Annotated in this window: 54 protein-coding genes and 2 other annotated features; of the genes, 48 read left to right on the plus strand and 6 right to left on the minus strand. The window is 28.2% G+C overall.

Translation table 11 applies throughout. The features are described from left to right. Positions 1-428 precede the first annotated feature (428 nt). Positions 429-1469, minus strand: a complete 1041-nt coding sequence (locus tag KGF48_RS03705; protein WP_227840358.1) for a PTS sugar transporter subunit IIC — start codon at positions 1467-1469, stop codon at positions 429-431. Positions 1470-1828: 359 nt separating this feature from the next. Here KGF48_RS03705 and KGF48_RS03710 point away from each other — a divergent pair, with 359 nt between their 5' ends. The 9 genes from KGF48_RS03710 (at position 1829) to KGF48_RS03750 (ending at position 10519) form a co-directional block, all read left to right on the plus strand. Continuing rightward, on the plus strand, positions 1829-2464 hold the full coding sequence (locus tag KGF48_RS03710) for an HlyD family efflux transporter periplasmic adaptor subunit (RefSeq protein WP_227829150.1): 636 nt from the start codon (positions 1829-1831) through the stop codon (positions 2462-2464). 9 nt (positions 2465-2473) lie between these two features. Next, positions 2474-3178, plus strand: coding sequence for a YggS family pyridoxal phosphate-dependent enzyme (locus tag KGF48_RS03715; protein WP_227840357.1), 705 nt, complete (start codon positions 2474-2476; stop codon positions 3176-3178). Positions 3179-3217: 39 nt separating this feature from the next. Beyond that, on the plus strand, positions 3218-3676 hold the full coding sequence (locus KGF48_RS03720; protein ID WP_227829148.1) for a cell division protein SepF: 459 nt from the start codon (positions 3218-3220) through the stop codon (positions 3674-3676). 18 nt (positions 3677-3694) lie between these two features. Then, positions 3695-3952, plus strand: coding sequence for a YggT family protein (locus tag KGF48_RS03725; RefSeq protein ID WP_054274603.1), 258 nt, complete (start codon positions 3695-3697; stop codon positions 3950-3952). Between the two features lie 9 nt (positions 3953-3961). Then, complete coding sequence (locus KGF48_RS03730; protein WP_227840356.1) at positions 3962-4747, plus strand: YlmH/Sll1252 family protein; 786 nt, start codon at positions 3962-3964, stop codon at positions 4745-4747. A 34-nt stretch (positions 4748-4781) separates the two neighbouring features. Continuing rightward, the gene (locus KGF48_RS03735; RefSeq protein ID WP_227432447.1) at positions 4782-5309 is read left to right on the plus strand and encodes a DivIVA domain-containing protein; all 528 of its coding nucleotides are present in this window, start codon (positions 4782-4784) and stop codon (positions 5307-5309) included. A gap of 173 nt (positions 5310-5482) precedes the next feature. After that, positions 5483-5715 (plus strand) — a binding site (T-box leader). Between the two features lie 89 nt (positions 5716-5804). Beyond that, entirely contained in the window at positions 5805-8912 is a 3108-nt protein-coding gene (ileS, locus tag KGF48_RS03740) for an isoleucine--tRNA ligase (protein WP_227867752.1), read from the plus strand. A gap of 326 nt (positions 8913-9238) precedes the next feature. Continuing rightward, the gene (locus KGF48_RS03745) at positions 9239-10111 is read left to right on the plus strand and encodes a YitT family protein (RefSeq protein ID WP_227829145.1); all 873 of its coding nucleotides are present in this window, start codon (positions 9239-9241) and stop codon (positions 10109-10111) included. 111 nt (positions 10112-10222) lie between these two features. Next, positions 10223-10519, plus strand: coding sequence for a hypothetical protein (locus KGF48_RS03750; protein ID WP_227867753.1), 297 nt, complete (start codon positions 10223-10225; stop codon positions 10517-10519). Between the two features lie 144 nt (positions 10520-10663). Here the strand turns inward: KGF48_RS03750 and KGF48_RS03755 are convergent, their stop codons facing one another. Next, positions 10664-11236, minus strand: coding sequence for a TetR/AcrR family transcriptional regulator (locus tag KGF48_RS03755; protein WP_227482887.1), 573 nt, complete (start codon positions 11234-11236; stop codon positions 10664-10666). A 184-nt stretch (positions 11237-11420) separates the two neighbouring features. Here KGF48_RS03755 and KGF48_RS03760 point away from each other — a divergent pair, with 184 nt between their 5' ends. Continuing rightward, complete coding sequence (locus tag KGF48_RS03760; RefSeq protein ID WP_227829142.1) at positions 11421-12263, plus strand: DegV family protein; 843 nt, start codon at positions 11421-11423, stop codon at positions 12261-12263. 88 nt (positions 12264-12351) lie between these two features. On the opposite strand, the gene KGF48_RS03765 is transcribed toward KGF48_RS03760, so the two are convergent. Next, a complete protein-coding gene (locus KGF48_RS03765; RefSeq protein ID WP_227432453.1) occupies positions 12352-13428 on the minus strand; it encodes a M24 family metallopeptidase in 1077 nt (358 codons plus the stop codon). A 494-nt stretch (positions 13429-13922) separates the two neighbouring features. On the opposite strand from KGF48_RS03765, the gene KGF48_RS03770 reads away from it, so the two are divergent. From KGF48_RS03770 to cplR, 13 genes are all read left to right on the plus strand, one after another. Beyond that, positions 13923-15326 carry an amino acid permease gene (locus tag KGF48_RS03770; RefSeq protein WP_227828094.1) on the plus strand — a complete coding sequence of 468 codons (1404 nt, stop codon included), beginning with the start codon at positions 13923-13925 and terminating at the stop codon, positions 15324-15326. A 93-nt stretch (positions 15327-15419) separates the two neighbouring features. Continuing rightward, positions 15420-15660, plus strand: a binding site (T-box leader). A gap of 42 nt (positions 15661-15702) precedes the next feature. Then, positions 15703-16401 (plus strand): 5'-methylthioadenosine/adenosylhomocysteine nucleosidase, encoded by a 699-nt coding sequence (locus tag KGF48_RS03775; protein ID WP_227828095.1) that lies wholly within the window; start codon positions 15703-15705, stop codon positions 16399-16401. Between the two features lie 23 nt (positions 16402-16424). Further along, positions 16425-17426, plus strand: a complete 1002-nt coding sequence (trpS, locus tag KGF48_RS03780) for a tryptophan--tRNA ligase (RefSeq protein ID WP_227828096.1) — start codon at positions 16425-16427, stop codon at positions 17424-17426. Positions 17427-17955: 529 nt separating this feature from the next. Further along, on the plus strand, positions 17956-19158 hold the full coding sequence (locus tag KGF48_RS03785; RefSeq protein WP_227840354.1) for a LytS/YhcK type 5TM receptor domain-containing protein: 1203 nt from the start codon (positions 17956-17958) through the stop codon (positions 19156-19158). A gap of 4 nt (positions 19159-19162) precedes the next feature. Further along, positions 19163-19933, plus strand: a complete 771-nt coding sequence (locus KGF48_RS03790) for a LytR/AlgR family response regulator transcription factor (protein WP_227840353.1) — start codon at positions 19163-19165, stop codon at positions 19931-19933. Positions 19934-20078: 145 nt separating this feature from the next. Further along, a complete protein-coding gene (locus tag KGF48_RS03795; RefSeq protein WP_227828099.1) occupies positions 20079-21500 on the plus strand; it encodes a carbon starvation protein A in 1422 nt (473 codons plus the stop codon). A gap of 184 nt (positions 21501-21684) precedes the next feature. Next, the gene (locus tag KGF48_RS03800) at positions 21685-22167 is read left to right on the plus strand and encodes a TraR/DksA C4-type zinc finger protein (protein ID WP_227840352.1); all 483 of its coding nucleotides are present in this window, start codon (positions 21685-21687) and stop codon (positions 22165-22167) included. 50 nt (positions 22168-22217) lie between these two features. Then, positions 22218-22997: a polysaccharide deacetylase family protein gene (locus KGF48_RS03805; RefSeq protein ID WP_227840351.1), complete on the plus strand. Its 780-nt coding sequence runs from the start codon at positions 22218-22220 to the stop codon at positions 22995-22997. A gap of 302 nt (positions 22998-23299) precedes the next feature. Next, on the plus strand, positions 23300-23746 hold the full coding sequence (gene lspA, locus KGF48_RS03810; protein ID WP_227828102.1) for a signal peptidase II: 447 nt from the start codon (positions 23300-23302) through the stop codon (positions 23744-23746). Further along, the gene (locus tag KGF48_RS03815) at positions 23715-24662 is read left to right on the plus strand and encodes an RluA family pseudouridine synthase (RefSeq protein WP_413894781.1); all 948 of its coding nucleotides are present in this window, start codon (positions 23715-23717) and stop codon (positions 24660-24662) included. Before lspA ends, KGF48_RS03815 begins: the two co-directional genes overlap by 32 nt. 362 nt (positions 24663-25024) lie before the next feature. Beyond that, positions 25025-25558, plus strand: coding sequence for a bifunctional pyr operon transcriptional regulator/uracil phosphoribosyltransferase PyrR (gene pyrR / locus KGF48_RS03820; protein ID WP_227828104.1), 534 nt, complete (start codon positions 25025-25027; stop codon positions 25556-25558). A gap of 285 nt (positions 25559-25843) precedes the next feature. After that, on the plus strand, positions 25844-27052 hold the full coding sequence (locus tag KGF48_RS03825) for a uracil-xanthine permease family protein (RefSeq protein WP_227828105.1): 1209 nt from the start codon (positions 25844-25846) through the stop codon (positions 27050-27052). Positions 27053-27344: 292 nt separating this feature from the next. Continuing rightward, on the plus strand, positions 27345-29003 hold the full coding sequence (gene cplR / locus KGF48_RS03830; RefSeq protein WP_227867755.1) for an ABC-F type ribosomal protection protein CplR: 1659 nt from the start codon (positions 27345-27347) through the stop codon (positions 29001-29003). 189 nt (positions 29004-29192) lie between these two features. On the opposite strand, the gene KGF48_RS03835 is transcribed toward cplR, so the two are convergent. Continuing rightward, the gene (locus KGF48_RS03835; RefSeq protein WP_227840359.1) at positions 29193-30968 is read right to left on the minus strand and encodes an NFACT RNA binding domain-containing protein; all 1776 of its coding nucleotides are present in this window, start codon (positions 30966-30968) and stop codon (positions 29193-29195) included. Between the two features lie 310 nt (positions 30969-31278). Between KGF48_RS03835 and ltaE the strand changes: the two genes are divergently transcribed. From ltaE to KGF48_RS03950, 23 genes are all read left to right on the plus strand, one after another. After that, entirely contained in the window at positions 31279-32313 is a 1035-nt protein-coding gene (gene ltaE, locus KGF48_RS03840; protein WP_227840360.1) for a low-specificity L-threonine aldolase, read from the plus strand. Between the two features lie 288 nt (positions 32314-32601). Then, a complete protein-coding gene (dapF, locus tag KGF48_RS03845; protein WP_227840361.1) occupies positions 32602-33432 on the plus strand; it encodes a diaminopimelate epimerase in 831 nt (276 codons plus the stop codon). A 3-nt stretch (positions 33433-33435) separates the two neighbouring features. Next, entirely contained in the window at positions 33436-34317 is an 882-nt protein-coding gene (locus KGF48_RS03850) for a YicC/YloC family endoribonuclease (RefSeq protein ID WP_227828110.1), read from the plus strand. Positions 34318-34346: 29 nt separating this feature from the next. After that, positions 34347-34964 (plus strand): guanylate kinase, encoded by a 618-nt coding sequence (gene gmk, locus KGF48_RS03855; RefSeq protein ID WP_227840362.1) that lies wholly within the window; start codon positions 34347-34349, stop codon positions 34962-34964. A 2-nt stretch (positions 34965-34966) separates the two neighbouring features. Continuing rightward, on the plus strand, positions 34967-35233 hold the full coding sequence (gene rpoZ / locus KGF48_RS03860) for a DNA-directed RNA polymerase subunit omega (RefSeq protein ID WP_227828112.1): 267 nt from the start codon (positions 34967-34969) through the stop codon (positions 35231-35233). 4 nt (positions 35234-35237) lie between these two features. Beyond that, on the plus strand, positions 35238-36437 hold the full coding sequence (gene coaBC, locus KGF48_RS03865; protein WP_227840363.1) for a bifunctional phosphopantothenoylcysteine decarboxylase/phosphopantothenate--cysteine ligase CoaBC: 1200 nt from the start codon (positions 35238-35240) through the stop codon (positions 36435-36437). A gap of 279 nt (positions 36438-36716) precedes the next feature. Then, the gene (gene priA / locus KGF48_RS03870) at positions 36717-39206 is read left to right on the plus strand and encodes a primosomal protein N' (RefSeq protein ID WP_227840364.1); all 2490 of its coding nucleotides are present in this window, start codon (positions 36717-36719) and stop codon (positions 39204-39206) included. 17 nt (positions 39207-39223) lie between these two features. Continuing rightward, positions 39224-39664: a peptide deformylase gene (def, locus tag KGF48_RS03875; protein WP_227840365.1), complete on the plus strand. Its 441-nt coding sequence runs from the start codon at positions 39224-39226 to the stop codon at positions 39662-39664. A 14-nt stretch (positions 39665-39678) separates the two neighbouring features. Continuing rightward, positions 39679-40608: a methionyl-tRNA formyltransferase gene (fmt, locus tag KGF48_RS03880; protein WP_227840366.1), complete on the plus strand. Its 930-nt coding sequence runs from the start codon at positions 39679-39681 to the stop codon at positions 40606-40608. Positions 40609-40617: 9 nt separating this feature from the next. After that, entirely contained in the window at positions 40618-41358 is a 741-nt protein-coding gene (locus KGF48_RS03885; RefSeq protein ID WP_227840367.1) for a DUF116 domain-containing protein, read from the plus strand. A gap of 80 nt (positions 41359-41438) precedes the next feature. After that, on the plus strand, positions 41439-42140 hold the full coding sequence (locus KGF48_RS03890; RefSeq protein ID WP_227432477.1) for a zinc metallopeptidase: 702 nt from the start codon (positions 41439-41441) through the stop codon (positions 42138-42140). Positions 42141-42201: 61 nt separating this feature from the next. Continuing rightward, positions 42202-43527 carry a 16S rRNA (cytosine(967)-C(5))-methyltransferase RsmB gene (gene rsmB, locus KGF48_RS03895; protein ID WP_227867756.1) on the plus strand — a complete coding sequence of 442 codons (1326 nt, stop codon included), beginning with the start codon at positions 42202-42204 and terminating at the stop codon, positions 43525-43527. 8 nt (positions 43528-43535) lie between these two features. After that, positions 43536-44567 carry a 23S rRNA (adenine(2503)-C(2))-methyltransferase RlmN gene (gene rlmN, locus KGF48_RS03900; protein WP_227432479.1) on the plus strand — a complete coding sequence of 344 codons (1032 nt, stop codon included), beginning with the start codon at positions 43536-43538 and terminating at the stop codon, positions 44565-44567. Between the two features lie 19 nt (positions 44568-44586). After that, positions 44587-45339: a Stp1/IreP family PP2C-type Ser/Thr phosphatase gene (locus KGF48_RS03905; RefSeq protein ID WP_227432480.1), complete on the plus strand. Its 753-nt coding sequence runs from the start codon at positions 44587-44589 to the stop codon at positions 45337-45339. A gap of 16 nt (positions 45340-45355) precedes the next feature. Further along, positions 45356-47371 (plus strand): Stk1 family PASTA domain-containing Ser/Thr kinase, encoded by a 2016-nt coding sequence (gene pknB, locus KGF48_RS03910; protein WP_227867757.1) that lies wholly within the window; start codon positions 45356-45358, stop codon positions 47369-47371. Between the two features lie 107 nt (positions 47372-47478). Next, on the plus strand, positions 47479-48222 hold the full coding sequence (gene ymfI, locus KGF48_RS03915; RefSeq protein ID WP_227828121.1) for an elongation factor P 5-aminopentanone reductase: 744 nt from the start codon (positions 47479-47481) through the stop codon (positions 48220-48222). A 96-nt stretch (positions 48223-48318) separates the two neighbouring features. Continuing rightward, the gene (gene rsgA, locus KGF48_RS03920) at positions 48319-49203 is read left to right on the plus strand and encodes a ribosome small subunit-dependent GTPase A (protein WP_227828122.1); all 885 of its coding nucleotides are present in this window, start codon (positions 48319-48321) and stop codon (positions 49201-49203) included. A 4-nt stretch (positions 49204-49207) separates the two neighbouring features. Further along, positions 49208-49879, plus strand: coding sequence for a ribulose-phosphate 3-epimerase (rpe, locus tag KGF48_RS03925; RefSeq protein WP_227828123.1), 672 nt, complete (start codon positions 49208-49210; stop codon positions 49877-49879). An 8-nt stretch (positions 49880-49887) separates the two neighbouring features. Then, entirely contained in the window at positions 49888-50529 is a 642-nt protein-coding gene (locus KGF48_RS03930) for a thiamine diphosphokinase (protein WP_227840371.1), read from the plus strand. 130 nt (positions 50530-50659) lie between these two features. Next, a complete protein-coding gene (locus tag KGF48_RS03935) occupies positions 50660-51289 on the plus strand; it encodes an HAD family hydrolase (RefSeq protein ID WP_227840372.1) in 630 nt (209 codons plus the stop codon). A 56-nt stretch (positions 51290-51345) separates the two neighbouring features. Further along, positions 51346-52002, plus strand: coding sequence for a nitroreductase family protein (locus KGF48_RS03940; RefSeq protein ID WP_227840373.1), 657 nt, complete (start codon positions 51346-51348; stop codon positions 52000-52002). 400 nt (positions 52003-52402) lie between these two features. Beyond that, positions 52403-53119, plus strand: coding sequence for a response regulator transcription factor (locus tag KGF48_RS03945; protein ID WP_227828127.1), 717 nt, complete (start codon positions 52403-52405; stop codon positions 53117-53119). Continuing rightward, positions 53091-55433 carry a sensor histidine kinase gene (locus tag KGF48_RS03950; RefSeq protein WP_227867758.1) on the plus strand — a complete coding sequence of 781 codons (2343 nt, stop codon included), beginning with the start codon at positions 53091-53093 and terminating at the stop codon, positions 55431-55433. Before KGF48_RS03945 ends, KGF48_RS03950 begins: the two co-directional genes overlap by 29 nt. 102 nt (positions 55434-55535) lie before the next feature. Here the strand turns inward: KGF48_RS03950 and KGF48_RS03955 are convergent, their stop codons facing one another. Next, positions 55536-56291 (minus strand): MerR family transcriptional regulator, encoded by a 756-nt coding sequence (locus KGF48_RS03955; RefSeq protein WP_227840375.1) that lies wholly within the window; start codon positions 56289-56291, stop codon positions 55536-55538. A 218-nt stretch (positions 56292-56509) separates the two neighbouring features. On the opposite strand from KGF48_RS03955, the gene KGF48_RS03960 reads away from it, so the two are divergent. Next, positions 56510-56986 carry an Rpn family recombination-promoting nuclease/putative transposase gene (locus KGF48_RS03960; protein ID WP_227840376.1) on the plus strand — a complete coding sequence of 159 codons (477 nt, stop codon included), beginning with the start codon at positions 56510-56512 and terminating at the stop codon, positions 56984-56986. A gap of 97 nt (positions 56987-57083) precedes the next feature. Beyond that, positions 57084-57236 carry a hypothetical protein gene (locus tag KGF48_RS03965; RefSeq protein ID WP_009893656.1) on the plus strand — a complete coding sequence of 51 codons (153 nt, stop codon included), beginning with the start codon at positions 57084-57086 and terminating at the stop codon, positions 57234-57236. 160 nt (positions 57237-57396) lie between these two features. Here the strand turns inward: KGF48_RS03965 and rpmB are convergent, their stop codons facing one another. Further along, a complete protein-coding gene (gene rpmB, locus KGF48_RS03970; RefSeq protein ID WP_003416297.1) occupies positions 57397-57585 on the minus strand; it encodes a 50S ribosomal protein L28 in 189 nt (62 codons plus the stop codon). Between the last annotated feature and the right edge of the window lie 86 nt (positions 57586-57671).

A 57671-nucleotide genomic window follows, 5' to 3' on the forward strand; every position in this document is an offset into this window, starting at 1 on the left:
AATTTTTTTAAGATACATATGCTTTATTTCTTTTGCCCAAATTTCCTCAATATTAAAGTTTAAGATATTAATTAAAAAGAAGTAATAAAAATAATATATAAAAATTCAAAAAAGGAGTTAAACTTAAAATTTGATTAGAAAAAATCAATTTTGAGAAAACCCCTTTTATTTTGAATTTTAAATTTAATAATATTTTCAAGTAATTAAGTAAAATATTTTAAAAAATTTAAAAGTTATGATATTTAAATATTAATAAGTTATATCAACCAAATAAAAAACTAAATTTAAAAAAATAAAAATCTATCTAAATATTTAACACACATAATAATCATAAACAAATATAAAAATAAAACGCTTGCAATTAATAAAATTGCCTACAATATAAAACTCTATCATTTAAAATATTAATTTATAAATCTTATTGTTTTTTAAGCAATTTCTTCTTCTATATCAGTACCACGTATTTCACCAGCAGTAAGAACTTTAAAAGTACTGAATATTTTTGAGCCTAAAAATCCTGCGACTACATTAAATAAGGCACACAATCCAGCTGTTATAAGTACTTGATTAACTGGATTATAGGCAAACATTATAGCAAATCCAGCTACAGGTGTAGCTGTACCTGGTGTCATATTTACAAGCCCCATCAAAGCTACAACGATACCAGAAAAAGCGCCTCCAAAGAAATTAGTACAATATATAGGTATTGGATTTGCCGAAATTATATCTGATTGAGTCAGTGGTTCAATAGCGACAGATATAATATCTTTTTTAGATCCTAACTTCAATCTTGCAAATAGTGTTGAGTTCATAAAAGCTGAACCAAAAGCACCTAATGCTCCTATTGCCATAGGAAGACCAGTAAGACCAATTATAGATGTAAGCGCCATTGAACTAAGTGGAGATGTACCAACTACTGTTATTAAGCCTCCTAATATAATTCCCATCACTATAGGACTAATATTAGTAGCCTCTATTAAAACTTGTCCAATTTGTAGTAGTGTACTATTAACTAATGGGTCTACATTTGATGCTATAAGACGAGATAGTGGTGCACATAGAAGGATTACAACTACTAAATCCACTCCAGGTGGTACCTTTTTCTCTATAAACTTAATCAAGAAAGAAACAAAGTACCCAGCAACGAATCCAGATAATATAGAAAAATCTAAACACGATAATCCTATTAGAACTGCATAAACTGGAGATACACCAAGAGCTAAAGGTACAAGTATAGCAGCAGCAACTCCACCAAGGCTACCATTAGCGGCTCCAACACTTCTAAAAAATTCCATACCTAAAACGTCGCCAAGTAAAGAAAGGTTGAATGCCTCGACTAAGAAAGTAGCACAAGCAGCACTTGCAAGAGCTCCCATAGCTTTCATACCATATGGAGCTTTGTAACTAAAAATTGTGAAACAACATAGAACCAATAAAAGTAAACCTGTTCCTAATAAAATTTCTGACATAAGAAAATCCTCCTTGTATTTTTTTTAGGACATAAACTTTTGTTTATGATAACGTTATCCTAATGTGTAAATAATTAACTAATTAATGACAACAGAACAAAAGTAATTTTAAATTTTAATTGGTTTTATATTGTATCTAAAAATAAAAATAACTATAAAAGTATATAAAGCAAGTTTAAAATGTAAGTTAAACTTATACTTTATAAGATAATTATATATAAATAATACAATCTTGTATAGGAAGATTGATAAAAAATAAATTTAATATGAAAAAAAACAATTATTATCATATAAAAAAGGAATAAACCTTTTTTAGAAGAAGTATTTATAATGAAAGTAATTTTATAGGGGGAGAGTATTTGAAAAAGGTTAAATATACCAGATTAGTGATACTTGGTATTCTTATATATTTAGTGTTTAATATCTTAGTAATGATTATTAGTAAGAATGTAGATACAGTAGTATTAAAATCTGAAGTAGTCGATGCAAAAATTAGTACGGAAGGTACTCTAGAAAAAGACTTTAATGACCAGAGTAGTTTTTTATCAATATATGTTGATAAAGAAGATTCTAAAAGCTTTAAAAAAAATCAAGATGTCATAATTGAATATAACAAACAAAAAATAGATGCAAAAGTTTACAAAATATATAAAAATAATAATAAAATAATGGTAAAATTAAAAATAAGTAACCAAATTATTGGAAATCAGGATACAAGTGTCGAAGAATTTGATATAATATATAATCAGATGGAATGTTTAAAAATACCTAAAACTTCTATAAAAACAAAAGACAATAAACGTGGTGTATATGTAATTGATGAACAATCACAAAGTGTAAAATTTGTCATACTAGAAGGGATAACTTATGAAAATGAATCTTCTGTATTTGTGGATTATTATAAAAATGACATAAATGGAGTTAAAAGTGTTAATCTATATGACAAAATAATTTTAAGACCTAACAGAATAAACACAAATATAAGGATAAAGTAGGTGATAATAATGGGTTCTGTTAAAGAGAATTTATCTAAAGTAAGAAGTAAAATTGATGAAGCCGCAAAAAAAGTAAATAGAGATAGTAAAGAGATTACTCTTTTAGCAGTTACAAAAACTGTTGATGTAGATTTAGTTAGTGAAGCAATGGAAGAAGGAATTACTTCTGTTGGTGAAAATAAACCTCAAGAATTAGCTAGAAAGTATGATATTATAGGTGACAAACTAAATTGGCATTTAATAGGAACTTTGCAAACAAATAAAGTTAAGTACATAATAGATAAAGTCTGTATGATACATTCTTTAGATAGAATCGCGTTATGCGAGGAAATTCAAAAACGGGCTGAGCAAATAAATAGAGAAATAGATTGTTTAGTACAAGTGAATATATCTAAAGAAGAATCTAAACATGGACTTGACAAAGGAGAAGTTATAGATTTTGTCAAAGAAGTGTCAGAAAAATATAAAAATATAAAAATAAAAGGTCTAATGACAATGGCACCTTTTGTAGCAGATGAAGATGAAATAAGAGGTGTATTTAAAGGTCTTAAAGATTTATCAATACAAATAAAAGAATTAAACATATCTAATGTAGGTATGGATGTTTTATCAATGGGAATGAGTCACGATTATGAAATTGCTATAGAGGAAGGGGCTACCATTGTTAGAGTTGGAACATCAATCTTTGGAGAAAGAAATTACAATAAAAAATAATTACTCAAATCTGAATAAATTCTAAGGAGGAAGTTAATAATGTCAAATGGAATAATATCTAAATTTAAGAACTGGATAGTTGATGAAGATGAAGATTATATTGAAGATGAATATGAAAGTGGTATGGACGATATAGTTCAAGAGGAAGAAATAAATGGAGGATTTAGTGCTGCAAAAGCAAATAAAATTGTAAATTTACATACAACTTCTCAAATGAAGGTTGTAATAGTTGAACCTAAAGTTTATGATGAAGCTGCAACTATAGCAGACCATCTAAAACAAAGAAGGGCAGTTATAGTGAATTTGGAAGGATTGACTAATTCTGAAGTTCGTAAATCTATATTTAATTTTATGAATGGAGCGGTTTATGTTTTAGATGGAAGTATACAAAAGGTTTCTAAGTCAATATTTATACTAGCTCCTAATAATGTAGATATAGATGCAAATATGAAAAAAGAATTAGAAAGTAAAGCATTCTTCCCTTGGCAAAATAAATAGTAAAAAGGCGGTTAATGTATGGGAACAATAAGAATTGCACTGTATTATCTTTTAGACATAATAGCATGGATGATAGTTATAAAAAGCTTGATGACTTGGTTTCCAAATGGAAGACAAAGCAAAATTTTTGAGATTTTAGAAAATCTTACAGAGCCAATAGAAGGTCCAATAAGGTCTATAATGTACAAATACACAAATGGGCCGATAGATTTTTCTCCTTTAATTGCAATAGTATTATTGATGTTCCTAAGACAATTAGTATTGGTTATATTCTAAGGTGATAACATGGACAAATTGAAATTGACAAATCACATAAAGGATATAGACTTGAAAAATAAAATGTTTAAAGTAATAGACAAGGCTAATAGTTGTATAAAAAACTATGATGTTAAGTCTACTGAGTTTCTTAATCCATATGAAGTGAGAAATGTTGTAGATATATTAAATTCTACTAATGAAATAAAATACAGTGTGGATGGAGGTTACGAACAAGCTGAAAGAAGCACTGTATTTATTTATCCATTTTACATGGAATATGAGGATATAGAAGATACTCTTAGATTTTTACAGATAGAAGGAAATTTTAAATTTAAAAGTATATCTCATAAAGATTATTTAGGAGCAATTTTGAATCTAGGTATAAAAAGAGAAAAAATTGGAGATATAATTATACATGATAGTTTTTGTCAAGTAGTTGTAAGTAGTGATATTTGTGATTTTATAATCATAAATTTAGAGAAAGTTTCAAGAAATAATGTAATTGTAAAGGAAATTTCCAGAGAAAATATTGTTAATAGTTCTTCAAAATATAAGGAAGTATCATTTACAGTATCTTCAGATAGGTTAGATTGTATCATAAGTAGTCTTTACAATATATCTAGGCAAGATAGTGCAAAATACATAAATGGAGAAAAAGTCCATGTCAATTATGAAAAGATAACTTCAACTTCTAAAATAATTAAAAATGATGATTTAATTTCTATTAGAGGTAAAGGAAGAGCTAAAGTAACACAAATAGGAGATATTACTAAAAAAGGAAGAATAAAAGTTCAAGCAAAATTAATTGTATAAGGACTAATTAAAATTATAGCTGGGAGGAAATGTAATGCTAACTCCAATTGAGATAGAAAATAAAGAGTTTAAAAAAGGTTTAAGAGGTTATAGAGATGAGGAAGTTGATGAGTTTTTAGATATCATCAAAGAAGATTATGAATCTCTGTGTAGAGAAAATACAGCTCTTAAAGAAAAATTAGGATTATATCAAGACCAAGTCAACAAATATGAAAATATTGAAGAAACACTAAAAGCTACTTTAATAACTGCTCAAAGTGCAGCAGAAGACACTTGTAGTGCAGCAAATAAAAAAGCTAAGATAATCGTTGAAGAAGCAGATTTAAAAGCTAGACAAATTATAGAACAAGCTAATAATCGTGTTATAGAGATAAGAAAAGAGTACGATGCTTTAGTTAAAGAATTTAAGATATTTAGAAATAAATTTAAATCATTGTTAGAAGATGAAATAAGAAGTGTCGATGAGATTTTTTATGATGTAGATGAAAAATGTGTAAATGCATTTGAAGGTACATCAGTGTATAATTATAGTAATGATGAAGCTGCTACAACTTTAGAATAAACAATAATTTTACTGGATTTTAGGTAGAATTATTGTATAAGTTTGAGAATACTATAACAAAAACTAAAAATAGGATAAAAATACAAGAAAAATATAAATTATTATATTTTTCAAAAATATATTGACTATTCAAATTATTTGTTATAGAATTTCATATAAACACAGAAAAATTTTTAAAAGCGTTGATAGAGACAATTATCTTTAGATAATTTTACAGAGAATTGGGTATGCTGAGAACCAAGGAATTTATAAAGATGAGAATCACTCTTGAGCTGCAGGCTGAACGATTAAACTTTATTAAGCTGTGCCGGTTAGTGCCGTTATACTATTAGAGTGTTATATGTGAGTATTGTTAAGTTCACATATAGAATTAGGGTGGTAACGCGATTGATAACTCGTCCCTTTGTTTAAAGGGGACGGGTTTTTTATTATTCAAATTTATGTAAAAGAATAAAAACTTTGGAATTATAATAACTGTAAGAAAGGGTGATTTATATGGCAAAATTTAAGCCATTGGTGGACAGTTCTGTAAAACAAGCAGAAGCACAAGTTTTTGACTATTGGAAAGACATAGATATACTTGAAAAAACTCTAGAAAAAGGTAAAGACGACCCAAGTTTTGTATTTTATGAAGGACCTCCAACAGCTAATGGAAATCCTGGAGTACATCATGTTTTATCTAGAACACTTAAAGATTCTGTTTGTAGATATAAGACAATGTCTGGTTATCAAGTAAAGAGAAAAGCTGGTTGGGATACACACGGATTACCAGTTGAAATACAAGTAGAAAAAGAATTAGGTCTTACTAGCAAGCAACAAATAGAAGAATATGGAATAGCTGAATTTAACCAAAAATGTAGAGAGTCAGTTTTCTCATTTGAAAAACAATGGAGAATAATGACTGAGAGAATGGCTTATGAAGTTGACTTAGATAATCCATATATAACTTTAGATAATAACTATATAGAATCTGTATGGTGGATACTTAATAAATTCAATAAAGAAGGATATATCTATGAAGGGCATAAAATACTTCCTTATTGCCCAAGATGTGGAACTGGTCTTGCTAGTCATGAGGTTGCACAAGGATATAAAGAAGTAAAGACAAATACAGTTGTAGCTAAATTTAAGAAAAAAGATGCTAATGAATACTTCTTAGCATGGACGACTACTCCATGGACTTTACCATCAAATGTTTCATTAACAGTAAATGCTGATGTTGATTACTTAAAAGTTAAAAAAGGTGATGAGGTATATTATGTATCTAAACCTTTAGCTAATAAAGTATTAGGTGAAGACTATGAAGTTTTAGAAGAAATGAAAGGTAAAGATTTAGAAGGATTAGAATATGAACAGTTAATGCCTTTTGTAGAAGTTGATAAAAAAGCATTTTTCATTACAGTAGGAGATTATGTAACTACTGAAGATGGTACTGGAATAGTTCATACAGCACCAGCATTTGGTGAAGATGACTATAATACAGGTAAAAGATACGATTTACCAGTTGTACAGCCAGTAGATGAAACTGGTAAATTTACAGCTACTCCTTGGGAAGGTAGATTTGTAATGGAAGATGGGCTAGATGTTGAAATAATAAAATGGCTAGCTTCTGAAAATAAACTATATAGTAAGGAAAAAGTAGTTCATAATTATCCACATTGTTGGAGATGCCAAACTCCACTTGTGTACTATGCAAAACCAAGCTGGTATATAGAAATGACTAAGCTTAAAGATAAATTAATAGAAAATAATAATGGTGTAAAATGGTTCCCAAGCTTTGTAGGTGAAAAGAGATTTGGAAACTGGTTAGAAAATCTAAATGACTGGGCAATATCAAGAACTAGATATTGGGGAACTCCACTTCCTATATGGAGATGTGAATGTGGCCATACAGATTCAGTTGGTTCAAGAGCAGAATTAGCTGAAAAAGCTGTAGAAGATGTAAACCCAGAAACTGTAGAACTTCACAGACCATATGTAGATGATATACACTTAAAGTGTGAAAAATGTGGAAAACCAATGACAAGAGTAACAGAAGTTATAGACTGCTGGTTTGATAGTGGAGCTATGCCATTTGCACAACACCACTATCCATTTGAAAACAAAGAAAACTTTGATAAACTATTCCCAGCTGATTATATATCAGAAGGTATAGACCAAACTAGAGGTTGGTTCTACTCATTACTTGCAGTATCAACATTTGTATTAGGAAAAGCACCATATAAGAGTGTCTTAGTTCCAGACCTTGTACTCGATAAAGATGGAAAGAAAATGAGTAAATCAAGAGGAAATACAGTAAATCCTATGCAGTTGTTTGACCAATACGGAGCAGATGCACTAAGATGGTATTTACTATATGTTTCTCCACCATGGACTCCAACTAAATTTGATATGGATGGATTAAAAGAAATCCAAAGTAAATTTATAGGTACTATGAAGAATGTATATAACTTCTTTACTTTATATGCAAATACAGATGATATAAATCCAACTGAATTCTTTGTAGAATACAAAGATAGACCAGAACTTGACAGATGGATACTATCTAAATTCAATAATTTAATGAAAGATGTAGAAGAAAACTTAGAGATATTTGAATTAAATAAAACTTTAAGAATGATACAAGATTTCATAAATGATGATTTATCTAACTGGTATATAAGACGTTCAAGAAGAAGATTCTGGGCAACTGAATTAACAGAAGATAAAAAAGCTGTATACAATACAACTTATGAATTATTACATGGACTTTGCAGAGCTATAGCACCATTTGCTCCATATATGTCAGAAGAAATGTATAGAAATCTAACTGGAGAAGTATCTGTTCATTTAGCAGAATATCCTAAGTTTAATGAGAGTCTAGTTGATACTAAATTAGAAGAAAAAATGGATTTAGCTAAGAATCTAGTTACTTTAGGTAGAGCTTCAAGAGAAGTTGAGAGAATAAAAGTTCGTCAACCATTGCAAAAAGTATTAGTAGATGGTAAGTTTGAAGATACAATAAGTGATGTAGTTGACTTAATAAAAGAAGAACTTAATGTTAAAGAAGTAGTATTTGCTAAAGATTTGGATGAATATATGAACTTTAGCTTAAAACCAAACTTTAAAGAAGCAGGACCAGTATTAGGTGCTAAGATGAACTTATTTGTAGGAGCATTAAATAAATTAAATGCACATGAAACTGCTAATAAACTTGAAAATGGTGAAACTTTAACAGTTGACTTAAATGGTGAAGCTTTTGAGTTTAATAAAGATTTAGTATTAATAGGTATAACTGCTAAAGAAGGATTTAATGTATCTGTTGAAAATAATCTTTTCGTTATATTAGATACTAAATTAACTGATGAGTTAATTGATGAAGGATATGCTAGAGAATTTATATCTAAAGTACAACAATTGAGAAAATCTAGCAATTTTGAAGTATTAGACAACATAGTAATAGATTACTGTGGTGATGATGAAATTGCTAAGGCTGTTGAGCATTTTAATGAATACATCAAGTCTGAGACTTTAGCTTTAGAAATAAATAGAGTGGATGATAAATCTTTAGAAGAACAAAACTTAAATGACCATATGACAGGTATAAAAGTTACAAGAAAATAAAAAATAATAAGTTGTTAATTAAGAGCCCTATAGAAATTTATTTGTAAATTTCTATAGGGCTTTTTTTAAAAAGATAGTTTATTTCTTTATTTAATTAATTGCTTTAGTAGACTAATAATTAAATGTTTTAATATTCCAAAATTTACAATAAATAAATTTATATAAATCATATAAATTATTTATAGCATATGATAAAATGTTAGTGAATAAACGTTTAAGTGAGGATGAATAATATTTTAGAGTTAGCTACTTCTGGTAAATTTATTTTTGAATTTATTGTGCATTATGCAGGGTAGTTTATTTATTATGCAAAGGGGTGCGTTTTGATGTATGGTGAAAGCAAAAAACTAAGTATTGATAATAACATATTTTTGCAATATGGTCTTATTATATTGGGAATGATTTTATCAACCATAGGAATAAATTTATATCTAGCACCAGCCAAGTTGTTAAGTGGAGGAGTAGCTGGAATTTGTGTTATATTATATAAGTTATTTGGTATAAATCAGGGATTATCTAGTTTTTTGATGAACATACCGATATTTATTATAGCTAAAAAGTATTTTGATAATAAATTTTTGTTAATAAGTTTTGTCAATATGTTGCTATTTTCTGTTGCACTTGGGGTAACACAAGATATTGCTAAATATTTTCCTATAAATGATACTATGCTGCAGTGTATTTATGGTGGTGTTTTAACTGGTATAGGTATGGGGTTAACATTTAAAGCAAGAGCTACTGCTGGAGGGCTTGATATAATAGCAGCTATAATGAAAAGAAAGTATGATATACCAATGAAAAATACATTTTTATTTATTAATTTTTTTGTAGTATGTGCAGGAGCATTTTTATTTGGAGCAAAATTGGTAATGTACACTCTAATTACTATGTATATAATTTCTTTTACAATGGATATAGCAAAAGATTGCTTCGATAGAAAAAAATCTATACTCTTAATATCAAATAGATATGAAGAAATATCAAAAGTAATAATGAATAAGATGGGTAGAGGCGTAACTTTTTTAGAAGCAGAAGGAGCGTATACGCAGAATAAGAAAAAAATGATTTACTGTATCATATCTGCAAATGAAGTAGGTAAATTTAAGGATTTAATTTATGATATGGATAGTGAAGCTTTTATTTCTGTAAACAATGTAGAAGAAGTAAAAGGTGGAGGTTTTAAAGATAAATTTCTATAAGATAGAAGTGTTAAAAAATACCATATATCTTGTTATTGTACCTAGTTAGATGTATACTGTAACTAATGGGGCACATGAAGTGCTCAATAATATACTAGGAGGTATAATAATATGTTAAGAGAGAGATTTGTAGTAAGAAATCATCATAATCCACATGCAAATGGATGCTGTGGAACTGGAGGAGAAGGCTGTTGTGGAGGAGATAGCAATCAACATTCACATGAACATTCTCACAGTCATGGGCATGAACATGAGCACGTAAACGGTGTAGGGCATGACCATAATCATGATGATGGATTTTCAGGGACTCATGAGCATGGGCATGAACACACACATACACATGGGCATGAACACACACATACACATGGGCATGAACATTTAGATGGGCATACACATCAACATAAATAGAAATATTTTAAATTAATAAAATGATTTTTATTTTGTGATTCCATGAAGGTTTAAATAAAAATTATTCATAGAAAATAAAAAAGTGAACTGTTTAAAGTAAAAAACTTTAATGGTTCACTTTTATTAATTATTAAAATATTGAGTTTAAATCCAATGATTAACTAAAAAAGAAGCGATATTTTCATAAGGCATTTTTTCTGTTTTTAACAAGCTTTGGACAACCAAACCATCAACTATAGACATAAGTAAAAAAGAAAAAGATTCAGCATCCTGTTCATTTTCATCACCACTATATTTTTCAAGAGATTCAATAATTTCAGATTTAAGGGTAGTTCGCCATTCAATATATTTTAATCTCATTCTTTCTTTCAAATCATCATTTGAAGTAATAGCCTCACAAATAAGATACATATGTACTCTACCACGACTTTCTATAGTAGATATTTTTTCTAGTATTAAGTTGACCATTTCTATTTGAGAATTTTTGGATTTGACATTTTTTACACAGTTTAATATAGCACTAGTTATAACTTCTAAATGAGTATCAGCAATGTCATATATAATATCATTTTTAGATGAGTAGTGATAATACAATGTACCCTTACTTATATTCACATCTTTTGCAATATCAGCAAGACTAGTATTTTGAACTCCATTTTTTGCTATTAAATTAGTAGCAGATAATAAAATAGCCTGTTTCATATTATTTGTTTTCATAAAACCTACCTTTCTATGTATATTTATAACAAATTAATAACATTATAAGCTTATAGAAAATTATTGTCAATAAAGCAAGAATCTATATCTATTGACTTTTTTTAATTCAAAATATAAAATAATAATTAAATCGGTCGTACGACCGACTGAATAAACAAAAACAATATATTATAGTGAGGTTAATATGGATAAAATAAAATTGATAGTAGACAGTGCATGTGACTTACCTAATCATATAATAGAGAAATACAATATTGAAGTTATTGGTTTAAATGTATCTTTTGGAGAAGAGAGCTATATATCTGGGAAGGAAATAGATAATGAAACTTTCTACAGAAAAATGGATGAAAGTAAATTATTGCCAAAAACATCATGTCCTTCACCAGATAAGTTTTTAGAGGCATATCAATGTGAAGAGGAAAGTATATTAGTAATTAATATAAGTTCAGGATTATCTGGAACTTATAATAGTGCACTTTTGGCAAAAGATATGTTCGAAAAAGAAGGAAATAATAAAAAAATCGAAATTATAGATTCACTTAGTGGGTCAATTGGCATAGGACAATTAATATTAAAAGCGGCAATATTAATAAAAGAAGGAAAAGAACTTGAAGAAATTGTTTCAATAATAGATAGATATAAAGACAATCCACCATTTTATGGAACTCTGGAGACGCTAGAAAACGCTATTAAAGGAGGGAGAATAAATCCAATAGCAGGAAAAATTATAAATACATTAAATTTTAAGGCTATAATACAAGTTGCAGATGGGATTGTAACTCCAATAGATAAGGCAAGAGGTGAAGGGAATAGCTTGAAAAAACTGATTCAGTTAGTAGAATCAAAAATTATAGATAAAGAAGATAAGGTTTTATTTATAGGACATGCTAACTGCCCTGAAAAGGCTCAAAAAGTAAGAGAAGCTATGGAAAAGGATGTTAAATATAAAGATGTTGTAATCTGTGAAGTTGGTTCAGTAATGGGAACATATACTTCAAAAGGTGCAATTTTGATAACTGCAATATAAATAATAAATTAAAAAGTTAAAGCTGTATAAAAATGAATAAAGTCATTTTTATACAGCTTATTTTGATGTTACTAAGTTAATCTTATAATTAACCAACTACACATATTTCTTTGTCATATTTGTTTAGTATTTCGCAACCATCTTCAGTAACTAGTACTAAATCTTCTATTCTAACTCCAAACTCTCCTGGTAAATATATACCTGGTTCTATAGAGAATATCATTCCTGGTTGTACAGTATCTGTATTTATAGAAGATACATCTCCCTTATCATGAACTTCAAGTCCTATAGAGTGACCTGTTCTATGAGTGAAGTATTGTCCATATCCTTTTTCAGTTATGTAATCACGAGCAGCTGCATCTATATCACAGAATCTAACTCCTGGTTTTACAATAGCTTCAGCTCTCTTATTGGCTTCAAGAACTATTTCAAATATTTCTCTACCTTTTTCAGGTATTTCTTTATAGAATACAGTTCTTGTCATATCAGCACAATAGTTATCTTTTATGCAACCTATATCTAATATTATTGCATCACCTGGTTTTACAAGAGCATTTCCTGGTTCTCCATGTGGATTAGCTCCATTAGGACCAAATCCTATGATAGGGTCAAATGAAAATCCATCAGCACCTAAGTCTTCATATATTTTAGATAATTTACCAACAAGTTGTTTTTCTGTAAGTTCACCAGAAACAGTAGCTTTAAGTTGTTCCATACCTTTGTCATTTAATCTTGAAGCTATTCTCATTAATTCTTTTTCTTCTTCATCTTTACACATTCTTAAAGTATCTATTATATAAGATGAGTTTACAAATTTGCTTCCTCCACCTGATTCTATTAAGCTTAATAAGAATCTAGCTGGCCAGTTTTTGTCAACACCCATAGTAGCATTTTTGTCTACATGTTCAGTTACTATTTCTATTGGATTTTGAGTATCATTAAACCAAACCATTTCAACACCTAAATCTTCTGCAACTGGGAATAATTCATTTATAAATAATTTATTATTACCATTTAAATTTAGGTATAAAGCTAGTAGTCTTTCACCTGGGTGGATTAGTAATCCTGTTAAATAAAATATTGAAGTAGGATCACTTACCAACATTTGAGAAATATCATCTTTTTTCATTTGTTCAAGTACAGCATTTAATCTTTGAGTCTTCATAATAATTTCCTCCTAATCAAAATTCGATACAAATCAATTTTAGCACTATTAAACAAAAATTAGTATACTTTTCTTCTAGAAATATAAAAAAATTTTAACATATATCTTTTATATTAAATTTAATTCCTCATTTTACATTAAAAGAAAAGTAAAATAAGTTTATATTGTGAAAATTTTATAAAAATAATAACTTGAACAAGTAAAAATATATATTTGAGATGGTTATATAATTATGAAAATTAATAAAAAAATTTTTATATTAAAATAATATTGAAACAATTTTAAAAATTTAGTATCATTAAAGAGAAAGTGATGGAACTTTCAAAATTTATCACTTTTAGTAAATTTTGATTTCAAAATATCTAAATTTGAAGTATAAATATTTCTATTTAAAGTATTTTATAGGTTAAATTGAAGTATTTTATAGGCTGAACTTATTTTAACAGTTATGAAATCAATTTTTAATTAATAAAGAGAGGGGAAATTATAATAGGATGGAAAAGAAAAAAATAGGCCTATGGAGTTTGGTATTTATGAATGTATCAGCTTTATATGGTATAAGATGGATAGCTAAGTCGACAGCGTCAAGCTTCGGTTTAGGATTAGGTGCAATACCTATGTGGTTATTATTCTCATTTATATATTTCGTACCAGGAGCTTTAATTTGTGCTGAATTAGCTTCTACATACCAAAAAGGTGATGGAGGTTTATATGATTGGGTTAAGGAAGCCTTTGGAGAAAAATATGGATTTTTAGTTTCTTGGTTAAACTGGACAGCTAAAATATTTTGGTATTCTTCATTCCTAACTTTTTTAGCAGTAAATGTTTCTTATACAATAGGAAATCCAGCACTTGCAGATAATAAGATATTTGTACTTATATTATCTTTAGTAATATTCTGGGTATTATCTATTATAGCAACTAAAGGAATTAGTTTTACAAAAATATTCACTAATACAGGCGCATTAGGTTCAACAATACCAAGTGCTATACTTATAATATTTTCATTTTTAGCAGTATTAGTATTGAAAAAACATGATATAGCTTCAACATATACAATAGCTTCAATGACTCCAAAACTTAATATGGATGCATTTGTTGCTATATCAGCTATAATGTTTGGTTTAGCAGGAGCAGAAACTGCAGCTAACTTTATAACAGAAATAGATAAGCCTGAAAAGAACTTCCCTAAAGCTATATTAATATCAGCTGGAATAGTTGCTTCATTATATGTATTAGGTTCTATTGCAATAACAATGATAATACCACCAGACCAAATTACTGCTTCTAAAGGTGTGTTAGATGCACTTGCAGCTGTTTGTGAATCTTTAGGAATAGGTTCTTGGTTAGTTCAATTGATAGCTTTTGGTATAGCTTTTTCAATATTAGGAGCAATAGTTCTTTATATAGCATCACCAATAAAAATGTTATTTGGTAGTGTTAAAAAAGGAGTATTTCCAGATAGTTTGGTAGAAGTAAATAAACATAAGATACCTTCTAAAGCAGTTATACTCCAAGCAATAATAGTTACTATAATATTATTGGTTACTACATTAATGCCTTCTGTTGATGCTATATACAATGTTCTTGTAACTATGACAGCATTAACTGCATTATTCCCATATGTGTTGTTATATGCTTCTTATATTAAACTAAGAAAAGAGAGACCAGATGAAATTAGACCATATACTATGGCAAAATCAACAAGTACTTGTATAGGTTTAGCTAAAATGGTTTTAACTGTAACTGTAGTTGGTATATTGTTATCAGCAGCACCAGTTATGCCTACATTTGCTGAAAATATCATATATGAAATAGAAATGATTGGTGGAGGTCTTCTAGTTATTTTATCTGGTCTATGGTTATGGAATAGATATGAAAAGAGATCAGCTAAATAAAAATGTATTTTAAATATATATTTTGGATATTATTATATATATAGTTGACAATTTATATCATAAGGAATATTATAAAATAAAGAAATTAATAAATTAAATCCTGAGATAAGAAAGAGTAAATAAATAGACTTTTACACAGAGAATTAAGGGTGCTGAGAGCTTAATAAAAAGTGTTTATTGAATGGGTCTTTGAGGAGTAAGGTGAAATGCAGTTTAAGACTGTAGATTATCTGATATCGTGTGTGCACGTTATAGCATATATTAAGATATATATATTCAGCTTTGAGTATATATAAATTTAGGTGGTACCACGGAAAATATATCCGTCCTATTGATTTAGGACGGATTTTTTAATATAGAAAATTTAGGAGGCAAAATGAACGTAATAGGAATTATAGGTGCAATGGATGAAGAGGTAAGTATCTTAGTAAATTTAATGGATATTAAAGAAATTGTAAAAAAAGCTAGCTTAGAATTTCATAAAGGAACTCTAGAAGGAAAAAATGTTGTATTAGTAAAATGTGGTATAGGAAAAGTTAACTCTGCTCTTTGTGCACAAATATTAATAAGTGAATTTAAAGTTGATGCTATTGTCAATACAGGTGTTGCAGGGGCTTTAAATGAAAATCTTGATGTCAATGATATAGTAATTTCAACTGATGCGATACAATACGATATAGATACTACTGCATTTGGAGACCCTAAAGGTGTTATACCAAGAATGGAAACATCTGTATTTAAAGCAGATGAAAGACTTGTAGAAGCTGCTTATAAATCTTCTGTAGAAGAAACAAAAACTCATAAAGTATTAAAAGGAAGAGTAGTAACAGGAGATATATTTATAAACTCTAAAGAATTAAAAGAAGAATTAGTAAATGATTTTGGCGGGTATTGTGGAGAGATGGAAGGTGGAGCTATAGCTCATGTATGTTACTTAAATAATGTTCCATTTGTCATAATAAGAGCGATGTCTGATAAAGCAGATGGAAGTGCTGGTGTTGCATATGAAGTATTTGTACATGAGGCAGCCAACAATTCTAAAGATATCGTATTAAGCATGTTAAAATCAATATAAATATATAAGGAGGTACAAATCATATGAGTGAAAAAAAGGTTATATTTAGTGGTGCACAACCATCAGGTAAGATGACTCTAGGAAACTATTTAGGAGCTATAAAAAACTGGACTGAACTTCAAGAAAATTATAATTGTTATTATAGTATTGTTGATTTACATGCAATAACAGTACCTCAAGACCCTAAAGTTTTGAGAGCTAATACTATAGAATTACTTGCTCAATATCTAGCTTGTGGATTAGACCCAGAAAAAAATACTATATTTATACAATCACATGTTAAAGAACATGTTGAACTTATGTGGATATTAAATACAATGACTTATATGGGTGAATTAAGTAGAATGACTCAATTTAAAGATAAATCACAAAAGAGTGAAGCAAATCTAAATGCAGGATTATTTACGTATCCAGTTCTTATGGCGGCTGATATACTATTATATCAAGCTGATTTGGTTCCAGTTGGAGATGACCAAAAACAGCATTTAGAATTATCTCGTGATTTAGCAAATAGATTTAACAATAGATTTTCACCTACATTTGTAGTTCCAGAAGGATACTATCCAAAAGGTGGAGCAAGAGTAATGAGTTTGCAGGAGCCAACTAAGAAAATGAGTAAGTCTGATTCAAATGAAAATGCATTTATATTATTAGCAGATGATTCAGATACTATAAAGAGAAAGATTAAGAGAAGTGTTACTGATTCTTTAGGTGTTGTAAAGTACACTGACGAACAACCTGGTATTAAAAACTTACTTGATATATATTCTAATTTAAGCAAAAAAAGTGTAGAAGAAATTGTAAATATGTATGAAGGTAAAGGTTATGGAGTATTTAAAGAAGATGTAGCTGAAGTAGTATCAGAAGCTTTAAGACCGATAAGAGAAAAATACGTTGACCTTCTTAATAATAAAGATTATTTAGAAAAAATATATACTATGGGAGCTGAAAAGGCTGAAAAACAAGCTAGAAAAACTCTTAGAAAAGTTTATAAAAAAGTTGGATTTATAGAGAGAAGATATTAATTATATTATATATATTCTTTAGTAAACAAATTTTAAAGTTATTAAAAAAGTATATTATAGGAAATAGAGAGGATATTATTAAGATAATATCCTCTTTAGTTTTGTAATAAAAAAAGATGAGCTTTTGCTCATCTCAAAGGGGTTAGATTATTCTTACTTTGGGGAAAGTAGAATAAAGGTAAAAGTTAACTGACGTTAACTTTGTTCTTTTTTGCATATCACTACTGAGCATAAAAAAATCAGAAAACCAGAGCCTTCTGAACTAACCTTGAACATACATCCATTATACTTTATACTCAATATGTAATTTATGAATTAATTTTAACTCTTATAAAGAAAATTGTCAATAATATATCAAAAAAACGTTTTAAAAAATTTATATATATAATTAAATGAGTTTGATTTTATGTTTAACTGATATGATACAATAATTAAGGCAATTATTTTTTATGTATTTAATAAACCATAAAAATAATACCAATAACATATGTAAAAATTATTTTTAACAGGGAAAATAAGAGGGAAAAACATGAAAACATCAATTTTAATAGCATTAGTAGAGAAAACAAGCCTTATTGTAGTATTATTTCTTCTAATAACAAAGCTAAAAACATTTAAACAAATATTTCAAAAAGAAGAATATAGCTTGAATGATTTGATTTGTATATCTTTAGTTTTTACTTTTCTAGCTATATTTGGTACTTACAATGGTATAAATTATATGGGGTCAATAGTAAATACTCGAATAATATCTATAGTATCAGGAGGCGTTTTATTTGGACCAATTGTAGGTATTACAGCAGGGTTGCTGTCAGGTATACATAGGTATTTTGTGGATATTGGAGGTATAACATCCATGCCCTGCCTTTTATCAAGCATACTAGCAGGTGTGTTATCAGGGTTTTTATATAAGAAGATACCAAAAAAGCATAGAGTGATATATGGAATACTAGTAGGTATGATTTCTGAAAGTTTTACTATATTACTTATATATTTAATATCACAGCCTCATTCTCTGGCAATTAAAATAATTAATGTGATATATTTACCTTTAATTGTCGGACAAATTGGTATAGGGTTTGTTATATCTATAGTTGAGGGAATTGAAAAAGATAAAAAGGATATAGAAGCAAGAAATAAAGCAGAAATAAAAGCACTTCAAAGGCAAATTAATCCACATTTTTTATTTAATTCTTTAAATACGATAGCATCCTTTATACGATTTAATCCAGATAAAGCTAGAGAACTCATAATAAATTTATCAACTTACTTGAGATATAATCTTGAATATAGTGATAACTTGATAGACATAAATAAAGAGATTGAGCAAGTTAAATCTTTTGTAGAAATAGAAAAGGCTAGATTTGGAGATTTATTGACTATAATTTATGATATAGATGATGTAAATATAAAAATTCCAAGCTTAATTATACAGCCAATAGTAGAGAATGCAATAATACATGGGATTTTGGAAAGTGGAAGAGCTGGTGTAGTAAAAATATCTATAAAAAAGTTACAACATTCATTAGAAAATACTGTGAGAATATCGATTGAGGATAATGGTATAGGTATAAGTGAAGAAGTCATAAATAATGTATATCAAGATAATATGCCAGAAAATAAGATTGGCCTTTATAATGTTCATTTAAGACTTAAGCTAATGTATGGAAGTGGTCTTAATATGAGAAGAACCGATAAAGGAACTTTAATTATGTTTTATGTAAAGGAGTAGGAAGATGAAAGCGATAATAGTTGAGGATGAGTTTCCAGCAAGAAAGGAATTAAGATATTTTATTGAAAATAAAAGCAAGATTGAGGTAGTAAGTGAATTTACTAATGGTATAGAGGTACTAGATTTTATTCAAGAAAATAAAATAGATGTAATTTTTTTGGACATAAATATACCTCATCTTGATGGAATGTTACTTGCAAAAACATTAAACCAATTTAAATCAAGACCCAAAATAGTTTTTATAACGGCATATGAAAATTATGCAGTAGATGCTTTTTCATTAGGTGTATTTGACTATGTACTTAAGCCTTATTCTGAGGATAGAATTACATCAATGTTGGATAAGTTAGAGAAAAGTGAAACAAATAGTAGTGAAATATCTAGTGATAATAATTATGTATCTAGTGATAAAAAAGGTACAATAAATCAAAATATAGAGGAAATAACACATAAAATTAGCCTTTGGAAAGGTGATAAATTGGTTGTAATAGATATTGATGATATATATTACTGTGAGGCTAATGAAAGACAGACATTTATATATACTGAAAAGGAAACTTTTATACTGAAAGAGGGCATATCAGAAGTAGAAAATATAATAAATGATAAAACTTTTTTTAGAACACATAGGTCTTACATAGTAAATTTAACTAAAGTAAAAGAAATTATCCCATGGTTTAATAATACATACATATTGAAGTTAAAAGATAGTGATTATGAAGTAACTGTAAGTAGAAGTAAAATAAAAGAATTCAGGCTATTAATGCATATATAAAGTCATTTCATGTACTTAAATATGCACTTAATGTGATTAACATTTATATTAGTACAAAAAAGTATTACTATTTGAACTGGAAATAGTTTTCTTAAACTTATAAAAATTTATAAAGCAATTATAAAAAAACTAAGGGGATGAATTTATGGTAAGTTTTTTAGGTTCAATAGTGGTACTTATAGTAGGTTATTTTATTTATGGCACCTTTGTAGAAAAGGTTTTTGGAATTAATGATAAAAATCAAACGCCAGCTATAGCTTGTAGAGATGGTGTAGATTATGTTCCAATGAAATGGAAACGAATTTTCTTAATTCAATTCTTAAATATCGCAGGTTTAGGTCCTATATTTGGTGCTATACAAGGTGCATTATTTGGGCCATCAGCATTTTTATGGATAGTATTTGGGACAATTTTTGCAGGTGGTGTACATGACTTTGCTTCTGGATATTTATCAATGAAGAATAAAGGTACATCTGCGTCAGAATTAGTAGGTCTTTACTTAGGTAATAGTGCAAAAATAGCAATGAGAATATTTAGTGTTATTCTTTTGGTATTGGTTGGAGTTGTTTTTGTAACAGGTCCAGCAGGATTACTAAAAACATTAACAGGAGTAAATACACAAATATGGGTTGGAGTAATAATTCTTTATTATATAATGGCTACTGTTTTACCAATAGATAAGTTAATTGGAAAAATATATCCTTTATTTGGAGCTGCTTTATTAATTATGGCAGTAGGTGTAGCAGGAGGATTAATAATAAAGGGATATAACATACCAAATATAAATTTACAAAATATGAATCCAAATGGAACACCTCTATTCCCATATTTATTTATAACAATAGCATGCGGGGCAATATCAGGTTTTCATGCAACACAATCACCACTTATGGCAAGATGTGTTGAAAGAGAGAGTGAAGCAAGACCAGTATTTTATGGTTCAATGGTTGCAGAAGGAATAATAGCTTTAGTTTGGGCAGCAGCAGCTATGTCATACTTCCATGGTATACCTCAACTTAATGTAATATTTAATGATGGTGGAGCAGCTACTGTTGTAAATACAGTGTCTGTTGGATTAATGGGACCTATTGGAGGAGCTTTGGCTATACTTGGTGTTGTAGCATGTCCTATAACTTCAGGTGATACAGCATTTAGGAGTGCTAGATTAACAATAGCTGATGCAATGAACTACAATCAAGATGCAGTTAAAAATAGATTTTTAATAGCTTTACCATTGTTTGCAGTAGGTGTTGCTCTTACGTTTATAGATTTTAATATAATCTGGAGATACTTCTCTTGGGCAAATCAAACACTTGCTATGATAATGTTGTGGACTGGTTCTGCATATTTGGTTAAAGCAAATAAAAATCACTACATAACTACATTGCCAGCACTTTTTATGACTGTAGTGACATTTAGTTATATAATGCAAGCAAAAGAAGGTTTTAGACTACCAGTAAATATATCTAATGGAATAGGTATTGCTGTTGCAATAATTCTTGGTATTTTATTCTTTAAAAAAGCTAAAGATATAAAAGAACAAAATACTCATAAATTAGCAAGTTAATACAATTATTACAAAAAATAAAAAATATAACATTTAAATTATGTTTTAAAAATTTGTAGGTGAATTTAAAATTTGCCTACAAATTTTTTTTGAAAAAATCAAATCTTACTTTTTATTGTATTTTTAATTTAGTTTTCCACATACTATTTTTACAATATAAATATTAAAATTAGAGGTGTTGAAAATGGATACTAACAAATACAAAGATAAATTATTAAAAGAAAGAGAAAATTTGACTAATTTAGTGGGAGATATGAAAGACAATACTTTATTTGGAGATACAACTAAACATACCAGTGAAAAGTATTCATCAGGAGAGTTATCTAGTTATGATAATCATATAGGAGATATGGGAACAGATTTATATATGCAAAATATGCAAAATAGTTTAATAAATCATGAAGAAGGCAGATTATATCAAATAGATTTGGCATTATCTAAAATAGAAAATGGAACATATGGACTTTGTGATTTATGTCATAATCAAATAGATTTAGAAAGATTGGATATACTACCTGATACAAATTTATGTAATGAGTGTGCAAAAAAAGAAGAGGATTTATTAGGACATGCAAGTGAAACTCCTGATGTGGAGGATTCTAATTTTTATTCAACAGATTTAACAAATTTAACTGATTTAAACAAAAATGGAACATTAAGAGATTAAAAAATTGACATAATATATTGTTAGAATGAATTAAGAAAAGAGGTAATGACATGAAAAAAGCAATGTGGGGTATATGTATATTCGCATTATCAATAGTAGGTGTATATACATATAATCAAAATACACATAATCAAAATATCTCAAAAGAAGCCTATAGTTTAAATGACAATATAAAGGACGATTATGAAGATGTAATAATCAAGAAAGGAAATGATGACGAAAAAATTCTAGCATTGACTTTTGATGATGGACCAGATGAGGACTTTACACCACAAGTACTTGATATATTAAAGAAAAATGATGTAAAGGCAACTTTTTTTGTAGTTGGAGAAAAAGTTGAATATAACAAAGAATTGCTAAAAAGACAGTATGAAGAAGGTCATGAGATAGGAAATCATACATTTACACATATAAATGTTGAAAAAAATAGTTATAATAAAGTAGAAAAAGAAATAACAGATACACAAAATGCTGTAAAGAGTGTAATTGGAGTAGAGCCAAAAATATTTAGACCTCCATATAGAGCCATGAGCAAAAGTGTTTGTGATATTATAGTTTCTAAAGGTATGAATATAATTCTTTGGTCAAACTTGGACCCTAGAGACTGGTCAAATCCTGGCGTTGATAGTATTATTAATACTATTCTTACAAAAGTACAAAACGGAAATATAATACTTTTACATGATTACAATAATAAGAGAAACAATAAATCTCAGACTATACAGGCTTTGGAAGTAGTAATTCCCAAGTTAAAAGAAAAAGGGTATAAATTTGTAACAGTATCTGAACTTATACAACATTTAGATAAAAATAAACAAGTGCAAAAATAAAGGATATTTGTTTAAAGATTAATGATGCTTGTAAATTTGAAATACAAGCATCATTAATCTTTAAGCCATAAAATACACAAAAAGTATTGAATAATAGAGTACTTTTAAATCTTTTATATATAATAATACAATTTTAAATGTGTAACGGTTTATAATACAGAAAGGTTAATATTATTTTTGATTAGTTTCACTAAAAAATTCAATTTTAACAGAGTTGCTCTTTATAGTATTTTTTTTGTATAATGGTAATAGTGAATTTAAATCAAAATTGATTTTTAAATAATTTATAGGGGGAAAAATCATTGTTATATGTGTTAATAATAATTCTGCTTATAGGATTAGACCAATTGTCTAAACTATGGGTGTTAAATAATTTGGTTAATGTATCTACAATACCAATAATAAAGAATGTATTTCATCTAACTTACGTTGAAAATAGAGGTGCAGCATTTGGACTATTACAAAATAATCAATGGATATTTATAATAGTTGCATTACTTGCAACAGTGTTTGGGTTATACTATCTCAATACAAGAAAAGTACATACATCTGGAAAGTTGGGAATCATATTAATAATATCTGGTGCATTAGGAAATCTGATTGATAGAGTTAGATTAGGGTTTGTAGTAGATTATTTTGACTTTAGGATTATATGGGAGTATGTATTTAATGTAGCAGATGTATTTGTAGTTGTAGGAACTGTATTTTTATGTATATATGTTTTATTTTTTGAAAGTAAAAGTAGGTGATTTGATGGAGAATGTAAGAGAGTTTTTAGTGCTTGAAGAGGAAGAAGAGGTTAGACTTGATGTTTATCTAGCAGAACAATTAGGAGATATGTCAAGAAGCTACATACAAAAAATTATAAAAGATGGTAAAGTAAAAGTTAATAATAAAGTAGAAAAAGCAAAATATTTAGTTAAAGAAGAAGATAAGATTATTATAGAAATACCAGAACCTAAAGTTTTAGAGGTTGTAGCTCAAGATATACCAATAAATATTGTATATGAAGATGATGATATTTTAATAATTAATAAATCTCAGGATATGGTTGTTCACCCTGCTCCTGGAAATTATGAAAATACATTGGTAAATGGAATTTTGTATCATTGTAAAGACAAGTTATCATCAATAAATGGTGTTATTAGACCTGGCATAGTTCATAGAATAGACAAAGATACTTCTGGTCTTCTTATGGTAGCTAAAAATAATTATGCACATAATTTTTTAGCAGAACAATTAAAAGAGCATTCTATAACTAGGGAGTATGAATTTATATGTTATGGTGTAGTTAAAGAAGATAAAATAACTGTAGACAAACCTATAGGAAGAAATCCTAAGGATAGATTAAAAATGGCTGTAGTAAAAGATGGAAGAAATGCAGTAACTCATTTTGAAGTGGTAGAAAGATTTGATAAATTTACTCATATGAGAGCTAGACTTGAAACTGGTAGAACTCATCAAATAAGAGTGCATGCTTTATCTATAAATCATCCACTTTTAGGTGATAGTGTATATGGACCTAAAGAAAATAAATTTAAACTAAAGGGACAAACTTTACATGCTAAGAAATTGGGATTTATACATCCTACCACTAAGGAATATATTGAATTTGACTCAGAATTACCAGAATACTTTAAGGAAGTTCTTAGAAAAATTAAATAAAAATTTGTATGATATTATAAATCATCTAATTAGATTTATACAAGTGATAAAATTAGTGAAGTTTAGCTAAAATATTTTATATTAAAGTATTTTGATTAAAAAAGCTTGAAAAATTTGAAATATAAATATATAATTTGAATTAATCGAGTATAAAAATTATCTTTAAACGATACAGAGATATCGTAAGACAATTGCTGAATTAGACTATATATATTTTTATATAAAAGCTTCTTGTCTTGTGATGAGAAGTTTTTTGTTGTTTAAATTGAAAATTTTAATAAAGTGGTGTTGTAAAAATTTAAGAGAGAGGAGTAGATTTGTCAAAATAAAAGAGAGTATATTTTTTTGACAATAGTTATGATATGGTAGAAAAAGCTCAATTAATGGATGAAAAGGCTATAGCAAGAGCAATTACTAGGATAAGTCATGAAATAATTGAAAGAAATAAAGGTGTAGAAAACCTAGTATTAGTTGGAATAAAAACTAGAGGTGTGCCAATTGCAAATAGAATCTCTAAAAGAATAGAACAAATAGAAGGAACAAAAGTAGACACTGGAGATATTGATATAACACTTTATAGAGATGACTTAGAAAAAGTTAATGTTGAACCAGTAGTCAAGGGAACATATCTAGACTTTAATGTAGATGATAAAACAGTAGTTTTAGTTGATGATGTGTTATATACAGGAAGAACTGTAAGAGCAGCACTTGATGCTATTATTGATATAGGAAGACCTAAATCAATACAATTAGCAGTATTAGTGGACAGAGGACATAGAGAGTTGCCTATAAGAGCAGATTATGTAGGAAAAAATGTCCCTACTTCGAGACATGAAATTATATCTGTTAGTTTATTAGAAATTGATGGAGAAGATTCAGTTACAATCAAAGAATAGTGATTTTTTAATATTATATAAAAGCTCAGCATTGTATAGTCATGGAGGAGGATAAAGCTTACATATATTGCACAAAATAAATAATACAAGTTTATTAATGTGTATACTAATGTAGTTTATATTCTCCTTTATTTGGGCTTTCAATGTCGTAAAATGTAAAAAAATGATGGTTTGCATAGTAAGTATATATAGATTAAAAAATAGAAGCTAGGGAATTTATAATTAATTAAAAGATATTAATTGAACAAAGGATTTATTCATATATAATAATTTTTGGAGGTTTTTATGAAAAAAACGATAATGTCTTTACAACATTTATTGGCCATGTTTGGAGCGACAGTATTAGTTCCCATTTTAACAGGCTTTAACCCATCAGTTGCAATTTTTTGTGCTGGTGTTGGTACATTGATATTTCATTTTTGCACAGAAGGAAAAGTACCTGCATTTTTAGGTTCAAGTTTTGCTTTTATCCCTGTTATACTAGCAGCTAAAGAAGCTTATGGAGGAGATTTAGCATATGCTCAGGGTGGTATAATAGTAGCAGGATTAATTTATATTATAATGTCAATTATAGTGAAAGTAGTTGGGGTGGATAAAATTAAGTTATATTTTCCAGCACAAGTTACAGGAGCTATGATAGCAGTTATAGGTTTAAACTTGTTGCCAACAGCTTTTAATATGGCTTCAGCTAATTTTATAATAGCATTCATGACCTTAGCAATAGCAATTTTGACTAATAAGTTTGGTAGAGGATTTATAAAACAATTAGGTATATTAATAGCCGTTTTTTCTGGATATATAATATGTTTGGTACTGGGATTAGTAGATATAACTACAATTACAGAAGCAAGTTTACTTGCGATACCTAACTTTACAATTCCTAAGTTTAGTTTAGGTGCAATTGTGATTATATCTCCAGTTGTTTTAGCTGTATTTATGGAGCATATAGGAGATATGACTACTAATGGTGCTGTTGTAGGAAAAAACTTTATAGAGAATCCAGGATTAAACAGAACGTTACTTGGTGATGGATTTGCAACTATAGTAGCAGGTTGCTTAGGTGGACCAGCTAACACAACTTATGGAGAAAATACAGCAGTACTTGCCATAACTAAAAACTATGACCCTTCAATACTTAGACGTACAGCAGTATTTGCTATATTGCTTGCATGTGTAGGGAAGTTTGGAGGATTTCTTCAAAGTATACCAGGTTCAGTTATGGGTGGAATCAGTATAATGTTATTTTCAATGATAACTTATGTTGGATTAAAAACTATAAGAGATAGCTCTTGTGTAGAAAGTAAAGTAAATATATTGATAATAGCAGTTATATTATTGATAGGTCTTGGAACAACTTACTTATCTAATAAAGGGATTTCTATAGGAATTCCTATAACAAGTACTGTAAAGATAACTGGTCTTAGTTTGGCTGCAATTGTCGGTATTGTACTAAATAGAATATTGAATAATCAAGATTTTAAAGTTGAAAAATAATAATTAATTAAGTATATATTATTTTAAATAATTAATTTTATATAGACATTAGTAACTAATGTTGATATAATGATTAAAAATAAATAAAAGAAAGGGTAAGGTAACTGGGAAGATGAGAATATAATCTATTTTTTATAATTTAAAGTATTGTAAATTTTGAAAAGCCTATATTGGTGGCTTTATTTATGATGCTTAAATTAAGGAGAGTAGATTATAGTCTATACGTTTAGTTATTGTGCCTATTTATGTAAATCTCTCCTTATATTTAAGTATACCAGGGAGGGATTTTTTTATGATGTTAATAAAAGTAGAAAATTTAAAAAAATATTATGCTGATAAATTAATTTTGGATATAGATAAACTTGAAATATTAGAGAATGAGAGAATAGGTTTAGTTGGTTCAAATGGTCAAGGAAAAACAACTTTATTAAAAGCAATATTAGGTGAAATAGAAATTGATGAAGGTTGTGTCTATCTTACAGATAGCTATTCATATATAAGTCAGAGTGAAAATAATATTGAAAAATGTAATGATAGTAAAGAAAAGAGTCTATTAAATGCACCAGATAAATTTGAAGATTATTTATCTGGTGGAGAAAAAGTTAAGCTAAAGATAGCAGATGCACTGAATAATAAGAAAAATATAATAATAGCAGATGAACCAACTTCAAATTTAGATAAAAAGGGTATAGATATTTTGGAAAATATGTTTAAAAGACATAAAGGAGCATTATTATTAATATCTCATGACAGACGTTTTTTAGATGAATTATGTACAACTATATTGGAGCTGGAAAGTGGGAAATTAAAAGCTTATAAAGGTAATTACACTGATTATTTAGAACAAAAGGATGAAGAAATAAAAAGAGCTGACTTTGAATATCATGAATATATAAATGAGAAAAAAAGATTGGAGAAGGCTCTTTTAGGTAAAAAATCTTTAAGTGATGGTATAAGGAAGACTCCAAAACGAATGGGGAATTCAGAAGCTAGATTGCATAAAATGGGGGGTCAAAAAAATAAGAAAAAAGTAGACTCAAGTGTAAAAGCATTAGAAGGTAGAATTGAAAAATTGGAAGTGAAAGATAAACCTAAGGTCTCTGCAGATATGAATATTAAAATACAGGATGGTATGGAAATAATCAGCAAAAACTTAGTGGAATTAAAGGATTTAACTTTAAAGGTAGGAAATAAGCTTTTATTGGATAATATTTCTTTCAAGGTAAAAAGAGGGAAGAAAATAGCTTTATTAGGTGATAATGGATGTGGAAAAAGTACTCTGATAAGAGAAATACTTAGTAATAAAAACGATTGTATAAAGATAAATAACAAGGTAAAGATAGGTTATTTTGACCAAAACCAAGATTCATTAGATAAGGAAAAGAGTATTTTGTACAATATCAAATCAAATAGTTCATTTGATGAGTCTTTTATAAGAATAAACTTAAGTTTATTTGGATTTAAAGGTGATACTGTTTATAAAAAAGTTAAGGTTCTTAGTGGAGGAGAAACGGTAAAGATAGCTCTATGTAAAATAATACTAGAAGATAATAATTTTTTAGTTCTTGATGAGCCAACTAATTACTTGGATATAAAATCTATGGAAGCATTGGAAAAAGCATTGATAAATACTGATAAAACTGTGCTTATAGTGTCTCATGATAGAGTATTTATATCTCATATTTGTGACTATTTTTTAGAAATAAAAGATAGGCATATAAAGGAGTTTGATTGTAATTATAATGATTATATCATTAGTAGAGATAAAAAAACTCCTAGTAGAGAAAGTAAAGTTAAACAAGAAAAACTTTTAGTATTAGAAAACAGACTTACAAACATTATATCTATGCTGTCAATAGAAAAAGATAACTTAAAAAAAGAGTGTTATGAATTAGAATATAATGAGTTATTAAAACAAATTAGAAGTATAAAAAATAGTTCTCAAAATTAAACTAATTGTTGGATTTTTATAAAAACAGAAATTAATTGATTTAAATATATACATTAGTTATTAAAGAGCTAAAAATAAATAAAATTAAAAGTGGCATTCTTATATAATAAGAATGCCACTACTTTTAGTTAATATGATAAATATATTATTATTTATCAGTCAGTAATTTTTATATTTATGAGATATACTTTATTCAGATTTAATCTTAAGTTTAGCTACCATTTCTTCTTCAGGAGTAACATAAATAGTACTATTAGTTTCATAGATAACCATACCAGGTTTAGAGCCACTAGGTTTTTTTACATTTTTTTTCTTTGTATAATCTACAGGTACTTGAGAAGAAAGCTTTGACTTGCTAAAAAATGCAGCTAACATAGCTCCCTCAAATATAGTGTTATCAGGGACTTCTTTACCAGCAGATTTTATTATTACATGAGAACCTGGAATATTTTTTGTATGCATCCATAAATCATCATTATCAGCAAGTCTTAGTGTAAGATAATCATTTTGTTTGTTGTTTTTTCCAACTAAGATTTTAAATCCATCAGAAGAAATAAATTCATGAGGTTTTGTAGAAGGCATAGTGTCTTTTTTACTACTTTTCTTTTGTGCTTTGATATATCCAACTTTACCAAGTTCTTCTTTTATATCTTGTAATTCAGCCAAATTTTCGCAGTTTTCAATACTCAAAATTATGTTTTCTAAGTAATCTATTTCTTCTTTGTTCAATGAAATTTGGTGAGATATTTCAACTTTGGCATGTTTCATTTTAGTATACTTTTTAAAATATTTTTGAGCATTTTCAGATGGAGTTAAGTTTTTATTTAATTCTATTGTTACATTTTTACACTCTTCATCATAGAAATTGGCAACCTCAATATTTTCCATCCCTTTCTCTACCATATATATATAAGACGTAATTAGTTCACCCTTTACTTTATAAATAGCTGCATTTTCAGACTCTAACAATTCTTCTTCTTGCTTTCTAAGTTTGTTATAAAGTCTATCCAATTTAACAGATATGCTTTTCTTTAAGTCAGATGAACGTTGATTGATTCTATCTTTAATATCTTTATTTCTGTAGAAATCTTCTAGTATAGTAGACATACTTTCCTTATTGATATATGATAAATCATTAAACAATGTAAGATTGACACAACTGAAATCAACCACTTTATCTAATTTTTTATCTATAACAATACAAGGTGAAAATTTATTAGAGTTTATATCATTAAATAAACTACAAAATTCCCTGTATAAAGAATCAAACTGCTGACTAGATATATCTTTGATAATATCGTTTTGATTTACATCTGCCCTATAACAAATTTCTTTGGCGATAGTAGGGCTTATACCTAAAAATTTAGAATATATGGACTTAAAAATAGGGCCGTCAAATTCATTTAGATTGCCAATAAATGAATCTTTAGATATATTATCAAGAGGGTTAAGTTTATCCTGCTTTGGTGGCAATGAGTAACTATGACCAGGTAAAACCTGACGAACTCTACTTATACTAAAAGGCACTCTTTTTATAGAATCTATAATTTTATCATCTTCATTATGAGTTACTATTATATTACTATGTCTTCCCATAATTTCAATTATAATATTTTTGATTGTCTTTTCTTTTAATTCATCTAAAGACTCAACACTGATTTTTATTATTCTTTCAAAACCAATTTGAGAAATTTCTATAATATTTCCACCTTGTATATATTTTCTAAGCAACATACAAAACATAGGAGCCTTTAGGGGATTTTCTTTTTTATAATTGCTTGTTAAATAAACCCTAGGATTTGAAGCACTTGCACTTAAAACCAATCTAAAATTTTCTTTGTTGTTTCTTATATTAAAAATTACCTCATCATCTTCAGGTTGATGAATCTTATCTATTTTTCCACCTGTAAGTTTTGATGATAATTCATCTACTATTGAATGTATAACTAATCCATCTAATGCCATATATAGCACCCCTTTCTTTGACCAAAATAAGTCAGTAAATTAATTATACACATAATATATGCTCTATGACTAGGGGGAATTTAAACAACATGGATTAATGTATAAATTTTATAATTATTTATACTTACAGGATATACTCACAATAGAATCAGCATTATATTTTCAAATTAATAATTTAAATTTGCTTAAATATAAAACAAATGTAGTATAATTAGTGTGTAAAGAATAACTTATAAGAGTATATAAACTTTACAAAACTAAATAAATATTAAAGCTGTATAATATATAAATATGAAAGAAGGTTGAAAAAATGAAATTTATTGATTTAAGAAGTGATACTGTTACTATGCCTACTGATGAAATGAGAGAAGCCATGGCAAAGGCTCCTGTTGGAGATTCAATCTTTAGAGATGACCCTACTGTAAATAAACTTGAAGAATTAGCAGCAGCTAAAGTTGGAAAAGAAGATGCTATTTTCCTTCCAAGTGGAACTTTTGGAAATCAGTTAGCTTTGTTTACTCACTGCCTAAGAGGTCAAGAAATCATTATTGGTAAAGGATATCATATTGTGACTCATGAAGTTGGAGCACCTGCTGTAATAGCTGGAGTTCAACTTAGAACTATAGATGAAGATGAAAGTGGAGCTCTTAATCCTGAGCTTGTTGAGAAGGCAATTAGGAGAGATGATATACATGAACCACAAACAGGTCTTATATGTGTAGAAAATGCATACTCAGGTGGAACTGTTGTAAGTCTTGACAATTTAAAAGAAATTAAAAAAATAGCTGAAAAACACAATTTACCAGTGCATTTAGATGGAGCGAGATTATTTAATGCAGCATTAACTTTAGGTGTAGAAGCTAAAGAAATTGCACAATGTTGTGACAGTGTTATGTTCTGTGTATCAAAAGGTTTAGCTGCACCAATGGGTTCTATTCTTGCTGGAAGTAAAGAATTTATAGCAAAAGCTAGAAGAAAGCAAAAAGTTATGGGTGGGGGAATGAGACAAGTTGGTATAGTTGCAGCAGCTGGTATAATTGCTATTGAAAAAATGACACTGAGATTAAATGAAGACCATGATAATGCAAAATATTTAGCTTGTGAGTTGGATAAAATTGAAGGCATTGAAGTAAATAACATTAATCCAGACCTGAGTATGGTATTCTTTAAAATGAGTGAAGATGTAATAAAAGAAGAAGTTTTAATAAAAGAGTTTTTTGAAAGAAATATAAAAATCAATAAAATGGAAAATGGGGAGTATAGATTTGTAACTCATGTAGATATTACTAGAGAAGATTTAGATTATGTTTTAAAAACACTTAAAGAATTAATAGGTGTATGCTAATTATGTATGTTCAAAAAAACTAAATAGCATATGTTAAATATTTTATTTAAAAAATTCATATACAGTTTAAATAAACTATACATAAAATTCATATAGAAATATTATTATATAAACATAGAAAGAACTAGCTTAAAAACATAATATAATTACCCTAATTGTAATGGCAACTCTCCCTCACATCCTCAAATTATAGTTGTCATTACAAAACTTTTCCCATAAATTATAAGTTTATGGGAATTTTTTTATGTTATAATAGTTTAAGTGTTAATTTACAAAGGAGCGATACTTATGAAATTTTGGAAACTACATGGAATAGGCAATGATTTTATTGCAATAGATGGAAGATTTGACCAAATAGATTCATCAAATTATACTGTTTTAGCAAAAAAAGTATGCCATAGAAGATTTTCTGTAGGAGCGGATGGGTTACTAGTTGTGAAAAATTCAGAAATTGCAGATGTAGAAATGGTGTATTATAATTCTGATGGTTCAAGAGCAGCTATGTGTGGAAATGGACTTAGATGTTTTTGTAAGTTTGTTTATGATAACGGCATAGTTAAAAAAGAAAACTTTACAGTAGATACACTAGATGGTATAAAAAATATAAAAATAAACACTATAAATGGAGAAATAAATACTATAAAAGTTAATATGGGAAAAGGAAGTTTTTTAGCTAAAGATGTTCCTGTGTTAACTGATAAAGAACGTTTTGTACAAGAAAATATAAAAGTTTTAGATAAAGAGTTTAAGATTACATCTATGTTGATGGGGGTTCCTCACACTGTGGTTATAGTGGATGAATTAAATGTAGATGAAGTTTGTAAATATGGAAAAGAGATTGAAAATAATAAAATATTTCCTAAAAAAACGAATGTAAATTTTGTAAAAGTAGAAGATAAGTATAATATACATGTCTATACTTGGGAAAGAGGATGTGGATATACTTTAGGATGTGGAACAGGTATGACTGCATCAGCAATAGTATGTAATCTACTTAATCTGGTAGAAAATAGTGTAAATGTGACTTCTCAAGGAGGAACAGTACGTATAGATATAGGGGATTTTTCTTATATGACAGGTCCAGCAGTAAAAATATGTGAAGGTGTTTTGGAGGTTTAGGTAATGGCTATAAGTATGACTGGTTTTGGAAGAGGAGAATACAAAGACGACAACTATTATTTTTTGGTAGAATGTAAAACAATAAATCATAAATATTCAGATATAAATATACGTCTTCCAAGAAAAATTTCATTTTTAGAGGATAAAGTTAGAAATTTAGTAAAAAACTATGTAAAAAGAGGAAGAGTTGATTTATACATAAAATTTGACTTATTAGGCAAAGAAGATGTAAACTTAAATTTCGATGAAGGATTAGCGTCTCAATATATAGATATATTAAAAGAAATAAAAAACAAATTTGATATTATAGATGATATTAGTGTTATGAATGTTGCAAGATTTCCTGATATTATAAAAATAGAAGAAAAAGATGAAGATGAAGATTTATTATGGTCGATGTTGAATCAAGCCGTAGAAGATGCAATGATAAAACTAAGAGAAATGAGAAGTGAAGAAGGTAAAAAACTAGCTGAAGATATTACAATGAGATGTGACTTATTAAAAAATCATATAGAAGAAATTGAAAAACATTCAAATAGTGTTGTAGAAGACTATAGAGAAAAACTAAATTCAAGAATAAGTGAAATGCTAGAAGACCCAAGTATAATAGATGAAAATAGGTTAGCACAAGAAGTTGCAATATATGCAGATAAAAGTAGTATAACAGAAGAGATAGTTAGATTTAAAAGTCATATTGGTCAGCTTAAAAAAACTATATTTAAAGACGATTCTATAGGTAGAAAAATTGATTTCTTAATACAAGAGATGAACAGAGAAACTAATACAATAGGTTCAAAATCATCTGATATAAATATAACTAATTTAGTAGTAGAAGTGAAAAGTGAGTTAGAAAAAATAAGAGAACAAATACAAAATATAGAGTAAGAATACAATATTAGAAGGGGAATATTTAAATGTTTACAAAAAAAGGATTATTGCTAGTTGTATCAGGTCCATCAGGTGCAGGAAAAGGTACTATTTGCAAAGAACTACTTAGAGAGAATGATACAATAAAACTTTCTGTATCAGCTACTACAAGAAAACCAAGAGCAGGAGAAGTTGATGGAGTAAATTATTTCTTCATAAGTAAAGAAAAGTTTGAATATATGATAGGAAAAGGTGAGTTTTTGGAGTATGCTCAAATTTATGATAATTTTTATGGAACTCCAAAAGCAGCAATAATGGAATGTTTAGAAAAAGGACAGGATGTGCTACTAGAAATTGAAATGCAAGGAGCAAAACAAATAAAAGAGGTTTGTCCAGAAGGCGTATTTATATTTGTCCTACCTCCATCACTTAAAGAATTAAAAAATAGAATTGTTGGAAGAGGTACAGAGACAGAAGAAGAAATAGAAAAGAGATTTAGTTGTGCATATGAAGAAATAAAAATGATTAAGGATTATGATTATTTTATATTTAATGAAGATGTAAAAATATCTGCTAAAGAAATAGAAGGTATAATATCATCTGAAAAGAATAAAGTTAGCAGATATAAAAATATTATAATAGAGAAATTCAAGGAGGAATTATAATTATGTTAAAACCATCTATCAATGAGGTACTAGAAAAAATAGACAACAGATATTATTTAGTAGGGACTGTTTCAAAGAGAGCAAGAAAATTAATTGATGGAGAAGAGCCATATGTTCCAAACAAAGATAAAGAAAAGCCTGTATGTGTAGCTACTAAAGAAGTTGCAAGTGGAAAGATAACATATAGATTATTAACAGAAGAAGAAATAGAGATAGAAGAAGCTAGACACTACGCTGAGCAACACCAACAAATTTCAGAAGAGGAGTAAGGTCATGCTAAAAAATAAGACTGTTGTAATTGGCATAAGCGGCGGAATAGCTGCATACAAGGCTTGTGATGTTGTAAGTAAATTAAAAAAGTTAAATGCAAATATCCATGTTATAATGACAAAATCAGCAACAGAATTTGTTAGACCACTTACACTTCAATCACTAAGTCAAAATTATGTAGTAGAGGATATGTTTGAAGAACCAAAATCTTGGGAGGTTGAACATATATCATTAGCGAAAAAAGCAGATTTGTTTTTAATAGTACCAGCAAGTGCAAATGTTATAGGAAAAATTGCAAATGGTATAGCTGATGATATGCTAACAACTACTGTTATGGCAACAAAAGCACAAGTTTTAATAGCACCAGCTATGAATACTAATATGTATGAAAATCCAATTGTCCAAAAAAATATAAAAACTTTAGAGGAATTTGGATATAAATTTATAGAACCAGAAAGTGGAAGACTTGCATGCGGAGATATTGGATCAGGAAAACTAGCTAAACCAGATGTAATAGTAGAGGCAGTTTTAGCTAATCTTACGAAAGAGCAAGATTTAAAAGGTCAAAGTATAATAGTTACAGCTGGACCAACTGTAGAAAGTATAGACCCAGTAAGATATTTAACTAATAGGTCTTCTGGTAAAATGGGATATTCTATAGCTAAAGAAGCTATATCTAGAGGTGCTGATGTAACATTAATATCAGGTCCTACAAATCTATCTATTCCACAAAACCTTAAAAAATTTGTACAAATAGAATCAGCACAAGATTTGTATGAGGCAGTAGTATCAAATTTAAATGAAAATAAAATAGTAATTCAAAGTGCAGCAGTTGCAGATTATAAGCCAAAAACTTATTCTGACAAAAAGATTAAAAAGAATAATGATGATTTATCAATAGAATTAAGTAGGAATTATGACATTGCTTATGAAATAGGAAAAATAAAGGAAGATAGGATATTAGTTGGATTTGCTGCTGAAACTAACGACCTAATAGAACATGCCAAAGGAAAAATTGAAAAGAAAAATTTAGATTTTATTGTGGCAAATGATTTAACTAAAGAGGGAGCTGGTTTTAGAACTGATACTAATATTGTAAAAATAATAGATACAGAAGGAAATATTACTGAGTACCCTAAAATGAAAAAGGAAGAAGTAGCTAATGTTATCTTAAATAAGATTAAAGTGTTACTTGAGAAATAAGAACTTTTTTAAATATGATATTTGTGTATTTTATCACAGCTAAAGTGGCTGAAAGCTACAATTTACTTTTAGCGAGTAAAAACTCGCAAATGTCAGTTAAATTGTGGTTTTCAGCATTTATTTTGCCATAAAGTATAAAATATGATTAATAGTTAATTATTAAGATATATCTAATATTAGTAATAACTTGAAACTTTTTAGATATGCTGAGATTTTTTGATATATTATAAAATGTGTTAAAATATGAGCAGTAGATTAATTTTAAGTAGGGATTTTACAATGAAAAAATATGCAAAGGTAATAGTTAGAAGTAATACTATATACACAGACAATTTATTTACATATCAAATTCCTGTATTTTTAGAGGAAGTTATAAGTGTTGGGCATAGAATATTAGTGCCATTTGGAAGAGGTAATAAACCAACAGAAGCCTTTGTATTTCAACTTACAGATAATTTAGATGAAAAAATAAAGACTAAAGAAATCATAGATATATTAGATGAAAATCCAATATTTAGAGAAGAAGATTTAGAGTTGGTTTACTGGATGAAAAATAGATATTTGTGTACTTATATAGAGTGTATAAATTTGATATATCCAAAAGGATATAAACTAAATAATTACAAAGTAGTTTTACTAGGTGAAAAGCTAAATGGATTAAGTGAGACTGAATTAGATGAAAAGATATCGAAGCTGAGTGATAAAAATAAAGAGATAGTAGAAAAAGTAGTTGAGAGTAAAGGAAAAATTAAGGTTGATAAGTTAAAATATATACCGAATCTAAATAATTCTCTATATACAATGAATAAAAATGGAATTATAAAATTATGCTGGGAATACAAAAATCATAAAAATGAGAAGAAAGTATGTTATGTATCTTTGAGTTTAGAAAATGATAAAATTGATGATTATATAGAACAAAATAAAATAAGCATAGGAAGCAAGCAAAAAGAGATATTAAATTTTCTTAAAAACAATGAAAATGTAGAGATAAATGATTTATTGGATTTATTAAATGCTTCAAAGCAGAGTATAAATTCTTTAAGTAAGAAAGAGTTAGTAACTTTAGAATTTAAAGATTATTATAGAGAGCCAAAAAGTATTTACAAATCTATATCAAAAAGTATAAAATTAAACAATGAGCAACAACAAGCGGTTGATGAGATAAATTCAAGTATGTTTATAGATGATAAAAAGCCATATTTAATTCATGGTATAACTGGAAGTGGAAAGACTGAAGTTTATATGGAAACAATAGAATTTGCATTAAGCCAAGGTTTAGATAGTATATTTTTGGTTCCTGAGATAGCACTAACTCCCCAAACGATAGATAGATTAAAGAGTAGGTTTGGGGATTTAGTTGGAGTGTTTCACAGTAAACTATCTGAAGGAGAAAAACATGACGTTTATAAAGCTGTTAAAGCTGGAAAGATAAGAGTTTTAATTGGTGCTAGGTCAGCACTATTTGCTCCTTTTAATTCTTTAGGATTGATAATAATTGATGAATTTCATGAGTCATCATATAAGTCTGAAAAAAATCCTAAGTTTAACGCTATAGAAGTAGCTAGATTCATGGCATTAAAAAATAATTTAACTCTTATTTTAGGTTCAGCAACACCTTCAATTGAAGAGTATTATAGAGCAAAAACTGGTGAATATAAACTTATAAATATAAAAAATAGAGCAAACAATAAACCACTTCCAAATATTGAAGTTGTAGACATGAAAGATGAATTAGATAGAGGTAATAGAAGTATATTTAGCTTAAAACTTCAAAGAGAAATAAGTTGTGCGATTGAAGAAAATAGTCAGGTAATACTATTTTTAAATAGAAGAGGTTATGCAAATTTTGTATCATGTAGAAAGTGTGGTTATGTGTTTCAATGTGAAAATTGCGATATATCTTTGACATATCATAAAAAAAGTAATATTGGAAGATGCCATTATTGTGGATATGAAAGAGAAATTCCAAAAGAATGTCCAGAATGTGGAAGTCATTATGTCAAGCCATTTGGAGTAGGAACTCAAAAAATCGAGGAAGAGTTAAAATGTATTTTTCCAAATATAAAAACTTTGCGAATGGATAAAGATACAACCTCAAAAAAGGGTTCATTAGAGGAAATACTAAATAAGTTCAAAGATAAAGAAGCAGATGTATTGATAGGAACGCAGATGTTAAGTAAAGGATTGGATTTTGACAATGTAACTTTGGTAGGCATTTTATCAGCAGACATGATACTAAATTTTCCTGATTTTAAAAGTTTTGAAACAACCTTTCAGTTGATAACTCAAGTTTCTGGAAGGGCAGGAAGAGCAGACAAAGAAGGTAAAGTAGTACTTCAAACATATGATACTGAGCATTATGCTATTAAACATGCCATAGAGTACAATTATGAAGGTTTTTATGAAGATGAGATAAAGATAAGAAGGGCATTTGGATATTCTCCTTTTAATAACATGTTAAGTGTAGTTGTTAGTGGCGAAGATGAAAGATTAGTTATAAAAAATATAAAAAATATGCATGCATCTTTGATTTATTTATTAGAAAAAAGGGGTATAAACGACTTAGAGTTTATATTAGGACCCAATCCATGCTCAATATCAAAAATAAATCAAAATTATAGATGGCAGATACTCTTTAAAGATGAAAATATTGAAATTAATCTCTTAAAGGGTATAATAAAATATATATGTATAACAAAACGAGATTTGATATTTGATAAGAATATTAATGTATCTATAGATATTAATCCAAATAGTGTATTATAAATTTAGGAGGAAGTGTAATGGCTTTAAGACAAATAGTTCAAATAGGAGAACCAGTACTAAGAAAGAAATCAAAAAAAGTTGAAAAAATTGATGCAAAAATAATACAATTGTTAGATGATATGGCAGAAACTATGTATGATGCAGATGGTGTTGGACTGGCTGCACCTCAAGTTGGAATTTTAAAAAGAGTGGTAGTAATCGATATTGGAGAAGAACTTATAGAACTTATAAATCCAGAAATAATAGAAACATCTGGAGAACAAATAGATGATGAAGGTTGTTTAAGTGTTGTTGGAGAATCTGGAGAGGTTAAAAGACCAAACTATGTAAAAGTTAGAGCTTTAAATAGAAATGGAGAAACAATAGAGTTAGAAGGGGAAGAACTTTTAGCTAGAGCATTTTGTCATGAAATAGACCATCTAGATGGAATACTATTTGTTGATAAAATAGAAAAATAGTAGGGGTTGATTTGATGAATATAGTATTTATGGGAACTCCTGATATAGCAGTTCCTTGTTTACAAAAAATAATAGATGAAAAGTATGAAATACTAGGAGTTGTAACTCAGCCAGATAAACCAAAAGGAAGAGGTAAAAAACTTGGCATGAGTCCAGTAAAAGAGCTTGCAATTGAAAATAATATACCTGTATATCAACCAATTAAAGCTAGAGACAAAGATTTTATAGACACAATGAAATCTTTAAATCCGGATGTAATAGTAGTTGTGGCTTTTGGGCAGATACTTCCAAAAGAAATATTAGAAATTCCTAAGTTTGGATGTATAAATGTCCATGTTTCTTTACTTCCAAAATATAGAGGTGCAGCACCTATAAATTGGGTAATAATCAATGGCGAAGAAAAAACTGGTGTTACAACTATGTATATGGATGAAGGCTTAGACACTGGAGATATGATATTAAAGTCAGAAGTAAATCTTGATGAAAATATAACAGCAGGAGAACTTCATGATAAAATAATGAATATAGGAGCAGAAACTTTAAAAGAAACATTAAAGTTGATAGAAGAAGGAACTGCCCCAAGAGAAGTACAAAATCATGAGGAATTTTCTTATGCACCAATAATGAATAAATCACTAGGTAATATAGACTTTTCAAAAAATGCTAAGGAAATACACAATTTAGTTAGAGGTGTAAATCCATGGCCAAGTGCTTATACTACTTATAATGGTGTAACAATGAAAATCTGGAAAACTAAAGTATTAGAGGAAGAAAGTACCAAAGATGCAGGTACAATAATTGAGGTAAATAAAGATGGCATAAAAGTAAGTACTAAGGATAAGGTACTTTTAATTGAAGAAATTCAGATGCCAAATAAGAAGAGAATGCTGGTTGGAGAATATATAAAAGGAAATACTATAGAAATTGGTGTAGTATTGAGTTAGGTGAAAAGTATGACAGATATAAAAAAGTATTTAACAAGTGTTGGTATTTTAGTCTTAATATTAGGGATTTTAATGGGAGTTGCAAACTTTTTTATAATTAGTTTGACTCAAATATTTTCCTTAGGAATAAATACTGTAGTAATATCACTAATACTTATAATACTATGCTCAACAATAGTTACGTATAGAGTAATTAAAGGAAAAAATATTAACTCAAATATAATGAAAATAAATTTTAAAATTGTTAGTGTATTATTTCCCATTATATCTTTTATTGCATCATCATTTGGTATGTCAAAAAGTGAAATTAGAAGGATATATATAAAGTTAAATAATGAATATATATACAGTAATAAATATAATTTTAATCCAGAGGATATAATAATTTTAATACCTCATTGTATTCAAGAGAATAGTTGCAAACTAAAAGTTACTAATGATATAGATAATTGTAAGAAATGTGGAAAATGCAATATAGGAGAATTAGCTGAGCTAAATAAAAGTGTTAAAGTAAAAGTATTTGTAGCTACAGGAGGGACTCTAGCTAGAAAAATTATAATTGACAATAAACCTAAAGCTGTTATAGCTGTTGCATGTGAGAGAGATTTAACATCTGGAATACAAGACATTAAAAAAATTCCTGTTTTAGGGGTATTTAACAAAAGACCTAATGGACCTTGTATAAATACTAATGTAGATATAGTGGATATTAAAAAAGCTATAAGTTTTTTAACAGGAAAAGTATATTAGCTTGTAATTAAACTGTTTTTAAGTTATGTGAATATTAAAGAGGATGTATAATAAAAATATATTTTAGGAGAGTGTTATTTATGTACCCTGTATATGGCGGTTTTTGGGGATTTGACCCAACGATGATTATATTAATTCCAGCTATATTATTCACTGCATATGCTCAATTTAAAGTGAGTTCAACAACAAATAAGTATTTAAGAGTAAATACACGTAGAGGATATACTGGAGAACAGACAGCAAGAAGAGTACTTGATTCAAATGGTTTGTATGATGTAAGGATAGAAATGGTTAGAGGTCATTTAAGTGACCACTATGACCCAAGAAGAAAAACTGTAAGATTATCAGAAGATGTATATTATGGAACATCAATAACTTCTGTTGCAGTAGCTGCACATGAATGTGGTCATGCAATGCAACATGCTAAAGGTTATGCACCTCTTCAAATAAGAAGTAGTTTGGTGCCAGTAGTAAACTTTGCTTCAAGCATTTCTTGGTTTTTAATATTTCTAGGATTTATCATGGCTGGACCATTTCTAAAAATTGGGATACTATTGTTTTCAGCTTCAGTACTATTCCAAATAATAACATTGCCTGTAGAATTTAATGCTTCTAGCAGAGCAATTGTTCAACTTGGAAATCTAGGTATTATAGATGAGGGTGAGGTAAGACAAAGTAGAAAAGTGCTTTCAGCAGCAGCCTTAACATATGTTGCAGCAGCACTAGTTTCAATACTTCAATTACTTAGATTGTTACTAATAGCTCAAAGAAGAGATGACTAAAAATAAAGTGGGTTGTTTAGAAACAACCCTTTTTTATGTTTAATAAAAGGGAGAAATTTATATGGATGCAAGAGAAATTGGATTTAAAGTATTATGCGATATAGAGAAAAATAATAACTATTCAAATATTGCAATAAATAAGCATTTTAAAAACTTAGAAATAAGCGATATGGATAGAGGACTTGCAACAGAGTTAATCTATGGAGTAGTAGAAAATAAATATTACTTAGATTATATAATTAATAAACTTTCAAAAATAAAAGTAAAAAAAATGTCAACTTATGTTAAAATCTTTTTAAGAATGGGAACATATCAAATTTTATTTTTAAATAGTATATCAGATTATGCAGCAGTTAATGAAACTGTAAAATTATCTAAAAAATATGATAAAAAATCTTCTGGTTTTATAAATGCTATTCTTAGAAATGAAATAAGAAATAAAGATACTATAATGGACATAACTGAGGAAGATAGTGTAAAATACTTATCTATAAAGTATTCTTACAACTCTTGGATTATAAAAAATTGGATAGATAATTTTGGACAAGAATTTACTGAAGATTTATTAGAAGCAAACAATGAAAAGCCTAGTATTTATATAAGAACAAATACACTTAAAATCAGCAGAGAAGAGCTTATTGAAAAATTAAATCAAGAGGGTATTATGTGTTTGAAAGTACCTATGGTGGAAGAAGCTATAAAAGTCGAAAAATTAAAAAATATAGAAAATAATGAGTTATTTAAGGCTGGTTTATTTACAATTCAAGATATAAGTTCTATGATAGTAGGGAAAGTAATTAATCCAAAGGAAGATTCATTGATTTTAGATGTATGTAGTGCTCCTGGTGGAAAATCTACTCACTTAGCCACTTTAATGAATAATACAGGTCAAGTAATAGCTAGAGATATCTTTGAGCATAAACTAAAGCTTATAAAAGCTACTGTAAATAGACTTGGTCTTAAAAATGTATGTGTAGAAGGATTTGATGCTTCTGAAATTGATGAAAATAGCATAAATAAATTTGATTATGTTTTAGCAGATGTTCCTTGTTCTGGCCTTGGTATAATAAGACGTAAACCAGAAATTAAATACAAGAAAGAAGAAGAGTTAGAAGATATTACTTCTATACAAAAGAAAATATTAGAAAATGCATCAAAGTATGTTAAAATTGGAGGAACTTTAATATATAGTACATGTACAGTTCAAGATATGGAAAACATAAATATAATTAATTCTTTTATTGAAGAAAATAATAATTTTGAATTGACTCCAATTGATACAATAAATGTAGATTTAGACAATCAAGATAAAGGATATTTAAAAATATATCCCAATATTCATGGTATAGATGGTTTTTTTATAGCAAAATTAAAGAGAATAAGGTAGTGAATAGAATGGAAGAGAAAAAAATAGTATTAAAAAACTTTACTGAAGATGAACTCAAGGAATTTATGAAAACTATAGATGAAAAACCTTTTAGAGGGAGCCAAATATTTTCTTGGATATATAAAGGTGCAAAAACTTTTGATGACATGAATAATATACCAAAAAGTTTGAGAAATAAATTAGAAGAAGTTTCATGTATAGGTCATATAGATATAGAATTAAAGTTAGAATCTAAGGTAGATGGCACAAAAAAATATTTGTTTTTATTAGATGATGGAAATATAATAGAAACTGTGATGATGGATTATGACAGTAGGGTTACTGTTTGTGTTTCTAATCAAGTAGGATGTAGAATGGGATGTAACTTCTGTGCATCTACAATGGATGGACTGATTAGAAACTTAGAACCATGGGAGATTTTAGACCAAGTTATTAAGATTCAAGAAGATACTGGCAAAAGAGTATCAAATCTTGTCTTAATGGGAAGTGGTGAACCACTTGACAATTTTGAAAATACAAAACAATTTTTAAAAATAATTAATGAAAAAAATGGTCTTAATATAGGGTATAGACATATAACTCTTTCAACTTGTGGGATAGTGCCAAAAATGTACGAGTTGGCTGATTTGAAAATAGCTATAAATTTGGCTTTATCACTTCATTCACCATATGATGAAGAAAGAAGAAAGATTATGCCTGTAGCAAATGCCTATTCTATTAAAGAAATACTAGATGCATGTAGATATTATATAAAAAAGACAAATAGAAGGGTTACATTTGAATACTCTCTTATAAAAGGTGTAAATGACTCAGAAAATGAGGCAAAGGCATTAGCAAAGCTTTTAAAAGGTATGCTATGCCATGTAAATTTAATACCAATAAATAAGGTTGAAGAAAGAGAATATGAAAAGCCAGACAAGGCATTTATTTATAAGTTTAGAGATAGTTTAGAGAAAAACAATATACCTGCTACAGTTAGAATGTCTATGGGTTCTGATATTAGTGGAGCTTGTGGCCAATTGAGAAGAAAATACAAGTAATATGTAAGGAGGAAGTCGTATGGTTTATAGTTGTGCCTCCCATATAGGAAAAGTAAGAAAAAACAATGAAGACTATTGTGAGGGAGAAGTTATAGATACAGAACATGGTCCAATAGGAATATTTGCCATAGCTGATGGAATGGGTGGACATAAAAAAGGGGAAGTCGCCAGTAAGTTAGCAGTAGAAAATATAATTGATTTTCTAAAAGAAAACTTATTACAGCATGATAATGTAAAAATAGACTATATAGATGATATACTAAAACAGGCTTATAATAATGTAAACTCAATTGTGCACAAGAAATCTATGGAAGATATAGCATTTGAAGGAATGGGAACTACATTAGTTACAGCGATAGTGTATAATAATGTCTTGTATGTGGCAAATGTTGGAGATAGCAGATGTTATTTGTTAACAGATGAAAAATTTGATAAAATAACTATAGACCATTCCGTGGTTGAAGAACTTATGATGGCTCATGTTATTACAGAAGAAGAAGCGAGAAGACATCCACAGAGAAATAGAATAACTAGAGCAATTGGAACAGATGATATGGTTGTTGTAGATATTTTTAAGAAGGAAATCAAAAAAAGTGATATAATACTTCTTGCAACAGATGGATTAACCGGGTTTATTTATGACGAAGATATAAGAAGTTTAATATTAGATTACGAATATGAGAGAATTAGTGATATAAGTGATGAATTGATAAGCATGGCCAATGATGTTTCTGGTAAAGATAATGTTTCGGTGATAGTAATAAAAGTATAATTAGGACGGTGATATTGTGGGAGATACAATTTTAGGAAATCGATATGAAATCATCAGGAAGATTGGTGATGGAGGAATGGCCTTTGTATATGAGGCTAAAGACAGATTATTAAACAGGACTGTTGCACTTAAAGTACTCAGACCTGAATTTGTAGATGACGATGAATTTTTAACAAAATTTAAAAGAGAAGCAGAAGCAGTAGCAAGTCTTTCACATCCAAATATAGTAAATGTATATGATGTTGGGGAAGATGGAAAAGTTCACTACATTGTAATGGAATTTGTAGATGGAAAAAATTTAAAGGAAATTATACAGGATGAAGGAATATTAGACGAATATACTGCACTAGATATAACAAAACAAATAGCTATGGCACTTAGTGCTGCACATAAAAAGGGGATTATACATAGAGATATAAAACCTCATAATATTCTCATATCCAATGAAGGAAGAGTAGTAAAAGTAGCTGATTTTGGTATAGCCAAAGCTGTCTCAAATTCAACAATGACTAATATTGGTAGTATAATAGGTTCAGTACACTATTTTTCACCAGAGCAAGCTAAAGGAAAGTTTGTAACTAATAATGCAGACTTGTATTCTTTAGGTATAGTTTTATATGAAATGCTGATAGGAAAAGTACCATTTAGAGGAGATAGTCCAATTTCTATCGCACTTCAACATATTAATGATGATATAGATTTTACATCGGAAGAAAAAGTTAGGATTCCTCAAAGTGTAAGAACTACAATAAAAAAGCTTACAGAAAAATCTAGTGCAGATAGATACCAAACTGCTGAAGAGTTAATAGAAGATATAGATTATATAGAAAAAAATATTGACTTAGATTTTATAAAGGAATATGATGATTTTGCAACAAAGAAAATTGATGAAAAAGAAATTAGTAAAGCTGTAAATCCAGTACTTGCAAAGCCGGTTCCAGAAAAAGTAGTTAAACCTATAGAAGTTGCTGATTTAGATGAAGATGAAGATTATTATGATGATTTTTATGAAGATGAATATGAAGAAGATGAAGAAGATGAAGATGAGGAAGAGATAATGAGAGCTAAAAAGAATCAAAAACCTAAGAATACTCAAAGTAAGAGGGCTAAGAAAAAGAAGAAAAAACAAGAAAGTCCTAAAGCTAGAAAAAGACTAAAGGTAGTCGCAGCAGTTTTGATAGTAATCTTATGTGCACAAGTATTCTTAGCATATAAATTTTTATTTGCTGGAGGATTTGGTAGTAAAGATTTAACTGTTCCTAATCTTGTGAATATGACATTAGAGGAAGCACAAAGTGAAGTTGAAAAAGAAGGATTGTCCTTAAGTGTAAAAAGTGAAGAGTATAGCAATGAGGTTGACAAAAACTGTATAATATCGCAAACACCTGAAGGTGGAAGTACAAATATTAAAAAAGGTGACACTATAAATGTCGTTGTAAGTAAAGGTGCAAATGAAGCTTCAGTTCCCAATGTAGTAGGTATTACTTTAACTAATGCAAAAAAAGTTATAGAGGAAAATAAATTGAAAGTTGGTACTGTCAAGTACGAATATAGTTCAGTATATAAAGAAGGTACAGTTTTAAGTCAGAGCCCTAGCTCTGGTTCATCAAGTGTTCAAGAAGGTGATGAAATAGACCTATATGTTAGCAAAGGCCCAGAAAAATCAAATACACCAACGCCAACAACACCAAATAAGACTCCAACAACACCAAACGAGGATGATACAACAACACCTGGTTCAAACTCAGGAAATAGTGGAGGAAATTCAGGAGGTTCAAACTCAGGAAATAGTGGAGGAAGCTCAGGAGGTTCAAACTCAGGAACTAACGGAGGTAATTCAGGAAATAGTGGAGATAATTCAGGAAATAGTGGAGATAACTCAGGAAATAGTGGAGGAAACTCAGGAAATAATGGAGATAATTCAGGAGGCTCAAACTCAGGAAATAGTGGAGATAACTCAGGAGGTTCAAACTCAGGAAATACTGGAGAAACTCCATCAGGAACTGGTGGAAATATTGGCAAATCAGAATAAATATTAGCTAAAAATAAAAAGCTGTCCTTTTATAGAAATTATTTTCTTTAAAGGGGCAGTTTGTTTTGTATAAAATATTAGATTAATTATAAGGGAGATAAATATTTATGAATAAAAATAATAAAACAGTTTTGGTCACAGGAGGCTCTAGAGGAATTGGAAGAGCAATATCTAAAACATTTGCAAAAGATGGGTATAATGTATTGATAAACTTTAATAAATCAGAAAATGAGGCTAAAGAACTATACACTGTATTAAATGAAAAAGGTTTTTCTGTAAAATTATTTAAAGCTAATATTTCAAATAGAGAAGAAGTTGAAAATATGATAGATTATTGCATAAAGGAGTTTGGAGGATTGGATGTACTTATAAATAATGCTGGTATAAGTCAAGATAAGTTATTTACAGATATAACTGATGAAGATTGGGATAATATGATGAATATTAACTTAAAAGGAAGTTTTTATTGTTCACAAATTGCTTTAAAATACATGATATCAGAAAAAAAAGGAAACATAATTAATATATCTTCAATTTGGGGTATATCAGGTGCTTCTTGTGAGGTACATTATTCTGTATCAAAAGCAGGTATAATAGGAATGACAAAGGCATTAGCTAAAGAAGTTGCTCCATCAAATATTAGAGTAAATAGCATAGCACCAGGAGTTATTAATACAGATATGTTATCTGAATATAATGAAGATGAGATAGATGCTCTTGTAGAGGAAACTCCTTTAATGAGATTAGGAACACCAGAAGATATAGCAAATTGTGCTATTTTTTTAGCATCTGATAAATCAAGTTTTATTACTGGACAGGTAATTAGTCCAAACGGAGGATTTGTTATTTAAAAAAAATGTGGTATTATATAAAAATAGGAAAGAATAACACTATATACTACTCATAAACAGCATATGTTTATATAATTTTATAAAGGGAGGTATTTGATGCTAGAAGGAAAAATTATAAAAGGGATTAGTGGATTTTATTATGTAGATACAGAGAAAGGTCTTTATGAATGTAAGGCTAGAGGTATATTTAGAAAGCAAAAAGTAACACCTTTAGTTGGTGACAGAGTTAAAATAAGTGTTGTTGATGAAGATGAAAAAAAGGGAATTGTGGAAGAAATAGATAGTAGAGATACAGAACTTATAAGACCACCTATAGCAAATGTAGATAAGGCACTAATAGTATTTGCAATAAAAAATCCTAAACCAAACTTATCTCTTTTAGATAGATTTATAGTTTTGGCAGAAAAAGAAAATTTAGAAACTGTAATAATCCTTACAAAAGCAGATTTAGATGATGATAACATATTAGAGCATGTTAAAAATATATACGAGCTTAGTGGATATAAGGTTATTCCTGTAAGCAATGTCACTAAGTTAAATATAGATAAAGTAAAAGATGAATTAAAAGAAAATGTAGTAGTATTTGCAGGACCATCTGGAGTTGGAAAATCAAGCTTATTAAATGAAATAGATGAAAATTTTAAACTGCAAACAGGTGTAGTAAGTGATAAAATCAAAAGAGGAAAACATACCACTCGTCATGCTGAACTTTTAAAGTTAGAGTTTGGTGGAATGGTTGCAGATACACCAGGTTTTAGTTCACTTGCACTTGAAGACATAGAAGAAGTTGAACTTAAAGATTATTTTATAGAATTTGATAAATTTAATGATTGTAAGTTTGGTTCAAAATGTATTCATGAAAATGAACCTAATTGTGCTATAAAAGAAGCTGTTGCAAATGGAGAAATATCTAAAGAAAGATATGATAGTTATATACAGCTACTAAATGAAATAAGACAAAATAACAGTAGGAGGTATTAGAAACATGATTAAATTAGCACCATCAATATTATCAGCAGATTTTGCAAAATTATTAGAGGATGTAAGAAAAGTGGAAAGTGCAGGATGTGAATATCTTCATATCGATGTAATGGATGGACATTTTGTACCAAATATTACATTAGGACCACTTGTAGTTAAAAGTTTAAAAAAAGAGAATATAAATATGGTATTTGATGCTCATCTTATGATAGAAAATCCAGACCAATATATTGAAGATTTCGTAAAAGCAGGATGTGATATAATAACTGTTCATCAGGAAGCTTGTACACATCTACATAGAACTATACAAAATATAAAATCACATGGAATAAAGGCAGGTGTAGTACTTAATCCAGCAACACCAATAGATACTATTAAACATGTACTATCTGATTTAGATATGGTGCTTTTAATGTCTGTTAATCCTGGATTTGGAGGACAATCATTCATACCTTGTGTGCTAGATAAGATTAAAGAGTTAAAAACACTTATAGATAGTAAAGGATTAAATATTGATATAGAAGTTGATGGTGGTATAAGTCCTAAAAATGTAGCTGAAGTTGTACAAGCAGGAGCTAACGTAATAGTAGCAGGCTCTGCAATATTTGGAAGTGATGACATTCAAGAAACAGTTAATTTATTTAGAAAGAATGCTTCTCTTGAAGAATTAGTTTAGACTTAGGTATGAAAATCTGTATTGTTTTAAATGGTGAAATTGAAGATTATAAAATTACAAGAGATATTATACTTAAAGAATGTTATGACTGCATAATATGTGCAGATGGAGGCGCAAATCACACCTATAAAATGGATATAATACCAGATTATATCTTAGGAGATTTAGATTCAATAGAAGAAGGGAAGATAAATTTCTATATAAATCAAGGTGTTAAATTTGAAAAATTTCCATCTAAAAAGGATGAAACTGATACAGAGCTATGTCTCTTTTTAGCTAAAACTATTAAAGCTAACCATATTGATTTTTTTGGTGCCCTAGGTGGAAGAATTGACCATACTCTTGCAAATATAAAGCTATTATATTATTTAAAAGAAGATGGAATATATTCTAGGATACTCTCAGATAAAGAAGAGATGTATATAGTTGAAAATGAAGAATTTACCTTGTTTGGAAACAAAGGAGATACTATTTCTGTAATAGCTGTAAAAGGAGATGCTAAAGGAGTAACACTTACTGGTTTAGAATATCCTTTGGATAATTATTATATGAAGTATTCAGTACCTATTGGAATATCCAATGTTATGTTAGGGAATTCTTGTAAAATTAAAGTAGAGCAAGGATGTGTACTTGTAGTTAGAAATTTATAAAAATGGACTTTAATAATTGATTTTATATTACAGAGCAGATACAATCAAGTAAAATATATTTATAATTGTATCTGCTTTTTAGTATATAATTATAAATATATAATAACTTTTGACGCAAGGGGGATTTTTTGTGATAGACAGTATTATTTTCGATTTAGATGGAACTCTATGGGATTCAACTGAAGGAGTATGTAAGGTATGGCAAGAGGTCTTAGATAAACGTGAGGATATAGGTTTAAATGTTACAGTAGAATTATTTAGAAGTGTTATGGGTCTTTCATTTGATGAAATAGCAAAGCGTTTATTTCCAGATTTAGATGAAGAAGAAAGAAAGAATCTATTAGATGAATGTTCTGCAGGAGAATGTGATTACTTATCTGAACATGGAGGTAAATTATTTGAAGATATAGAAAATACTCTCGAGAAATTATATGAAAAATATAAATTATTTATAGTAAGTAATTGTCAAAAAGGATATATAGAATCTTTTTTAAAAGCACACAAGCTAGAAAAGTACTTTATAGATTTTGAGTGTCCTGGCAATACTGGATTGCATAAAGGTGAAAATAATAAACTCATAATTGATAGAAATAAACTAACTAACCCAATCTATATTGGAGACACTCAAGGGGATGCAAATAGTGCTAAATTTGCTGGGATTCCTTTTGTATATGCAAAATATGGTTTTGGAAATGTGGATGAATATGATTATTCTATAGAGTCATTTAAAGATTTGTTAGAACATGATATATTAAAATAAGAGAAGTTTAAAGTTTGTTTTTAAATAACAAAAATAATCTACAGGGGGACTTAAAAATGGAATTACAAGATACTATTTACAAAAGACAAAGTGTAAGAAAATTTAAAGAACAAGATGTTTTAGATGAAGATATTTTGAAAATGGTAAAAGCGGCAGGGGCAGCTCCATCAGGTAAAAACATTCAAAACTGGCATTTTGTAGTTATAAAGCGTCGTGATTTAATGGAAAAGATAGCAGATGTGATAACTAAAAAACAGCAAGAAATACTTGTAGAGATGGATAAAGTATCAGTAGAAAAAGCTAATAGATTTAGAAAATTTGTGCCAAACTTTACTTTGTTTTATTTAAAAGCTCCAGTTTTGGTATTAGTTTTTACAAAGGTATACAATCCATCCGGCTATTATGAGTTAGAACTTATAAATGCACCTAAAGAGACTATAGATAAGTTATTTGTAAGAAATCCAGGCATGCAAAGTTTAGGAGCAGCAATTGAAAACTTTACATTATCAGCAATTGAACTTGGGTATGGTTCTTGTTGGTTGACAAGCCAGAACTATGCAGCAGATGAGATAGAAGCTGTTTTAGAGAAAGAAACAGGATTTGAAAAAGGCGAATATTTCTTGGGAGCAATGTTGGCACTTGGAGTACCAGAAGATAACTTAAGAAGTCCATCTAAAAAACCAGTAGAAGACATATGTACATTTATAAAATAAAAATAAAAATTTTTATAAAAAATAAATAAATTAAAAATAAATATGCAAAAATTAAAAAGTAGATTTTATTGATATTAAATTTATATTTCAGGTTGTTGATTTAATTAATACAATAAGGCCTACTTTTTTGTGTATATTAAAGCAAGTAAATTTAAATCTTTAGAAAATCTTTAGAAAAGTATATATAATATCTTAAGTTTTTAGCTTTAATATTAGATATATAAATAAGGTAAAACAGTATTGAAGTTAAATTAAAGGGAGGGTTCTGAAATGGACATTAAAGATAAATAATTAGAATAGACCACTATAAATTTATAAAAAAATGGAAAAACTTCTATCATATTGTATAATCATATATGTAAAGGTAGTTTATAAATTAATTGATATAAAGGAGATTAAAATGAATTCATATAATATTTTGGTGGTAGAAGATGAGAAAGAAATAGCAGATGCTATAGAAATATACCTTTTAAATCAAGGGTATAATGTTTTTAAAGGTTACAATGGATTGGAAGGTCTTAAAATTATAGAAAGCCAAGAAATACACTTAGCTATAGTTGATATAATGATGCCTCAAATGGATGGAATAACGCTTACAATGAAGCTTAGAGAAAATCATAATTTTCCAGTGATAATGTTATCTGCAAAATCAGAAGAAGTTGATAAAATAATGGGGCTTAACATAGGAGCGGATGATTATGTAACAAAACCCTTTAAGCCATTAGAGTTATTGGCTAGAGTTAATTCTCAACTTAGAAGATATACTAAGTATCTAAATATGATAAAAAATAAAGAAGAAAGTTCAGAAAGTAATGAAGGTGTATTTGTAATAGGTGGATTAGAATTAAATGAAAATACAAAAGAAGTTAGTATTGATGGAAATTATATAAAAACAACTCCTATAGAATTTAAGATATTAAGTTTACTTATGAGAAATGCAGGAAGGGTCTTTTCTGCAGACGAAATATATGAAAGAGTTTGGAATGAAAATGCTGTAAATACAGATACAGTCATGGTACATGTTAGAAATATAAGGGAGAAGATAGAAATCGACCCAAAAAATCCAAAATATTTAAAGGTGGTGTGGGGTGTTGGATACAAAATTGAAAAAATTTAAGGGAAAATATATAATTAGTGCAATAGTTTTTATACTTATGTTATCAGCATCATTAGGTATGATTAGTCAATATCCAACTATACAGGCAGCTTCTAAAGGTGGAGCTAAAAATCCATTTGAGCAAGAAGGATTTGTAGATGACATATATAAAGGAAGTTATGTTTTATATCACAATATGAAAGAAGAACAAGAAGGTAAGATGATACAACCTTCGAAGCTTTTTTTAAGTGAAGAAACTATAAATTATATAAAAAATGCTAGTAAAGAAAAAAGCACATATGAAGGTTCAGATACCTATTATTCTGATGATAGTATTAATGCAGATTTTAATGAAAACTTTGATGAATGGGAATCTTTTATTAATAATTCAAGTAAAAATTTAAAATATTATTTAGTTGATAAAGAAAATAACTTTGAGCTTTTTAATGAGAATAAAGAATTAAAAGCACTTGATACAACAAAAAATGATGTATCAAAAGAAGAGTCTGATAAAAATCAGCCTCAAGATACAACTATGAATGATGAAGAAAGACAAGAAAAGATTAAAAATATAAAAGCAAATTATAGATTTTATCTTGTAATGAATTTTGATAAAGATGGAAAAGTAAATATTGTAGACTCTTATGGAGTAAATCAAAGCATTATCAGCCAAATGTTATTATCTAAATCTAGAGAAGATTTGATGGATACAGATTTAGGTGGGAATTCAATCTCATATAAATTATCCCCAATAAAAAATAAAACATTAGTATATGCTGTACCTAAAGTAATAAGCCAAGATAGTTCATATAGCTCATATAATGATTATGGAATGATTTATAGTAGTGATGATATAAGTGGATATATAAATAATGTAGAGAATAATTCGTATTATAAGATTTCTGCAATGATTATAAAAATCATAATATCTATAGTTGTAATTGTAGCTGTAGTATTTCCATATAGAAAATCTAAAGAGTTATTAGGGTTTGAGATAATCACAAGAATACCATTAGAGATACTTTTTATTGCTATTGCTATTATACAGGGTATTGTAGATTTATATCCTACTGGTATAATAAGTAACACATTGAATGGAAATTATGTAGAGTATCTAATAAATAATGATATAAGTAGTAAAATGGCAAATATATTAGTAAGCTCAATGAATTTAATTTATTGGTTTGTAGCCTTCTCAATAATATTTGTATTTATAGCACTTTTAAAACATATTTTAAACTTTGGAATAAAAGAATACTTTGTAAAAAATACTTTGACAGGAATGTTTTTAAAATGGTTTAAAAAATCAAGTAAAGTAGTTATTAATCAAGTTAGAATGACAAATTTAAAAGAAAAGCCAAATAAAACTATAGCTATAATTCTATCAGTAAACTTATTAATTATAGTTATAATGTGTAGTATGTGGTTCTTTGGAATAATACTTGCATTAATTTACTCAGTAGTTTTATTTAAGTTATTGTCAGACTACTCTAAGAAAACAATATGTGAATACAATCAACTTTTAGATGTTACAAAGAAAATTTCAGATGGAAATTTAGAAGTAAATATGGAAGATGATTTAGGGTTCTTTAATCCTATCAAAGATGAGCTTGGAAATATTCAATCTGGATTTAAAAAAGCTGTTGATGAAGAAGTTAAAAGTCAAAAGATGAAAACAGAGCTTATATCAAATGTATCACATGACTTAAAAACACCTTTGACATCTATAATCACTTATATAGATTTACTAAAGGATGAAAATATAACAGATGAAAATCGTAAAATGTATATTGATACATTGGATAGAAAGTCACAAAGACTACAACATTTAATAGAAGATTTATTTGAAGTGAGCAAGGTAAATAGTGGAGATGTGCATTTAAATATAGTAAATGTAGATATTATATCTCTAATGAAACAGACATTACTGGAATTAGATGATAAAATAGCAGAGTCATCACTGAAGGTAAGAAATAATTTTTCAAGTGAAAAAATAATATTACCATTAGATAGTCAACGCACATTTAGAGTATTTGAGAATCTTATAATAAATATAAGTAAATACGCAATGCCAAATTCAAGAGTATATATTGATATTTTAGAAACAGATAGACAAGTAAATATCATGCTTAAAAATATGTCAGCAACTGAAATTGATTTTAGTGTAGATGATATAATGGAGAGATTTGTAAGAGGAGATAAGTCACGTAATACAGAAGGTTCTGGACTTGGTCTAGCAATAGCAAAAAGTTTTGTAGAGCTACAAGGTGGTAAAATGAAGATAGATATAGATGGAGATTTATTTAAAGTTACAATTACTTTTAATAAAAACTAAGTTAGATTTTTATCACAGATTATAACTATAGAATTTGCAAAATAAAATTTTTTAAGAGTGCTATTTTAAAGTAGCACTCTTTTTATTGATTTACATTGAGTATTATCTTGTATAGAATAATATGGAATCTCTCAGAAACTTTGCCAGCCCAGGTTGTTCTTTATTATAATATGATGTAAAACGGTCATCATTTACATACATCTGCGCTAAAGCAGCATGAGCTTCCTTAGAGTATGTATTCCAAGTGTAACTCAACCATTTGTGATGTAATCTTGCAACTTCTTGAGAAAGTTCATTAGATGCATCACCAGTTTCAAAAGCTTGTTTGAGTTTACTAATTATCTCAACACTTAAATCTTGCCAATCCTCATAATCTTTTTTAGACATATTTTTAAATTTTTTATTTGATTGATTGATTACATCTTCACCATATTTTTCTCTAATTTCAGTTCCATAATTTTTTTCATTTTCATCAATCATCTTTTCTTTAAAACCTTCAAATTTTTCTAAATCTGTCATAATATATTTTCCTTCCTTTAATGCTATAGTTTTAGTTACATTTTCTATCAGTAAGTCAATTTGTTTTCTTTTAGCTAGTAATTTGCTATGATGTTGTTTTAATGCACTTAGACTGTCAAAAGTTGGTGAATTTATAATGCTTTTTATATTTTCTAAGCTAATACCTAACTCTCTATAAAAAAGTATTTGTTGTAGCTTATTAACTTCATTTTGACCATATATACGATAACCTGAGGAATTTATTTTAAGTGGCTTAAGAAGCTCGATTTCATCATAGTATCTAAGGGTTCTAGTACTTATACCAGCTATTTTACTTAATTTCTGAACTGTATATTCCATAAGTAATACCTCCTATAAATTAAATATACACTTTTACGTAACGTCAATGTCAATACATTAAAATATAAAAATGTATATCTTTTAATAAAAATATAAAAAAATATCTTTATTGGATATTTTAATCATAAGTGTCAATAATCACTAGTGAAAATTAAAAAATAAAATTTATAGATTATTTTTATCAAAAGATAGAGAATCTATAACCTGGGAGGAATTGTATGAATTTAAAAAGAAGCAAAGAAAAACGTGAAGAATATAGAAGGCTGTATTCAGATAAAGAAAGTTTTTTAAGTTTGATTCAAAATTTTACAAGCGTCTCAATAGCAAAGGAATTAACTCTTAAAAATATAGAGTTAGAAACATCTTTTATATGTGAATATAAAGGAAAGGAGGTAGATATAATTTATAAAATTTTTTCTAAAAATCGTAAAATTTCACACTATATAGTGTTGGAGTTTCAAACAGAAATGGATACAGAGATTGTACCAAGGTTAAAATCATACAGAGAGCAAATTTGGAAAAGCTTTATAATGAAAAAGAGTCTTGAAGAAATAGAGCGCAAAGATTTTAAACTCCCAAAAGTTATACCAGTAGTTTTATATAGTGGACCTGAAAGGTTAAGTAAAAAAAGAGGTATTTTAGATATTATAGAATCTGCATCAGAAGATAGTAATAATTCCAGTATAAAAAATTAAAATTACATAATGTGTTTATCGGTCTAAAATGGGAACTTATCGCATAAACTTAAATATGAAAATATTTGTAGATACAAGTTCTATGTGGAGGTGTTCCATGAGAAATAACAAGTCTAAGGTATTGCTAGGAATACTGTGTCTAGCAACAGGAATGGCAGTAATTTTATCTATGTTGCTTCCTGGCTGGATTTGGTCAGCACTTACCGCATTAATACTTATTGGATGTGGAGCATTATTATTTTTTTGTTAAAATAATTTTAACTATAAAGTGTGGGGTGAGTATTGATGAAAGTAGTAACAATAAAGTTACCAAAATGGATTTCAAACATAGTTTTAAAATTTATGAGAAAGAGTAAAAATGATTAAATTTAAAAAGCCTACTTTCGGAAGTAGGCTTTTAAACGTGGCTATTAAGCTCTTTCAATTTTACCAGAACGTAAACATCTAGTACAAACTTTTACTCTCTTAGGAGCTCCATCTATAATCGCTCTTACGCTTCTTAAATTAGCTGACCATGTTCTTTTATTATGTTTATTTGAGTGTGATACTTGGTTTCCAGAAACCTTACCTTTACCACATACGCTACATACTTTTGCCATCTACGCACACCTCCTTAAAATGATAACTATTTAAAGACTAAAAACATATTTATATTATCATAAATAACAAAAATTTGCAATAGAAA

This window comes from Clostridioides sp. ZZV15-6388, from assembly GCF_020657755.1.
GTDB lineage: Bacteria > Bacillota > Clostridia > Peptostreptococcales > Peptostreptococcaceae > Clostridioides.

Coding starts and splice junctions, on each gene's coding strand:
- KGF48_RS03705 (WP_227840358.1), bottom strand. CDS start 1,469: ATGTCAGAAATTTTATTAGGAACAGGTTTACTTTTATTGGTTCTATGT.
- KGF48_RS03715 (WP_227840357.1), top strand. CDS start 2,474: ATGGGTTCTGTTAAAGAGAATTTATCTAAAGTAAGAAGTAAAATTGAT.
- KGF48_RS03720 (WP_227829148.1), top strand. CDS start 3,218: ATGTCAAATGGAATAATATCTAAATTTAAGAACTGGATAGTTGATGAA.
- KGF48_RS03725 (WP_054274603.1), top strand. CDS start 3,695: ATGGGAACAATAAGAATTGCACTGTATTATCTTTTAGACATAATAGCA.
- KGF48_RS03730 (WP_227840356.1), top strand. CDS start 3,962: ATGGACAAATTGAAATTGACAAATCACATAAAGGATATAGACTTGAAA.
- KGF48_RS03735 (WP_227432447.1), top strand. CDS start 4,782: ATGCTAACTCCAATTGAGATAGAAAATAAAGAGTTTAAAAAAGGTTTA.
- ileS (WP_227867752.1), top strand. CDS start 5,805: ATGGCAAAATTTAAGCCATTGGTGGACAGTTCTGTAAAACAAGCAGAA.
- KGF48_RS03745 (WP_227829145.1), top strand. CDS start 9,239: ATGTATGGTGAAAGCAAAAAACTAAGTATTGATAATAACATATTTTTG.
- KGF48_RS03750 (WP_227867753.1), top strand. CDS start 10,223: ATGTTAAGAGAGAGATTTGTAGTAAGAAATCATCATAATCCACATGCA.
- KGF48_RS03755 (WP_227482887.1), bottom strand. CDS start 11,236: ATGAAAACAAATAATATGAAACAGGCTATTTTATTATCTGCTACTAAT.
- KGF48_RS03760 (WP_227829142.1), top strand. CDS start 11,421: ATGGATAAAATAAAATTGATAGTAGACAGTGCATGTGACTTACCTAAT.
- KGF48_RS03765 (WP_227432453.1), bottom strand. CDS start 13,428: ATGAAGACTCAAAGATTAAATGCTGTACTTGAACAAATGAAAAAAGAT.
- KGF48_RS03770 (WP_227828094.1), top strand. CDS start 13,923: ATGGAAAAGAAAAAAATAGGCCTATGGAGTTTGGTATTTATGAATGTA.
- KGF48_RS03775 (WP_227828095.1), top strand. CDS start 15,703: ATGAACGTAATAGGAATTATAGGTGCAATGGATGAAGAGGTAAGTATC.
- trpS (WP_227828096.1), top strand. CDS start 16,425: ATGAGTGAAAAAAAGGTTATATTTAGTGGTGCACAACCATCAGGTAAG.
- KGF48_RS03785 (WP_227840354.1), top strand. CDS start 17,956: ATGAAAACATCAATTTTAATAGCATTAGTAGAGAAAACAAGCCTTATT.
- KGF48_RS03790 (WP_227840353.1), top strand. CDS start 19,163: ATGAAAGCGATAATAGTTGAGGATGAGTTTCCAGCAAGAAAGGAATTA.
- KGF48_RS03795 (WP_227828099.1), top strand. CDS start 20,079: ATGGTAAGTTTTTTAGGTTCAATAGTGGTACTTATAGTAGGTTATTTT.
- KGF48_RS03800 (WP_227840352.1), top strand. CDS start 21,685: ATGGATACTAACAAATACAAAGATAAATTATTAAAAGAAAGAGAAAAT.
- KGF48_RS03805 (WP_227840351.1), top strand. CDS start 22,218: ATGAAAAAAGCAATGTGGGGTATATGTATATTCGCATTATCAATAGTA.
- KGF48_RS03815 (WP_413894781.1), top strand. CDS start 23,715: ATGTTTTATTTTTTGAAAGTAAAAGTAGGTGATTTGATGGAGAATGTA.
- pyrR (WP_227828104.1), top strand. CDS start 25,025: ATGGTAGAAAAAGCTCAATTAATGGATGAAAAGGCTATAGCAAGAGCA.
- KGF48_RS03825 (WP_227828105.1), top strand. CDS start 25,844: ATGAAAAAAACGATAATGTCTTTACAACATTTATTGGCCATGTTTGGA.
- cplR (WP_227867755.1), top strand. CDS start 27,345: ATGATGTTAATAAAAGTAGAAAATTTAAAAAAATATTATGCTGATAAA.
- KGF48_RS03835 (WP_227840359.1), bottom strand. CDS start 30,968: ATGGCATTAGATGGATTAGTTATACATTCAATAGTAGATGAATTATCA.
- ltaE (WP_227840360.1), top strand. CDS start 31,279: ATGAAATTTATTGATTTAAGAAGTGATACTGTTACTATGCCTACTGAT.
- dapF (WP_227840361.1), top strand. CDS start 32,602: ATGAAATTTTGGAAACTACATGGAATAGGCAATGATTTTATTGCAATA.
- KGF48_RS03850 (WP_227828110.1), top strand. CDS start 33,436: ATGGCTATAAGTATGACTGGTTTTGGAAGAGGAGAATACAAAGACGAC.
- gmk (WP_227840362.1), top strand. CDS start 34,347: ATGTTTACAAAAAAAGGATTATTGCTAGTTGTATCAGGTCCATCAGGT.
- rpoZ (WP_227828112.1), top strand. CDS start 34,967: ATGTTAAAACCATCTATCAATGAGGTACTAGAAAAAATAGACAACAGA.
- coaBC (WP_227840363.1), top strand. CDS start 35,238: ATGCTAAAAAATAAGACTGTTGTAATTGGCATAAGCGGCGGAATAGCT.
- priA (WP_227840364.1), top strand. CDS start 36,717: ATGAAAAAATATGCAAAGGTAATAGTTAGAAGTAATACTATATACACA.
- def (WP_227840365.1), top strand. CDS start 39,224: ATGGCTTTAAGACAAATAGTTCAAATAGGAGAACCAGTACTAAGAAAG.
- fmt (WP_227840366.1), top strand. CDS start 39,679: ATGAATATAGTATTTATGGGAACTCCTGATATAGCAGTTCCTTGTTTA.
- KGF48_RS03885 (WP_227840367.1), top strand. CDS start 40,618: ATGACAGATATAAAAAAGTATTTAACAAGTGTTGGTATTTTAGTCTTA.
- KGF48_RS03890 (WP_227432477.1), top strand. CDS start 41,439: ATGTACCCTGTATATGGCGGTTTTTGGGGATTTGACCCAACGATGATT.
- rsmB (WP_227867756.1), top strand. CDS start 42,202: ATGGATGCAAGAGAAATTGGATTTAAAGTATTATGCGATATAGAGAAA.
- rlmN (WP_227432479.1), top strand. CDS start 43,536: ATGGAAGAGAAAAAAATAGTATTAAAAAACTTTACTGAAGATGAACTC.
- KGF48_RS03905 (WP_227432480.1), top strand. CDS start 44,587: ATGGTTTATAGTTGTGCCTCCCATATAGGAAAAGTAAGAAAAAACAAT.
- ymfI (WP_227828121.1), top strand. CDS start 47,479: ATGAATAAAAATAATAAAACAGTTTTGGTCACAGGAGGCTCTAGAGGA.
- rsgA (WP_227828122.1), top strand. CDS start 48,319: ATGCTAGAAGGAAAAATTATAAAAGGGATTAGTGGATTTTATTATGTA.
- rpe (WP_227828123.1), top strand. CDS start 49,208: ATGATTAAATTAGCACCATCAATATTATCAGCAGATTTTGCAAAATTA.
- KGF48_RS03930 (WP_227840371.1), top strand. CDS start 49,888: ATGAAAATCTGTATTGTTTTAAATGGTGAAATTGAAGATTATAAAATT.
- KGF48_RS03940 (WP_227840373.1), top strand. CDS start 51,346: ATGGAATTACAAGATACTATTTACAAAAGACAAAGTGTAAGAAAATTT.
- KGF48_RS03945 (WP_227828127.1), top strand. CDS start 52,403: ATGAATTCATATAATATTTTGGTGGTAGAAGATGAGAAAGAAATAGCA.
- KGF48_RS03955 (WP_227840375.1), bottom strand. CDS start 56,291: ATGGAATATACAGTTCAGAAATTAAGTAAAATAGCTGGTATAAGTACT.
- KGF48_RS03960 (WP_227840376.1), top strand. CDS start 56,510: ATGAATTTAAAAAGAAGCAAAGAAAAACGTGAAGAATATAGAAGGCTG.
- KGF48_RS03965 (WP_009893656.1), top strand. CDS start 57,084: ATGAGAAATAACAAGTCTAAGGTATTGCTAGGAATACTGTGTCTAGCA.
- rpmB (WP_003416297.1), bottom strand. CDS start 57,585: ATGGCAAAAGTATGTAGCGTATGTGGTAAAGGTAAGGTTTCTGGAAAC.